This is a genomic window from Phaeobacter sp. CAU 1743 (genome assembly GCF_039839315.1).
GTDB classification, from domain to species: Bacteria; Pseudomonadota; Alphaproteobacteria; order Rhodobacterales; family Rhodobacteraceae; genus Phycobacter; species Phycobacter gallaeciensis_A.
Window position 1 is genome coordinate 55,955 of record NZ_JBDOQR010000005.1, and the last position, 57,034, is coordinate 112,988.

50 protein-coding genes and 2 tRNA genes (2 of these 52 cut by a window edge) are annotated in these 57,034 nt (G+C 60.6%); 23 read left to right on the top strand and 29 right to left on the bottom strand.

Annotated features, from left to right (window positions below; all coding sequences use genetic code 11):
- A protein-coding gene (locus AAFO90_RS03335) for a sigma-54 dependent transcriptional regulator (protein WP_347508498.1) crosses the window boundary here: on the top strand, positions 1-564 show its final stretch. It extends 846 nt beyond the left edge of the window; 564 of the gene's 1,410 nt are visible here — the last part of the coding sequence; its start codon lies beyond the left edge, outside the window; its stop codon occupies positions 562-564.
- A gap of 107 nt (positions 565-671) precedes the next feature.
- Here AAFO90_RS03335 and AAFO90_RS03340 read toward each other — a convergent pair whose 3' ends face one another.
- Positions 672-1,157 carry a hypothetical protein gene (locus AAFO90_RS03340; RefSeq protein ID WP_347508499.1) on the bottom strand — a complete coding sequence of 162 codons (486 nt, stop codon included), beginning with the start codon at positions 1,155-1,157 and terminating at the stop codon, positions 672-674.
- A gap of 102 nt (positions 1,158-1,259) precedes the next feature.
- Between AAFO90_RS03340 and trkA the strand changes: the two genes are divergently transcribed.
- The 4 genes from trkA to hflX all read left to right on the top strand — a co-directional run bounded on the left by trkA (position 1,260) and on the right by hflX (position 5,816).
- Complete coding sequence (gene trkA, locus AAFO90_RS03345; protein ID WP_065270227.1) at positions 1,260-2,636, top strand: Trk system potassium transporter TrkA; 1,377 nt, start codon at positions 1,260-1,262, stop codon at positions 2,634-2,636.
- Between the two features lies 1 nt (position 2,637).
- Positions 2,638-4,173, top strand: coding sequence for a potassium transporter TrkG (locus tag AAFO90_RS03350; protein ID WP_347508501.1), 1,536 nt, complete (start codon positions 2,638-2,640; stop codon positions 4,171-4,173).
- Between the two features lie 132 nt (positions 4,174-4,305).
- Complete coding sequence (gene hfq, locus AAFO90_RS03355; RefSeq protein ID WP_008204623.1) at positions 4,306-4,545, top strand: RNA chaperone Hfq; 240 nt, start codon at positions 4,306-4,308, stop codon at positions 4,543-4,545.
- Positions 4,545-5,816 carry a GTPase HflX gene (hflX, locus tag AAFO90_RS03360; RefSeq protein WP_347508503.1) on the top strand — a complete coding sequence of 424 codons (1,272 nt, stop codon included), beginning with the start codon at positions 4,545-4,547 and terminating at the stop codon, positions 5,814-5,816. The genes hfq and hflX overlap by 1 nt, the downstream gene beginning before the upstream one ends.
- Before the next feature lie 39 nt (positions 5,817-5,855).
- Here the strand turns inward: hflX and AAFO90_RS03365 are convergent, their stop codons facing one another.
- Positions 5,856-7,052, bottom strand: a complete 1,197-nt coding sequence (locus AAFO90_RS03365) for a cation:proton antiporter (protein ID WP_347508504.1) — start codon at positions 7,050-7,052, stop codon at positions 5,856-5,858.
- Positions 7,053-7,067: 15 nt separating this feature from the next.
- Positions 7,068-9,542: a penicillin acylase family protein gene (locus AAFO90_RS03370; protein ID WP_347508505.1), complete on the bottom strand. Its 2,475-nt coding sequence runs from the start codon at positions 9,540-9,542 to the stop codon at positions 7,068-7,070.
- Between the two features lie 83 nt (positions 9,543-9,625).
- On the opposite strand from AAFO90_RS03370, the gene AAFO90_RS03375 reads away from it, so the two are divergent.
- A complete protein-coding gene (locus AAFO90_RS03375) occupies positions 9,626-10,528 on the top strand; it encodes an NAD(P)-dependent oxidoreductase (RefSeq protein ID WP_274832266.1) in 903 nt (300 codons plus the stop codon).
- A gap of 100 nt (positions 10,529-10,628) precedes the next feature.
- Here the strand turns inward: AAFO90_RS03375 and AAFO90_RS03380 are convergent, their stop codons facing one another.
- Complete coding sequence (locus AAFO90_RS03380) at positions 10,629-11,204, bottom strand: YSC84-related protein (RefSeq protein ID WP_347508506.1); 576 nt, start codon at positions 11,202-11,204, stop codon at positions 10,629-10,631.
- A gap of 186 nt (positions 11,205-11,390) precedes the next feature.
- Positions 11,391-12,389: a porphobilinogen synthase gene (gene hemB, locus AAFO90_RS03385; RefSeq protein ID WP_274867474.1), complete on the bottom strand. Its 999-nt coding sequence runs from the start codon at positions 12,387-12,389 to the stop codon at positions 11,391-11,393.
- A 169-nt stretch (positions 12,390-12,558) separates the two neighbouring features.
- Between hemB and AAFO90_RS03390 the strand changes: the two genes are divergently transcribed.
- Positions 12,559-13,083 carry a component of SufBCD complex gene (locus tag AAFO90_RS03390; protein ID WP_274828083.1) on the top strand — a complete coding sequence of 175 codons (525 nt, stop codon included), beginning with the start codon at positions 12,559-12,561 and terminating at the stop codon, positions 13,081-13,083.
- A 54-nt stretch (positions 13,084-13,137) separates the two neighbouring features.
- Positions 13,138-16,599 (top strand): transcription-repair coupling factor, encoded by a 3,462-nt coding sequence (gene mfd, locus AAFO90_RS03395; protein ID WP_347508507.1) that lies wholly within the window; start codon positions 13,138-13,140, stop codon positions 16,597-16,599.
- A gap of 27 nt (positions 16,600-16,626) precedes the next feature.
- On the opposite strand, the gene AAFO90_RS03400 is transcribed toward mfd, so the two are convergent.
- The 5 genes from AAFO90_RS03400 to AAFO90_RS03420 form a co-directional block, all read right to left on the bottom strand.
- Complete coding sequence (locus AAFO90_RS03400) at positions 16,627-18,297, bottom strand: hypothetical protein (RefSeq protein ID WP_347508508.1); 1,671 nt, start codon at positions 18,295-18,297, stop codon at positions 16,627-16,629.
- Between the two features lie 124 nt (positions 18,298-18,421).
- Positions 18,422-19,645: an MFS transporter gene (locus AAFO90_RS03405; protein ID WP_347508509.1), complete on the bottom strand. Its 1,224-nt coding sequence runs from the start codon at positions 19,643-19,645 to the stop codon at positions 18,422-18,424.
- A gap of 155 nt (positions 19,646-19,800) precedes the next feature.
- Complete coding sequence (locus AAFO90_RS03410) at positions 19,801-20,178, bottom strand: potassium channel family protein (protein ID WP_065270239.1); 378 nt, start codon at positions 20,176-20,178, stop codon at positions 19,801-19,803.
- Positions 20,178-20,846 carry a DsbA family oxidoreductase gene (locus AAFO90_RS03415; RefSeq protein WP_347508510.1) on the bottom strand — a complete coding sequence of 223 codons (669 nt, stop codon included), beginning with the start codon at positions 20,844-20,846 and terminating at the stop codon, positions 20,178-20,180. The genes AAFO90_RS03410 and AAFO90_RS03415 overlap by 1 nt, the downstream gene beginning before the upstream one ends.
- A gap of 3 nt (positions 20,847-20,849) precedes the next feature.
- A complete protein-coding gene (locus tag AAFO90_RS03420; protein ID WP_347508511.1) occupies positions 20,850-22,358 on the bottom strand; it encodes a class I adenylate-forming enzyme family protein in 1,509 nt (502 codons plus the stop codon).
- 64 nt (positions 22,359-22,422) lie between these two features.
- On the opposite strand from AAFO90_RS03420, the gene AAFO90_RS03425 reads away from it, so the two are divergent.
- Positions 22,423-23,046 (top strand): XRE family transcriptional regulator, encoded by a 624-nt coding sequence (locus tag AAFO90_RS03425; protein ID WP_347508513.1) that lies wholly within the window; start codon positions 22,423-22,425, stop codon positions 23,044-23,046.
- Between the two features lie 178 nt (positions 23,047-23,224).
- Here AAFO90_RS03425 and AAFO90_RS03430 read toward each other — a convergent pair whose 3' ends face one another.
- Together AAFO90_RS03430 and AAFO90_RS03435 are read right to left on the bottom strand one after the other, a co-directional pair.
- On the bottom strand, positions 23,225-23,455 hold the full coding sequence (locus AAFO90_RS03430; protein ID WP_274828089.1) for a hypothetical protein: 231 nt from the start codon (positions 23,453-23,455) through the stop codon (positions 23,225-23,227).
- Between the two features lie 142 nt (positions 23,456-23,597).
- Positions 23,598-25,376 carry an extracellular solute-binding protein gene (locus AAFO90_RS03435; protein ID WP_347508514.1) on the bottom strand — a complete coding sequence of 593 codons (1,779 nt, stop codon included), beginning with the start codon at positions 25,374-25,376 and terminating at the stop codon, positions 23,598-23,600.
- A 399-nt stretch (positions 25,377-25,775) separates the two neighbouring features.
- Between AAFO90_RS03435 and AAFO90_RS03440 the strand changes: the two genes are divergently transcribed.
- Entirely contained in the window at positions 25,776-26,549 is a 774-nt protein-coding gene (locus AAFO90_RS03440) for a 3-hydroxybutyrate dehydrogenase (RefSeq protein ID WP_347508515.1), read from the top strand.
- Between the two features lie 90 nt (positions 26,550-26,639).
- Here the strand turns inward: AAFO90_RS03440 and AAFO90_RS03445 are convergent, their stop codons facing one another.
- The 4 genes from AAFO90_RS03445 to AAFO90_RS03460 form a co-directional block, all read right to left on the bottom strand.
- Entirely contained in the window at positions 26,640-27,332 is a 693-nt protein-coding gene (locus AAFO90_RS03445) for a DUF502 domain-containing protein (RefSeq protein WP_065270246.1), read from the bottom strand.
- Positions 27,333-27,413: 81 nt separating this feature from the next.
- Entirely contained in the window at positions 27,414-28,328 is a 915-nt protein-coding gene (locus AAFO90_RS03450; RefSeq protein ID WP_347508516.1) for a pseudouridine-5'-phosphate glycosidase, read from the bottom strand.
- Positions 28,325-29,251 carry a PfkB family carbohydrate kinase gene (locus AAFO90_RS03455; RefSeq protein ID WP_347508517.1) on the bottom strand — a complete coding sequence of 309 codons (927 nt, stop codon included), beginning with the start codon at positions 29,249-29,251 and terminating at the stop codon, positions 28,325-28,327. Before AAFO90_RS03455 ends, AAFO90_RS03450 begins: the two co-directional genes overlap by 4 nt.
- A 48-nt stretch (positions 29,252-29,299) precedes the next feature.
- Positions 29,300-30,100, bottom strand: coding sequence for a DUF4198 domain-containing protein (locus AAFO90_RS03460; RefSeq protein ID WP_347508518.1), 801 nt, complete (start codon positions 30,098-30,100; stop codon positions 29,300-29,302).
- Between AAFO90_RS03460 and AAFO90_RS03465 the strand changes: the two genes are divergently transcribed.
- Positions 30,099-31,241 (top strand): HupE/UreJ family protein, encoded by a 1,143-nt coding sequence (locus tag AAFO90_RS03465; RefSeq protein ID WP_347508519.1) that lies wholly within the window; start codon positions 30,099-30,101, stop codon positions 31,239-31,241. The genes AAFO90_RS03460 and AAFO90_RS03465 overlap by 2 nt on opposite strands.
- Positions 31,242-31,307: 66 nt before the next feature.
- Here the strand turns inward: AAFO90_RS03465 and AAFO90_RS03470 are convergent, their stop codons facing one another.
- Positions 31,308-31,940 (bottom strand): thiamine phosphate synthase, encoded by a 633-nt coding sequence (locus AAFO90_RS03470; RefSeq protein WP_347508520.1) that lies wholly within the window; start codon positions 31,938-31,940, stop codon positions 31,308-31,310.
- Between the two features lie 167 nt (positions 31,941-32,107).
- On the opposite strand from AAFO90_RS03470, the gene AAFO90_RS03475 reads away from it, so the two are divergent.
- From AAFO90_RS03475 to AAFO90_RS03485, 3 genes are all read left to right on the top strand, one after another.
- The gene (locus tag AAFO90_RS03475) at positions 32,108-32,860 is read left to right on the top strand and encodes an RNA methyltransferase (RefSeq protein ID WP_065273454.1); all 753 of its coding nucleotides are present in this window, start codon (positions 32,108-32,110) and stop codon (positions 32,858-32,860) included.
- A gap of 65 nt (positions 32,861-32,925) precedes the next feature.
- Positions 32,926-34,074: a heme A synthase gene (ctaA, locus tag AAFO90_RS03480; RefSeq protein WP_274828097.1), complete on the top strand. Its 1,149-nt coding sequence runs from the start codon at positions 32,926-32,928 to the stop codon at positions 34,072-34,074.
- A 4-nt stretch (positions 34,075-34,078) separates the two neighbouring features.
- Positions 34,079-35,548 (top strand): carboxypeptidase M32, encoded by a 1,470-nt coding sequence (locus tag AAFO90_RS03485; protein WP_347508521.1) that lies wholly within the window; start codon positions 34,079-34,081, stop codon positions 35,546-35,548.
- Positions 35,549-35,617: 69 nt separating this feature from the next.
- Here AAFO90_RS03485 and AAFO90_RS03490 read toward each other — a convergent pair whose 3' ends face one another.
- Both AAFO90_RS03490 and gyrA read right to left on the bottom strand, forming a co-directional pair.
- Positions 35,618-35,968 (bottom strand): DUF6614 family protein, encoded by a 351-nt coding sequence (locus AAFO90_RS03490; protein WP_065270254.1) that lies wholly within the window; start codon positions 35,966-35,968, stop codon positions 35,618-35,620.
- 126 nt (positions 35,969-36,094) lie between these two features.
- Positions 36,095-38,818, bottom strand: coding sequence for a DNA gyrase subunit A (gene gyrA / locus AAFO90_RS03495; protein ID WP_347508544.1), 2,724 nt, complete (start codon positions 38,816-38,818; stop codon positions 36,095-36,097).
- Positions 38,819-39,044: 226 nt separating this feature from the next.
- Between gyrA and AAFO90_RS03500 the strand changes: the two genes are divergently transcribed.
- Entirely contained in the window at positions 39,045-39,314 is a 270-nt protein-coding gene (locus AAFO90_RS03500) for an usg protein (RefSeq protein ID WP_065270255.1), read from the top strand.
- Positions 39,315-39,342: 28 nt separating this feature from the next.
- Here AAFO90_RS03500 and AAFO90_RS03505 read toward each other — a convergent pair whose 3' ends face one another.
- Positions 39,343-40,296, bottom strand: coding sequence for a radical SAM protein (locus tag AAFO90_RS03505; protein WP_347508522.1), 954 nt, complete (start codon positions 40,294-40,296; stop codon positions 39,343-39,345).
- Positions 40,297-40,441: 145 nt separating this feature from the next.
- Here AAFO90_RS03505 and zwf point away from each other — a divergent pair, with 145 nt between their 5' ends.
- Both zwf and pgl read left to right on the top strand, forming a co-directional pair.
- On the top strand, positions 40,442-41,917 hold the full coding sequence (gene zwf, locus AAFO90_RS03510) for a glucose-6-phosphate dehydrogenase (RefSeq protein ID WP_347508523.1): 1,476 nt from the start codon (positions 40,442-40,444) through the stop codon (positions 41,915-41,917).
- Positions 41,914-42,585 (top strand): 6-phosphogluconolactonase, encoded by a 672-nt coding sequence (gene pgl / locus AAFO90_RS03515; protein ID WP_347508524.1) that lies wholly within the window; start codon positions 41,914-41,916, stop codon positions 42,583-42,585. The genes zwf and pgl overlap by 4 nt, the downstream gene beginning before the upstream one ends.
- Positions 42,586-42,594: 9 nt before the next feature.
- On the opposite strand, the gene AAFO90_RS03520 is transcribed toward pgl, so the two are convergent.
- Positions 42,595-43,074, bottom strand: a complete 480-nt coding sequence (locus tag AAFO90_RS03520; RefSeq protein WP_274837053.1) for an acyl-CoA thioesterase — start codon at positions 43,072-43,074, stop codon at positions 42,595-42,597.
- A 131-nt stretch (positions 43,075-43,205) separates the two neighbouring features.
- Positions 43,206-43,279 (bottom strand) — tRNA-Gly (locus AAFO90_RS03525).
- Positions 43,280-43,472: 193 nt separating this feature from the next.
- On the opposite strand from AAFO90_RS03525, the gene AAFO90_RS03530 reads away from it, so the two are divergent.
- A tRNA-Arg gene (locus tag AAFO90_RS03530) sits at positions 43,473-43,549 on the top strand.
- Positions 43,550-43,766: 217 nt separating this feature from the next.
- Here AAFO90_RS03530 and AAFO90_RS03535 read toward each other — a convergent pair.
- The gene (locus AAFO90_RS03535) at positions 43,767-44,336 is read right to left on the bottom strand and encodes a DUF882 domain-containing protein (protein WP_347508525.1); all 570 of its coding nucleotides are present in this window, start codon (positions 44,334-44,336) and stop codon (positions 43,767-43,769) included.
- Between the two features lie 362 nt (positions 44,337-44,698).
- Between AAFO90_RS03535 and AAFO90_RS03540 the strand changes: the two genes are divergently transcribed.
- Genes AAFO90_RS03540 through AAFO90_RS03555 form a run of 4 tightly spaced genes read left to right on the top strand, consistent with a single transcriptional unit; the run spans position 44,699 to position 48,984 of the window.
- On the top strand, positions 44,699-46,324 hold the full coding sequence (locus AAFO90_RS03540) for a L,D-transpeptidase family protein (RefSeq protein ID WP_347508526.1): 1,626 nt from the start codon (positions 44,699-44,701) through the stop codon (positions 46,322-46,324).
- A 42-nt stretch (positions 46,325-46,366) separates the two neighbouring features.
- Complete coding sequence (lpxD, locus tag AAFO90_RS03545) at positions 46,367-47,440, top strand: UDP-3-O-(3-hydroxymyristoyl)glucosamine N-acyltransferase (protein ID WP_347508527.1); 1,074 nt, start codon at positions 46,367-46,369, stop codon at positions 47,438-47,440.
- 48 nt (positions 47,441-47,488) lie between these two features.
- Entirely contained in the window at positions 47,489-47,746 is a 258-nt protein-coding gene (locus tag AAFO90_RS03550) for an acyl carrier protein (RefSeq protein ID WP_274837055.1), read from the top strand.
- A gap of 29 nt (positions 47,747-47,775) precedes the next feature.
- The gene (locus AAFO90_RS03555) at positions 47,776-48,984 is read left to right on the top strand and encodes a beta-ketoacyl-[acyl-carrier-protein] synthase family protein (protein ID WP_347508528.1); all 1,209 of its coding nucleotides are present in this window, start codon (positions 47,776-47,778) and stop codon (positions 48,982-48,984) included.
- Positions 48,985-49,100: 116 nt separating this feature from the next.
- On the opposite strand, the gene AAFO90_RS03560 is transcribed toward AAFO90_RS03555, so the two are convergent.
- Positions 49,101-49,715 (bottom strand): invasion associated locus B family protein, encoded by a 615-nt coding sequence (locus AAFO90_RS03560; RefSeq protein ID WP_347508529.1) that lies wholly within the window; start codon positions 49,713-49,715, stop codon positions 49,101-49,103.
- A gap of 544 nt (positions 49,716-50,259) precedes the next feature.
- Here AAFO90_RS03560 and AAFO90_RS03565 point away from each other — a divergent pair.
- On the top strand, positions 50,260-51,807 hold the full coding sequence (locus AAFO90_RS03565) for a helicase HerA-like domain-containing protein (protein ID WP_347508530.1): 1,548 nt from the start codon (positions 50,260-50,262) through the stop codon (positions 51,805-51,807).
- 70 nt (positions 51,808-51,877) lie between these two features.
- Here the strand turns inward: AAFO90_RS03565 and AAFO90_RS03570 are convergent, their stop codons facing one another.
- The 5 genes from AAFO90_RS03570 to AAFO90_RS03590 all read right to left on the bottom strand — a co-directional run.
- Entirely contained in the window at positions 51,878-53,203 is a 1,326-nt protein-coding gene (locus tag AAFO90_RS03570) for a branched-chain amino acid ABC transporter permease (protein ID WP_347508531.1), read from the bottom strand.
- Positions 53,200-54,210: a branched-chain amino acid ABC transporter permease gene (locus AAFO90_RS03575; protein WP_347508532.1), complete on the bottom strand. Its 1,011-nt coding sequence runs from the start codon at positions 54,208-54,210 to the stop codon at positions 53,200-53,202. Before AAFO90_RS03575 ends, AAFO90_RS03570 begins: the two co-directional genes overlap by 4 nt.
- 431 nt (positions 54,211-54,641) lie before the next feature.
- Entirely contained in the window at positions 54,642-55,475 is an 834-nt protein-coding gene (locus AAFO90_RS03580; RefSeq protein WP_082995958.1) for an ABC transporter ATP-binding protein, read from the bottom strand.
- The gene (locus tag AAFO90_RS03585) at positions 55,472-56,260 is read right to left on the bottom strand and encodes an ABC transporter ATP-binding protein (protein WP_065270269.1); all 789 of its coding nucleotides are present in this window, start codon (positions 56,258-56,260) and stop codon (positions 55,472-55,474) included. The genes AAFO90_RS03580 and AAFO90_RS03585 overlap by 4 nt, the downstream gene beginning before the upstream one ends.
- A 100-nt stretch (positions 56,261-56,360) precedes the next feature.
- Positions 56,361-57,034, bottom strand: the 3' portion of a protein-coding gene (locus tag AAFO90_RS03590) for an ABC transporter substrate-binding protein (RefSeq protein WP_347508533.1). It continues 520 nt past the right edge of the window; only the last 674 of its 1,194 coding nucleotides appear in the window; the start codon falls outside the window, past its right edge — the gene reads right to left on this strand; its stop codon occupies positions 56,361-56,363.

Below are 57,034 nucleotides of genomic sequence, written 5' to 3' on the forward strand. Positions count from 1 at the left end.
GCAGAAATTGAAGCGGACCGTTTCCGGCAGGAGCTCTATCATCGGCTGAACGTGGTGCCGATTGCGGTGCCGACGCTCGCAGATCGGCGCGAGGATATTCCTGTTCTGGCCGAACATTTCATCCGTAGCTTTAATGAGGCGCAAGGCCTGCCACTGCGTGAACTGACGGATGAGGCGGTTGCACTGATGCAGACCATGATGTGGCCCGGAAATGTACGCCAGCTGAAAAACCTGGTGGAGCGGATCCTGATCCTTGGCGATGGCAATGGCCCGATCGAGGCGCGCGACCTGCCGCGTGAAGAGGAAAAGGTCGAAGACGAGGGCCGCGTCGTCCTGTCCGGGGCCTTGGCGACGCTGCCGCTCCGTGAGGCTCGCGAGGCCTTTGAACGCGAATACCTGCTGACCCAGATCAACAGGTTCGGTGGCAATATCAGCCGCACGGCTTCGTTTGTGGGCATGGAACGCTCTGCCTTGCACCGCAAGCTGAAATCCCTTGGCGTTGTCACCTCGAACAAGGCTGGCGCGCGCGTCGCCTATGTGGAGCAGGAAGAAGATATGGTTTGACCGCCGCGGGCGGATGACGGGGCGCGTAGGCACGGTCTGCGCGCCTGCAGTCATTGTGTTTGGGAAGCCTAGAGAGAACCCGGTGTCTGGGGCGGCAGCGTGGCCGACTACGGCGTCAGGACATGCAGGGTGTTGTCAGGGCCTTTCCAGACGCAAGCATCGCCAGTCAGCGGCGGCAGGCGGCTCGATTGTTCGGCCAGACGCTGCCCCACTTCGGCGGTGGTGCAGCGCCTCAGGGGGACCTCTTGATACCCTTTCTTGGCCATACAGCTTTGCTCTAACCGCCTGCGCAGACCTTGGTTCATATCAACCGTATAGATGCCACCATCAACCCAGTATCCGGGGCGGCTCCAGCAGTTGCCGTCCCTGCAATATTGCCCGCCGGGATAATAGACGGGCGGGCGCTGACGAATTTCATTGGCCACGGGCGCCTTTTCCAGCGCGCTGACCTGACAGGAAAGCGTATCGGCCTCGAGCCGCTGCACATCGGCGCCTTCGCGGTAATAGACCGGCACCGGGCCACATCCGGCAAGGACGGCGGCCAAAACGGGCACGGCGAACAGGGAGCGGAAGCGGCGGTAAGTACGGGTCATGCTGTCAGAATGCCCCGCGATGACGGTCAGTACAATTGATTTGACCCCTCTGGCGGCTTCTGTCATTCAAAACTGGCAAGATCGCGCCCAAGGGAAAAGATCATGAAGGTTATCATCTGTGGCGCCGGCCAGGTTGGCTGGCAGATCGCGCGGCATCTGTCCGGCGAGCACAACGATGTGACAGTTGTCGACAACAACCCGGATCTGGTGCGCCGCGCGACAGATACGCTGGATGTTCAGGGGATTGCGGGCTTTGCCTCATACCCGGATGTTCTGGAGCGGGCAGGGGCGCGGGATGCGGATATGATCATCGCCGCAACCCACTCGGATGAGGTCAACATGGTGACCTGTCAGGTTGCCCATTCGGTATTCTCGATCCAGCGCAAGATAGCCCGGCTGCGGGCGCGCAGCTACCTGAATGCGATCTATTCCGACCTGTACCGGCGAGACCATCTGCCCATCGATGTGGTGATCAGCCCCGAACGCGAGGTCGCCGCCGCCGCCATTCAGCGGCTTCTGGCACCGGCTGCGTTTGACACGGAAACCTTTATGGGCGGCAAGGCGCAGCTCCTCGGCATTCAGATCGACGAGGATTGCCCGGTGGTCAACACGCCGCTGCGGCAGCTGACGGATCTGTTTTCCACCCTGCGGGCTATCGTTGTGGGTGTGCGGCGTGATGGCAGCCTGTTTGCACCGGAACCGGGCGATCAGCTGTTCGTCGGCGACAGCGCCTATGTGTTTTGCCACACGGACGACGTGAGCAGAACCATCGAAGTCTTTGGCAAGAAAGAAAAACGCCAGGATCGGGTGGTGATCGTGGGCGGCGGTAATGTGGGCCTTGAAGTGGCAAAGGCGCTTGAGAACCGTACCGGACGGATCCGCGCTAAGATCATTGAGAAAAGCCGCAAATGCGCCGAGCGGGCGGCCGAAACACTCGAGAGGACCATCGTTCTGAACGGTGACGGGCTGGACCGGTCTCTGATGATTGAAGGCGGTATTGATCGCGCCGATGCCATGCTTGCTGTCACCGACGATGATAAGACCAATATGCTGGCGGCCGTGCGCGCCAAATCCGAAGGCTGCCCCTTCGTGGTGGCCCTGATCAATGATCCGACCCTGCTGCCGCTGATGGCGCCCCTCGGGATCGACGCCTTTATCAACCCGCGCTCCACCACGGTGAGTTCGATCCTGCAGCACATCCGCTATGGCCGCGTGCGGCAGGTCTATTCCATTGGCGATGCCGAAGCCGAGGTGATCGAGGCTGAGGTTCTGGGAACCTCTCCGATGGCGGGGCAAGCAGTCCGCGATATTCCTTTCCCCGAAGGCGTGCTGATCGGCGCCGTGCGCAAGGGAGGCGAGGTACTGCGTCCCAGCGGCGAAATGCGCATCGAAGAGGGTGATGTCATCGCGATCTTTGCGATGGCCGCCGATGTGCCAGAGGTCGAGCGCCTGATGCAGGTTTCGATCGACTACTTCTAGGATGGCGGCACGCAATCATACCGCGGGCGGGCTGTTGCGTCTGCCCTTGTTCCTGCTGATCTGGGGTGTGGCTTGCATTGCCATGTGGGTGCCGGCCACCCATGCGGTGATCCTGAACGACCACCCGACGTCGCAAAGTTTCTTTTTCGCCGGCCTCTTGGGGCTTTTTGTGATCGCTGTGATTGCCTTGTCGCTGGGCAATAAGGTGCCCCGCTATGGCATGCCGGGGCAGTTGCTGTCGCTGCTGGCAACCTTTGCAGTATTGCCGCTGTTCCTCGCGCTTCCCGTGCAGGATGCGTTGAAAAACACAAGCTTCCTCAACGCATATTTTGACATGGTCAGCGCCGTCACCACAACGGGCGCCGATATCTTTGCCGATCCGGGGCGGCTGCCGCCCAGCGTACATCTGTGGCGGGCGATTGTTGGCTGGCTTGGCGGCCTTTTGATGTGGATCGCCGCATCGGCTGTTCTGGCGCCGATGTTCCTGGGCGGCTTCGAAGTCACCGCCAAGGGGGAGCCGGGCGGCGGTGGCGCGACACCTGTTCTGATGCAAAAGGCGGATCCACGGCGCCAATTGATCACAGTCGCACGCACCCTGACGCCGGTCTATTTCGCGCTGACGCTGGTTCTCTGGACGCTTTTGATGATGACCGGCAGCAAATCGCTGGCCGGGCTGACCCATGCGATGTCGGTGATGGCGACCTCGGGGATTTCATCGGTCGGGGGCACCGAGGCGGCAAACAGCGGCATGGCCGGGGAAATGGTCATGTTCCTGTTCATGTTCTTTGCTCTGTCGCGGCTGACATTTTCTTCCGATACGGTCAGTACCGGCGACGGGCGGCTGGATCGTGACCCGGAGTTCCGTTCCGGCCTGCTGATTGTGCTGGGGGTTCCGACGCTTTTGTTCCTGCGCCACTGGCTGGCAACGTTTGAGGTCAACAGCGCCGAGGATGGCATGCAGGCGCTGCGCGCCTTCTGGGGGGCGCTGTTCACGGTGATGTCCTTCCTGTCCACCACCGGATTTGAAAGCGCCGACTGGGAGGCCGCCGGGCAATGGTCGGGGTTGGAAACCCCGGGTATGATTCTTCTGGGCCTGTCGCTGATTGGCGGCGGGGTGGCCACCACAGCGGGCGGCGTCAAATTGCTGCGGGTCTATGCGCTTTATCTCAACGGGCTTGGCGAAATGGAACGGCTGGTGCATCCGTCATCGGTCAGCGGCGAGGGGGCTGGCAACCGGCGGCTGCAAAAGAACGGCGCCTTTGTGGCCTGGATCTTTTTCATGCTCTTTGCCTTGTCTCTGGCGCTGATCAGCACGGTGCTTGCCGCCCTTGGTACGGATTTCGAAACTTCGCTGATCCTGGCGGTATCGGCCCTGTCGACAACTGGCCCGTTGACCGAAGTCGCGGCGAGCGAGCCGATCATGCTGTGGCAGCTGGTGCCCTCGGCCAAACTGGTGCTGTGCTTTGCGATGGTGCTTGGGCGGCTCGAAACTCTGGCGATCATCGCGCTTTTGTCGCCTAATCTCTGGCGCAGTTAAGAAAACCTCGTTACGCTGCTCTGGCATTTGATGTTTTTCGGGTGGAAACCCAATCGGTCTCCGTCCATAGTTGGTTGTAACGAGGCGCGTTGGTCCGCAGCGCGTAGCAAGAAAAAAGGCGAGATAATAATAATGGCTTCGGACAGACAGAATCTTCAGGATGCCTTCCTGAATCACGTTCGCAAAACCAAGGTTCCCGTTACAATTTTTCTGATCAACGGGGTCAAATTGCAGGGGGTTATTACCTGGTTTGATAATTTCTGTGTCCTGCTGCGCCGCGACGGACAGTCGCAGTTGGTCTACAAACACGCAATTTCCACGATCATGCCCGCACAGCCGATCAGCCTTTATGAAGGTGAAGACGCCTCTTGATGGAGCATGACCGGAAGCGCACCCGGGCCTGGGTGCTGCATCCCGAGATCAAGTCGGATCAACACCGGCGCGATCCTGAACCCGCCCTGGCAGAAGCCGTCGCTTTGGCGCAGGCGCTGCCCGATCTCGACGTTGTCGGATCGGATGTGGTGCGTCTGCCCAAGGCGCATGCAGGGATGTTGTTCGGCTCGGGCAAGATCGAAGAACTGGCGCAGAAACTGAAATCCGAAGAGGTGGAACTGGTCCTCATTGACGGGCCGGTGACCCCGGTGCAGCAGCGCAATCTGGAAAAGGCCTGGAAGGTCAAGATTCTGGACCGGACCGGTCTGATCCTCGAGATTTTCTCGGATCGGGCGCGCACGCGTGAAGGTGTGCTGCAGGTGGAAATGGCCGCGCTCAGCTATCAGCGGACCCGGCTGGTGCGGGCCTGGACCCACCTGGAACGGCAGCGGGGCGGATTGGGTTTCGTTGGCGGTCCCGGTGAAACCCAGATCGAGGCGGACCGTCGTGCAATTGACGATCAGCTGGTGCGCCTACGCCGCCAGCTCGACAAGGTGGTGAAAACCCGCACGCTGCATCGCGCCGCGCGGGCCAAGGTACCTTATCCGATTGTCGCGCTTGTCGGCTATACCAACGCCGGTAAATCGACCCTATTCAATCGCCTGACCGGGGCTGAGGTGATGGCCGAGGATATGCTGTTCGCCACTCTGGATCCGACCATGCGCCGGGTGCTGTTGCCTGATGGTCCGGAGGTGATCCTGTCGGACACGGTGGGCTTTATCTCGGATCTGCCGACCGAGCTGGTCGCGGCCTTCCGTGCGACGCTGGAAGAAGTGCTGGCCGCCGATGTGATCCTGCACGTGCGCGACATCAGCCACGATGAAACCGAGCATCAGGCCAAGGACGTGGCCGCGATTTTGTCGTCGCTCGGGGTGGATGAAAACCGGACCCAGATTGAGGTCTGGAACAAGCTCGATAACCTCAGCGAGGAAGAAGCCGAGGCGCGCCGTCAGCGCGCCGCCCGCGAGGAAGGGATCCACGCGATTTCTGCCTTGACGGGCGAAGGCATCGACGGGCTCTTGGCGGATATCGCGGAAAAACTGCAAGGCACAAAGCATCAAGAGGTGCTTAGTCTTGATTTTTCGCAAGGCAAGCAACGTGCCTGGCTGTTTGCGCAGGATGTTGTCGTCTCCGAAGAGCAGACCGAGGGCGGTTTTGATATCACCGTGCTTTGGACTGCGAAACAACGGGCGCAGTACGACGGGCTTTGATCCGTCATGCTGTACGCCCTTGAAACTCCGAAGTATCTGCTAGTGAGAATCCGGCGGCGTTGCACCGCTGCGCGGTCGTGATTGCAGTGTGAGCGTGGCTGCAGCGACGATCGGTCCGATCAGCTCAAACCCCACCGTGGTTCCAATTGCCAGCGCCATGATCGACGGAGCGAATTCGGGGAACCGCTCGGCCGCGACCAGCGCCATGCCGATTGCCACCCCGGCTTGCGGCAGCATCGCGGCGCCGTAATAGGGCCGTTCGGTCGCCGGGGCGTGGGCCAGCATGCCGCCGATCCAACCCCCAAAGATGCGCCCCAACACCCGGAGAACCGAATAGCCAAGGCCCGCCATGCCCAGCGTTGCCAGCGCCTCGGGGTCCAGTGTTGCACCGGCGAGTACGAAAAAGATGATCATGAAGGGCCATTCGAAATTGTGGATCTCGTGAAAGGCCCGAGTGTGGTGGCGGGCCAGATTTACGATCACCGCGCCGGCTGTCATGCCTGCAATCAGATAGGACAGCTCCAGCATCAGCGACAGTCCGGCGGTCAGGAAGATCAGGCCAAGCGCCTCGATCCGCAGCGGCTCCCCATCCGACAGGCGTCCGGTCAGCAGCGCACCGGGAACGCCGATAGCGATGCCAAGCCCGATTGATCCGACGACCTCTTGCGTGGCGATGATGAGCGTATCAACACCGTCACCCATGCCGCTGATCAGATCAATCATTAGCAGTGCGAGGCTGAAGGCGAACAGCCCCCATGCATCATCAATGGCGACCAAGCCTTTGAGAGTCTGCGTAAATCCCGTGTCTTGTCCGGATTGATCGATCACGTCATAGGTGGCGGCGGGATCGGTGGCCGTGGCCAGTGCGCCCAGCAGGATGGCCAGCGTCAGCGGCAGGCCCATGGCCCAAAGCCCGGTTGTGACGGCGACCTGACTGACAATAACGATGGACAGTGACACGACGACAACCACGCGGCCATGCTGGCGCAGGTTGGACATGGACAAGGCGCTGCCCAAGAGAACGGCAACCGCGCTGAGCGCCACCACTGCGATCACCGGGTACAGTTCGGTAATGCTGTCCGGCAGCAAGCCAAACCCGGAGTGACCGATCAGCAAGCCGCAGCCAAGAAGCAGGGTTACACGGGGCAGGCGCAACCATCGCCCGATCCGGTCGGCCGCCAACCCGGCAAAGAACAGAAGGCCAAATATGATCAGAGTGATGGCTTGATCTTCCATCCGGGGGCTCTCTGTCTAGTTCCGGGGCAGGATACGGGTCACACCGACTGCCGCCGCGCGGGCAAGATCCTCGTCCAGAGACATCGGGATATATTCACCCCGGCGCCACAACTGGGCCATGTCGTCATAGTGGCGCGAGAGGAAGTGTCCCGATTGGCCGGTCGAGGTGATAAAGACCGAACTGTCCGGATCGGCGAAATCATAGACGCCGCGGAACCCGGCGGCGTGGACATTCTGAAACGGCATAGGGCCTTCGCCAGAGGTACGCCCGCGCTGCAGGGTGTTGTCGCCGCCACTGGTGGACTGGCGGATGTTCACAAAGAACCGCAGTACCGGCACCTCGCCAAGAACCTCGTGATCGTGGGTGGCTTGGTGGGCATCGCCCCAACGCAGCGATTCCAGCGCGGTGCCATAGCGTTCCTCGATCCAGATCAGCGCATCGTCCAGCGCCAGCCGTGCCATGTCGGTACAGGTTTCCTGCGGCGCGCTTTGCCGGACATCGCACCAGGCGGCAGCACCATCGATGTCGCGGTAGACCCGTTCGATGAACAGCGGATCCACGTGTTTGTACTCTTCGGTCAGCGGTCCCAGATCATCGGTGATCAGCCGCGCTTGCAACGCCCGGAGCCAGGCCGCATAGATCAACGGCTCCGGCAGGTGCTCATTCATTTCGCCGTTCCATTCAGACAGCAGGGTCAGCGCGGTGTGACGCTGGCGTTCGCGGCTGCCTTCGGGGGCGGCCTCGCCGGTGAACCACAGGTCTGCCCCGATCAGCGGCAGCAGGGCCCGGGCAGAGTAGGATACCGTATCAAGCTGCGCCTCAATGAAGCTGTCGCGCGTATGCACTTCGCGGTTCTGCATCAAGCGGCGCCAGCGGTTGATCCGCTGGGTGTCGCCCCAGTCGAAGGAGACATGGTTGGGAAAGGGGCGGTCCAGCAGCTTATTATTGGTATTGCCCAGGATCCCGCCACGGGGACTGATGAATTCCGGGTTGGCAGCATAGGGCGCGCGGCCTTTCCAAATGTTTTCCCGGCGCCAGCCCTGGCTTGGCAGGCGGCCCTTGCTTTGATGGCGTGCATCGCGCTGGGGAATGGCGCCGATGGTCTCGAGGGCAATCGTTTCCTTATCCGCCAGCGTCAGGTTCTGCGAAGGTGCAATATAATCTTCGGCGACGCGGATCGCTTCCCGGACCGAGGCGCTGCGCATCAAAGCGATGGCGGCACTGACCGAGGTATCTTCGCCCGACAAAGCCGTCCAGCCAAGGCTGACCACGTGACCCGGCGGGGTGATGGTGGCCAGAGAGAACATGGATCCGGGCAGAACCGGCCCGTTCTCGGTCCAGCGCAAGGTTAGGGTGACAGGCGGCGCGTCCTTGATGTTGATGATGGAGCGGCGGGTAACGAAAGGCGTGTAACCCGTTGGACTTAAATATTCTTCGGGATTCTCGGCGTTGATTTTTTCGATGAAGAGATCCTGATCATCCATGTAGGAAGAGGTGATCCCCCAGCCCAAGTCGTTTGAGCGTCCGGTGAGCACGGCAGGCAGCCCTGGGATGGTTCCGCCAATCACGCCGCCGGTCGCCAACTCCATCCGCGCCAGATACCAGATCCCGGGCGCGCTGAGGCCCAGATGTGGATCATTGGCCAGTAGGGTGCCGCCCGTCGCGGATCGACTGGGATCGGCGGCCCAGGCATTGGACGCCCCGCCAAGGCCGCGCGGCGCGAGCGGAAACAGGCGACTTTCCGGTTCGGGCGAAGAGGCGGCGATGCGCGGTGCATCTGGGAACAGGCTCGCATATTCCGGCAGCGCGGCCGTGCCGGATCCCGGCGCATCGGGCAGGATATCAAACAGGCGTTCCGGATCGGCGAGCGCCAGAGAGGTGCGTGCACGCAGGATTTCCTCGCGCATATGGCCTGACAGTTTCAGCGCCATCAGTTTCATGATCGCGATACTGTCGGCAGGCTGCCATGGGGCCAGCGGCATATTAAACAGGAACATCTCCGGCGCGCCGCGTCCCAGCGCCTCTTCGTTGATCTCCTGCAGGCGGGCATTCACACCAGCGGAATAGGCGGTCAACGCGGCCATGGCTTCGGGTGTCTGAACCGCGACCGATTGTTGAGCCAGCCGGTAAAGATCAAGCCGCCGCACGAAAGTATCGACCTCAATGGTACGGGTACCAAAGATCTCGGACAGACGTCCCTGCGCGGTGCGCCGCATTACAGCCATCTGCCACAAGCGGTCCTGAGCATGGGCATAGCCGAGGCCGAAGAACACGTCCTCGTCACTGGCGCCGATGCTGCTGAAGATATGCGGCACATTGGCGTTGTCGCGGACAATCTCGACCGGGGCCGTAGGGCCGGGCAGGGCAATCGTCTTGTCATAATCGGGCAGAGACTGTGAGGCGAAATAGTAGGCCAGGACAACCGCAGCGAGCGACAGCAGAATCAAGGTGGCGGTCAGTCGCATCAGCCAGCGGAACAGGAGTGCCATATAAAGGTTTTTCCCTTTGTTTTCTGTGTTCAGCGGCCTGGCACGATTGCACCCCGCGCCGCCAGTGCTAGGGTAGCGTCAACATATGCCAAGAAAGCACAGGGGAAAAGCACATGGCAAAAGCTGCATTTCTGGGGTTGGGAGTTATGGGCTATCCGATGGCCGGACACCTGCAATCGGCGGGTCACGAGGTGACGGTCTACAACCGCACCGCCGCCAAGGCCGAGGCCTGGGTCAAGGAGCACGGCGGTGCCAGCGCGCCAACTCCGCGCGAGGCGGCTGCGGGCGCGGAATTCGTGATGTCCTGCGTTGGCAACGATGACGACCTGCGCTCGGTCTGCCTGGGGCCGGATGGCGCCTTTGCGGGGATGGCCAAGGGCGGCGTTTTTGTCGATCACACCACGGTGTCGGCCAGCGTCACGCGGGAGCTGTTCGAGGCGGCAGCGGAGCTCGGCATTTCCTTTGTAGATGCGCCGATTTCTGGCGGTCAGGCGGGGGCCGAGAATGGCGTTCTGTCGGTGATGTGCGGTGGTGAGGCCGAGGCCTATGCCCGTGCGGAGCCCATCATCGACGCCTATGCCCGCATATGCCGCCGGATTGGCGACAGCGGCGCCGGTCAGATGACCAAAATGTGCAATCAGATCGCAATCGCCGGGCTGGTGCAGGGGCTCGCGGAATCGCTGCATTTTGCAGAAAAGGCGGGTCTTGATGGCCGCGCCGTGGTCGAGGTGATCAGCCAGGGGGCGGCAGGCAGCTGGCAGATGGCGAACCGCTATGAAACCATGCTGGACGATCATTTCGAACATGGCTTTGCGGTGGACTGGATGCGCAAGGATCTGGGGATTTGTCTGGATGCCGCGGATGAGACCGGCGCCAGCCTGCCGGTGACCGCGCTGGTCGATCAGTTCTACAAGGATGTGCAGAAGATGGGCGGCGGGCGCTGGGATACCTCGTCGCTGTTCAAACGCCTGAAGTCAGCAGGTTAAACAGAGCCCGCAACCATCTGAAATAAAAGGCGCGCCCGGAATGTGGCGCGCCTTTTATTATCTGCTGCTTCAGCGGTGAAATCAGCTGAGCCGTGTCCGATCAGGGAATGATGCGGGTGTATTTGGTGCCTTCCAGTGTGGCGCCAACACGCAGACCGGCCTGCGCGAAAACGGCCGCCAGGATCGGAGAGGTCAGGGTATTGGTGTCCGCCGCGACAGAGTTGCCATCATCTTTGATCACATATTCGAGATCAGCGCCGGCTGCCCAACCCGAAGAGCGTCGGAACCCGGCCAGGGCATCGTCCGTCATGAAGAACAGCACATGGGCGTATTGCTGGGCGCCGATCTGCAACCCGGCGTTGCCCTTGACCGTGGAATAGTAATCGACCGTTACGCCATTGATGCGCAGCGCGCCGCGCCCATAGGCGCCGCCAATCAGGAAACCAGCCTCGGTGACCAGCGGCATCACCAGCATGCCAGTCGATTTCTCGGCCAGCGTGATGGTGTTGGGGTATTGGCTGTACATCTGGTTGAGGGTGGCATCGACGCGGGCGTCGATGGTGGCGGCATTGTTGTTGCCAACGCCATTGCCACAGGCCGCAACCGCTCCGGTCCCGGCAAGAATGCCAAGAGTGAAGCCGCGGCGCGTCAAGCGGGGGGAAATTTGTCTGCTCATGTGAAGTGTTGCCTGTCACGTTATGGATATAGGCCGGTTGTTCGGCTCTGAGCAGGATCATAGGCGGAAAAAAGCCCGCTGTCATCTACGACAACAGCGCCATAGTCCGCCTGAGCGGCTTCCCGCAGGGCGTTGCTGTGGGGTTGGCAGTGTCCGTCGCAGGAAGTGCTTCCGGACAACGGTGGATCAGCCGTTCAGGATCCGTGCGGTTTCAGGCGCGAAATAGGTCAAAATACCGTCACAGCCTGCGCGTTTGAACGCAAGAAGGCTTTCCAGCATGACCTGTTCGCCATTGATCCAGCCATTCTGGGCGGCAGCCTGGATCATCGCGTATTCGCCAGAGACCTGATAGGCGAAGGTGGGCGTGCCAAAGGTGGTTTTGACCCGGTGGCAGATGTCCAGATAGGCAATGCCGGGTTTGACCATGACCATATCGGCGCCTTCCTGCAGGTCACGTTCGACCAGCCGCAGCGCCTCGTCCGAGTTGCCGGGGTCCATCTGATAGGTCTTCTTATCGCCTTTCAGCGCGCCAGATGCACCGACCGCGTCGCGGAACGGGCCATAATAGCCAGAGGCGTATTTGGCCGAATAGGACAGGATCGATACGTTGCGGTGGCCGCCCTGTTCCAGGCCGCTGCGCATGGCGGCGATCCGACCGTCCATCATGTCCGACGGACCGATGATGTCCGCACCGGCCTCGGCTTGCGCGAGGGTCATCTTCACCAGCGCCTCGACAGTTTCATCGTTGAGGATCTCACCATCGACGACAAAACCATCGTGACCGTTGATGTTATAGGGATCGAGCGCCACATCTGTCATTACCGCGATGTCCGGCGCGACGGCCTTGATCGCGCGGATGGCGCGGTTGCACAGGTTATCGGGGTTCCAGGCCTCGGCGCAGTCTTCGGTCTTGAGCGCCGGATCGGTATAGGGAAAGAGGCAAATCGCCGGAATGCCAAGGGCCTGTGCCTCGACCGCCGCCTCGGCGATCTTGTCGACCGACCGGCGCACCACCCCGGGCATGGAGACGACAGGCTCCACGATCCCTTCACCATCGCGCACGAAAACCGGCCAGATCAGATCATCCGTGGTCAGCGTGTTCTCGCGGACCAACCCGCGGATCGCAGGGCTGACACGGGTACGGCGCAGGCGGGCGGCGGGAAAGGGGGCGACGGTCGGCTTCATCGTGGTCTCTCATCTCTCTGTGGCACGCCTGTGGGTCGCATGGAACCGCGCCGTCATGCAAGTGGCACAATCGCCGCGCTTGTGCGCCCCTTATCTGCGGGGCTTGTGCCGGGGGCTTTGGCGGTGGATATAAGGCGGCGAATGCGAACAGACGGAAGAGGGCACGGGATTGGATCTGTTTCAGACACTGACCGAAATGATCGACCTGCGGTCCTTTTCCAACCTTTGGTACTGGATTGCCCTTGCGGTGATGTGGTCCACGGCCAGCCACTGGATCCTTGGGGTGCCCTTTGACATGGTGCACCGGGCCCGCAAGAACGGCGGCCAGAGCGCCGAGGATCTGGAGGATCTGGTGCGGATCAACGTAAACCGCATGCTCTATGTGGTTCAAATGGCGGGACTTTGGATCCTTGCGATCGCTTGCTTCGTGCTGTCGTCCTTGGCGACCTTGGGCTTTGGCCTTGACGTGGAATTCGCACAGGCGGTGTTCCTGCTGCTGTTCCCGATGGCTACGGTGAGTTTGGTCAATCTGGCGACGGCGCGGTCGATCCGGATGAATGAGCCGCAGGGCGATGCTCTCTACCGCAGACTTGCCACCTGCCGCTTTGCGATCCAGATCATCGGCATGATCTCCATTTTCGTCACCGCGATGTGGGGCATGTACCAGAATCTGCGGTTGGGCGTCTTTGGCTGAGCATCACCAGGGACCCAGAGCTGAAGAAACACAATGAAGAGGGAGACGCGCAGCATGGCGCAGCCTGCGATAACCATGGGCGGCGCGCCGGAAGGGTTCGATGCCCGGCTGGTGCTGAAAGAGGTCGAGACGTCCGGCGGTCCGGTTCTTCATGTGGCCCGCGATGACAAGCGGATGGAGGCGATGCGCGCCGCGCTGGCCTTCTTTGCACCGGATATGCCGGTCTTTGTCTTTCCCGGCTGGGATTGTCTGCCCTATGACCGCGTCTCGCCCAACGCCGATATCTCCGCCGCGCGGATGGCGACGCTGGCGGCGCTGGTCCACCAGATGCCTTCGCAGTTCATCCTGCTGACCACGCTCAACGCCGCCAGCCAGCGGGTACCTGCGCGCGAGGTCCTGCGCGAGGCGGCCTTTAGCGCCCGGGTCGACCACCGGATCGACGAAACGGCGCTGCGTCAGTTCCTGGTCCGCATGGGTTTCACGCAAAGCCCAACGGTCATGGAGCCGGGCGACTACGCAATCCGGGGCGGGATCATCGATATCTTCCCGCCGGGCGACACCGGGCCGGTGCGGCTCGATCTGTTCGGTGACGTGCTGGATGGAGCGCGCCGGTTTGATCCGGTGACCCAGCGGACCACCGAAAAACTGGACCTGATTGAGCTGGCGCCGGTGTCCGAGGTGATCTTGGACGAGGCCGCCGTGACCCGGTTCCGGCAGAACTACCGGATTGAATTCGGTGCGGCGGGCACTGACGATCCGCTGTACGAGGCGGTCAGCGCGGGCCGCAAGCATCAGGGTATCGAACATTGGCTACCGTTCTTTCACGAGAAGCTGGAAACCCTGTTTGACTACCTGCCGCAGGCCTCGGTCACGCTGGACGATCAGGTCACCGCATCGCGGCTGGCGCGCTGGGACAGTATCGTGGACCAGTATGAGACCCGCAAACTGGCAATGACGCAAAAGGGACGGCTGGACACGGTATACAAACCAACGCCGCCGGGGCTGCTGTATCTTGACGACAGCGCCTGGGAGGACGCAATAAGTGCACATCGTACCATCCAGCTGCACCCGCTGGCGCAGGCCTCTGGCCCCGGCGTGGTGGATGCAGGCGGGCGGATTGGACGGGATTTCGCGCCCGAGCGGCAGTTGGAAAACGTCAGTCTTTTCGGTGCCTTGGCCGCCCATATTCAGGAGCGGATGCAAAAAGGTCCGGTCGTGGTTGCCTCATACTCCGAAGGTGCGCGGGAACGTCTGACTGGGTTGATCGAAGACGAAGGTCTGGCCGAGGCGATCCCGGTCATGGACGGCACACGGATCGGAAAATCCGGGCTGCATCTGGCGGTCTGGGCGCTGGAACACGGGTTCGAAGCGCCAGACATGACGGTGATCTCGGAGCAGGACGTTCTGGGCGACAGGCTGATCCGCTCGCCCAAGAAACGCCGCAAGGCCGAGAATTTCCTGACTGAGGCGCAATCGCTGTCGCCGGGGGATCTGGTGGTGCATGTCGACCACGGCATTGGTCGCTATCAGGGGATGGAGGTTATCAGCGCCGCCGGGGCGGCCCACGAATGCCTGCTGCTGGAATATGCCGAAGAGGCCAAGCTCTACCTGCCGGTCGAGAATATCGAACTCCTCAGCAAATACGGCCACGATGAAGGGCTGCTGGACCGGCTGGGTGGCGGCGCCTGGCAGGCGAAGAAGGCCAAGCTGAAAGAGCGCATTCGGGAGATGGCTGACCGGCTGATCCGGATCGCCGCAGAACGGGCGCTGCGCAAGGCGCCGATCATGGATCCGCCGCCGCACGCCTGGGAGGAATTCTCGGCACGTTTCCCCTATCAGGAAACCGACGATCAGCTGCGCGCCATCGAAGATGTGATGGCCGATATGACCTCGGGCCAGCCAATGGACCGGCTGATCTGCGGCGATGTTGGCTTTGGCAAGACCGAGGTTGCGATGCGCGCGGCCTTTGTCGCGGCGATGTCCGGCGTGCAGGTGGCGGTGATCGCCCCGACAACCCTGCTGGCCCGTCAACACGCGGCCTCCTTTGCGGAACGGTTCCGGGGTTTCCCGTTGGAAGTCAGGCAGTTGTCGCGCTTTGTTACGACAAAAGACGCTGCCAAAACGCGCGAAGGTATGGCCAAGGGCACCGTTGATATCGTGATCGGCACCCATGCGCTGTTGGCCAAGGGGATCAAGTTCCAGAACCTTGGCTTGCTGATCATCGACGAAGAGCAGCATTTTGGCGTTGGCCACAAGGAGCGCCTGAAGCAGCTGCGCAGCGACATTCACGTCCTGACCCTGACGGCAACGCCGATCCCGCGGACCTTGCAATTGAGCCTGACGGGCGTGCGGGATCTGTCGATCATCGGCACGCCGCCGGTGGACCGGCTTGCGATCCGCACCTATGTCAGCGAATTCGACGCTGTCACCATCCGCGAAGGGTTGCTGCGGGAACATTATCGTGGCGGACAAAGCTTTTACGTGGTGCCGCGGATTTCAGACCTCGCCGAGGTCGAGGAGTTTCTGAAAGAGCAGCTACCCGAGCTGACCTATGTGGTGGCGCATGGTCAGATGGCGGCCGGTGAGCTTGATGACCGGATGAATGCCTTCTACGACGGCAAATTCGACATCCTTCTGGCCACCACCATCGTGGAATCGGGCCTCGACATTCCGACAGCCAACACCATGGTGGTCCACCGGGCCGATATGTTCGGCCTTGCGCAGCTTTATCAGATCCGGGGCCGGGTCGGCCGTTCGAAGACCCGCGCCTATGCTTACCTCACCACCAAGCCGCGCGTGCGCCTGACCGCGACGGCGGAAAAACGGCTCAAGGTGCTCGGTTCGCTCGACACTCTGGGCGCCGGATTTACCCTTGCCAGTCAGGACCTTGATATCCGCGGCGCAGGGAACCTGCTGGGCGAGGAGCAATCGGGCCAGATGCGCGATGTGGGCTATGAGCTGTACCAATCGATGCTGGAAGAGGCGATTGCAAAGATCAAGGCGGGCGAACTGGAAGGCCTGTCGGAGGGCGACGATCAATGGGCGCCGCAGATCAATCTGGGCGTGCCGGTGCTGATCCCCGAGGATTACGTGCCCGATCTGGATGTGCGCCTTGGCCTCTATCGCCGCCTCTCGGGCCTCACGACCAAGGTCGAGCTGGAAGGGTTTGCCGCAGAACTGATCGACCGGTTCGGCAAACTGCCGAAAGAGGTCAACACCTTGATGCTGGTGGTACGGATCAAGGCGATGTGCAAACGCGCGGGCATCGCCAAGCTGGACGCCGGCCCCAAGGGCGCGACCCTGCAGTTCCACAACGACAAATTTGCCTCCCCGCAGGGGCTGGTCGAATTCATCGAGGATCAGAAGGGCCTCGCCAAGGTCAAGGACAACAAGATCGTCGTGCGTCGCGACTGGAAAAAGGACAGCGACAAGATCAAGGGCGCCTTTGCCATCGCCCGCGACCTGGCCGAAAAGGTGGTCGCGGAGAAGAAGAAAGCCAAGGCCAAGCAAACCTAGGCCTTCAGCACGCAGGGATGGTGCGGGTCAGCCGCAGCAGCCCTGCGGCGCCATCGCCACCTGCGCGCAGCCGCAGGAGGCCATGATCCCGTCCGAGCGCGCCTGCGCCAGATCCAGCTTTTGCCGAATGTGGTGGATTTCCACGGTTTCCCCACGCGCCGCGAGGCAGTCGTGCAACCCTTTGAGACTCCAGACGTTGTCGGGATGGATCGACGCCCGCGACAGGGTGCCATCCAGCCCCAGATCGGCGCGATAGACGGCCTCTGCCTCCGCCACATGGCCTTGCTCCAGCAGCAGCGCCCCCAGCGCGTGGCGGGTGGGCTGCATCCAGCCCCAGGGTTCGTCGTAAGGCAGGTTGTCATCCAGATCGACCGAGCGGCGCAAATGCCCATAGGCGATATCAAAGTTGCCCTTGCGATACTCAATCTCGCCGCGCAGCATTTCTCGCGCGATTTCAAGAAGATCGACAACCCGGTTATTGTGCATCAACCGGGTCTCCGGCACCCGATCCTTGGCCGCAAGGAACAGCGCTTCCTCGGCCTCTGCCTCAGCCACGAGTCCCGTCGCAGCATAGCCAAGGGCGCGGGCATAATGGGTGGTGGCTGTCAGGGTGCGGAACAACTCCTGATCCTCTGGCAGTTCCAGTGCAATCGCCGCGTCCCAACGCCCAAACCGGATCAGGATATGAGGATGCATGGCCATGTAGCTTTCGAAGTAGTCCGCCATCGGCGGGCTTTCGATCCGCAGCATTTCAATCGGCGTGGTGTCCCACAGTCCCTGATTGGCGCGCAGGGCTGGTTCCATTTGTCCAAGGAAAAGAGCACCATAGATCACGAAGTGATAATCGTGCTGCCGATAGCCGGTATAGATATTATAGGCGCCTTCGCGTTCGTAGTATTTCAGGTCTGCTTCGATCGCCTTCTGGTTCCAGTAGACCACGTCCTGATAGTTGCCGCAGAGCACGTCGATATGGGTGGGCATATGCACCAGATGCCCGGCATCGGGCACCAGATCGCGCAGCACATCACCCGCCTTCAGCGCCTTTTCCGGGGTCGGCGACATTTCCATCAGGTGCACATAAAGATGCAGCAGGCCGGGATGGGTCATGGCTCCGGGCAGGCTATCAAAGGCGTCTTCCAGAACCTGTTGCGCTTCTTTCGTCGCGGCGCCTTCTGCCGGAAGGCCGGTTTTCAGATCCCACATGTTCCAGGGTGTGAGGTTCAAGAGGCTTTCGACATAGACGCAGCGCAGGTCCAGATTGTCGGGCACCTTGGCAAAGGCCGCACGCATGCTGTCGGCAAAATCATGGTCCCAGGCGTGCATGTCATCGACGGGCGTGCGCTGCGGATAGCGGGCGGTCAGCGCTGCGATCAAGGCTTGCTCGACCGGGGTGCAGCCCTCTGCGTGGGCCAGGGCATATTGCGTAGCATCATAGGCGGTCGCCAGCGCCTCGGCCCGGGTGGCGGGGTCGTGCAGCTCCCATGGCATGTTGTAGTTGGGGCCGGATGCATAGGCGAGACCCCAATGCGCCATGGCGCAACCCGGATCCTCGGCCAGCGCGCGGCGAAAACAGGTGGCCGCCTCCTGATGGTTATAGCCATAGGTCCAGATCAGACCGCGATCAAACCACAGCTGCGCCTTGGCGCTGCCGGTGGTCACGGGACAGGAATAGGTCCCGAGATCATAATAGAAATCCATGAAAACACCCCTTCAAGCTTATGAAGAGGTTAGGGTTTTCAGGCTTGCCGGGCAAGCGGCGTGTCCCCGGCGCGACGCGGCAGCAGTGCAGTTGCGCAATCTGCTGGCAGGCGGCGGTGCGGGGTTAAGCCGCAGGCAGGCGTGCTTCTACTCGCGCCATATGCAGCATGACGAGAAACCCGAGGAAAGCCATGATCAGAATGCCTGCGGTCAACGGCAGCAGCGATCCGTCGAACAACAGCCCGACCGGTGCGGCGATGGCTGCGGCAACTACTGTGGAGATTGCCCCCATGACCGAGGCAGCCGTACCCGCGATATGGCCCATCGGCTCCATCCCCATGGCGTTGAGATTGCCAAGGGTAACGCCGGCCATGAAGAACACGCTGGTCTGCCAGGTCACAAACAGGCCAAAGGCTACGGAGTTGTCCAGCGGCATGCTTTCCAAGACCAGCATGGCCGATGCCAGACCGATCTGGGAGGCCAGCGCCCAGGTCACCATGCGGCGCATCCCCAGACGCACCACCAGTACAGCATTCAGGAGGCTGCCCGTCCCAGCCACCAGCGCAACGCCGAAGAACCAGAAAGGGAAGCTTTCGGCGCGGTCAAAGACCACATCATAGGCCGGTTGAACCAGGGTGATCATGGTGAACAGCATGCCAAGGCACAGGCATTGGGCGATGATCGACAGGCGGACGGTGGGGTGGGTCACCATCTCCTTCAGTGCTGCAGCCATCAGCGCCGGGCGCACCGGGCGGCGGTCTTGCCGCTCCAGCGTTTCGGGCAGGCGCACGCCCATCCAAAGTGCGATGATGAGAGCAAAGGCCGCAAAGGCAGCAAAGATGCCACGCCAGCTGGAAAAGGCAATGATGACAGAGCCCAGCATCGGCGCAACCGCCGGAACGAGGGTGAAGATCATCATGGCGATGGAGACAACCCGCGCCATCTCACGGCCCGAATAGAGATCCCGCACCACGGCCATGGCGACAACGCGCGGTCCGGCTGCGCCAAGCCCCATGGTGACCCGCGCCAAAAGGGCCAGTTCCAGGGATTGCGCGGCCCAGGCCGCGGCCGCCGAGATGATATAGAGAATGACGCCGCCAAAAATGACGGGCTTGCGGCCAAAGGCGTCAGAGATCGGGCCGGTAAAAAAGGTGCCGATACCCATGCCCAGAACAAAAGAGGTGATGATCAGCTGTGCCCGATTTATGTTATCGGGGCTGAGCGTTGCGCCAATTTCCGGCAGGGCCGGCAGCATGGCGTCGATGGAAAAGGCGATGGTAGCAAACATCATCGCGATCAAGGCGATAAATTCACCTTTCGACATCGGGTTTGAAACGGATTTTGACATAGATAACCTCATGCGGCGCTTCAGAAGGAACCGGAAATCGGATCCAATCCGGGCGCCGCTGAAAGGCCGCTACCATGATTTTAAAAAAGGCACCAGTAGATCGCCTGCACAGGACGCTGTGCATCAATGCGATGGTCAGAATTGTGGCAGCGTCGTCACTGGCGCGCAGGTGACGTGGGCGGATCGGGACACTCATCCTCGTTGGCCGCAGTGGTCGGATCTTCGCGGTGGTGGCGACCGAAATGGGCGATCAGCCACTCGCTGTGTTCTTCGCGTTTTTGGATCTGGTAGAGCGCGAACTCCCGGATCGCCAGGGCAAAGACCCCAAGGCCGCTGAAGATCAGGATGATCGTGCCAATCTTCCCGGCCGCCGTCACGGGAACAAAGTTCCCGTAACCCACGGTGGAAATGGTCACGACCGTAAAGAACAGGCTGTCCAGCCAGTTCCACCCCTCGGCGTAATGAAAAAACACTGTACTGAAAACGACGATACCGATGAGGGTGGCAAAGATACTGGACCGCTTAATCTGCATTATTCATCCTTTGGTCCGGCTTCCAACTGGGACATGATGTCGGCGATCACCTGCTTCCACAGTTCGGGCGGCTGGGCACCGGGCACGGCGTGCTGGTTGGCCACCACGAAGGTCGGGACCGAGTTCACGCCCATCTTGCGCGAATGCGCATCGCGGGACTGGATCGCCTCGATGTCGTTCTCGGTCTCCAGCAGTTTCAGCATGATATCGCGTTCCATGCCAATCTCTTCGGCAATGTCCGCAAGGATTTCAGGATCACCGATATCCAACGCTTTAACGAAATAGGCGTCAAACAGGGCGTCGACGGCCTCGGTCTGCTTGCCTTCGGTGCCGGCCCAATGGATCAGCCGATGCGCGTTGAGCGTATTGGGCGTACGTTTCATGCCTTCGAAATCGATCTTCAGCCCGGCCTGTTCGGCATGTTCCACGATGGGCGCATAGGCGCGCACTGCGGCGTCCTTGCCTCCGAATTTCCCTTCCAGATAGGCGCGCCGGTCCATGCCTTCGCGGGGCATGTCGGGGTTCAGCTGGAAGGGATGCCATTCGATCACAAAGGGATGGTTCGGGATCTCGGCCAGTGCCTTGTCCAGATGGGTCTTGCCGATATAGCACCAAGGGCAGATCGGGTCCGAAAGAATGTCGAGCTTGACCGAAGGAAGGCTGGTCATTGGTTATCCTTTGAAATAGGCCGGCAGGGCGCGCCTCAGCAGTTTTCCGTTTGCGCCAGTCGGCAGGGCATCAAGATACACATAGGCACGCGGTTGTTTGTAACGCGCCATACGGTCCGTGGCAAAATCCCGAAGCTCGGCTTCGGGGATCTCTTGCGGGCCGGTGTAGAAGGCCACGATAATATGTGTGTCTTCCTTGACTTCAACCGATGTCACCCCGACTTGCACAATCCCGTGATGAGCCGCGAGCGTGGTTTCCACCTCGATCGGGGAAACGCGGAAACCGCCTGCGTTCATCATGTCATCGGCGCGGCCCAGATAGGTGATCTGACCATCGGTCGTCATGGCGCCCTGATCGCCGGTTAGAAACCACTCACCCTGCATGCGTGCCTCGGTTTCTTCGGGGGCGTTCAGATACCCCAGCATCAGACCGGGGTCAGAGCGGTGCACCGCGATGGTGCCTTCGGCGCCGCGCGGTACTGGCCCATCCGGGCCAAGAATGGCGACCCGACGCCCATCCTGCGGCTGGCCAAGCGCATCATCCTGCGCCGGATGTGCCGGAGAGGAGGAAATGAAGGTCGAGCATTCCGACATGCCGTAAGCCTCATACAGGGCCCGGCCGGTACGCTCGGTCCAGAGGTCAGACAGGTGGCGCGACAGTTTTTCCCCGGCGCAGAGGCCGTGCCGCAGTTCTGGCAGATGAAGATCGCAATCCGAATTGAGGATTTTGCGGTAAACTCCCGGTGCCGCAGCAAAAATCGTGGCGTGATAATCGCGCAGCAAGGCAGGAATCGCCTCGGGCGGTGTGTCCGGGTCGGGGATCAGCGCGGTGGCGCCGATGCTCCAGGGGTCCATCAACCCGGTACCGAGGGTAAAGGTCCAGTTGAAGGCACCGGCGTGCAGCAGGCGGTCGTGTTCTGAAAGGTCGTACCAGTCCCGCACCATCATCTGCCGCGCCCAGATGGCACGGTGTGCATGGGCGACGGCGCGGGGTGATCCGCTGGTGCCGGAGGTATAGACCACATAGGCCAGACGGTCCGGATCCCCCATGTCATACTCGCAGGGCGGAAGGTCGCGCATCGCGGTCAGTTCAGGCAGGATGATTTCGCGCGGGTGATCGGCGCAGGCGACCGACGGATCGCGCAGAACTGCGGCCACGTCGAGTTCCGCAATCATCTTGGCGGTTTCCGGTGCGGTCAGCTGCGAGGAGGTCGGGACGGGTACCAGACCAGCCGCAATCGCGCCAAGATAGGCAAGCGGGAAATCGACCGTATTGCCAAGCCGCATCATCACAATGTCGCCAGGGCGCAGACCCGCCGCCAACAGCCCCGTGCCGGTCCCGCGCACCGCGGCCTCCAGCTGGGAATAGGTCCATTTCTGGCTTTGATCGCCGCCAAGGACCTCCAACGCAGGTTTTTGAGGGCGGTCGGGTGCGAAACGCAGTACATGGGCGGCCATGTTGAACGGCGCCGGGCAGGGGGCAAAGGGCCCATTGTCGAAAACTGATATCATGGATCTTCGCTAGCGTGACACGTGCCGCGTTGCAAGCTGCCGTGCTGCGGCCTATAGAAACAGCATGACTGGCCGCGACCCCAAAACCCTTATCACCATTGCCCGCTCTGGCGGCGAAGACACGCAGGCAGAACCGCTGGACCTTGGCGTCCGCGTGCGGGAATTGCGCAAGGCGCGGGACTGGACGCTGGAACACGCGGCCAAACAAGCGGGGCTGGCCCGTTCGACCCTTTCGAAGATCGAAAACGGCCAGATGTCCCCGACATATGACGCCCTGAAAAAGCTGGCCGTCGGGCTGGAAATTTCAGTACCGCAGCTGTTCACCCCGCCGCAGCGCGATCAGGTGAACGGGCGGATGACGGTGACAAAATCCGGTGAAGGATCGCATCAGGCGACGGCCACCTATGAGCACGCACTGCTCGCCGATGGTTTGACCCGCAAGCAGATGCTGCCGTACCGGGCCCGGGTCCGGGCGCGCTCGATGGATGAGTTTGACGGCTGGGTACGGCACGACGGCGAGGAATTCCTCTATGTGCTGACCGGGGTGATCATGCTTTATACCGAGTTTTACGAGCCGGTTGAAATGCGCCGGGGCGACAGCGCCTATTACGATGGTGCCATGGGGCACAACGTGATCTCGCTCAGCCCGGATGATGCGACCATTCTGTGGGTCACGTCCCTGGTCTGAAGGCCGCAGTGAAGTACTGCTGACAACTCCCTGAATTTTTGTGATTTTGTTTTTTGAGGGATGGCGCCCAGGAATTTTCGCGCATCACCGTATGACCCGCGCTACGGGCATTTCAGCCCACAGCGGTCACAGCGGCTGTAGTCCGCACCCCAATGCGATGACCAAAGGAACACGGCGCTCAGATCGCATCGCGTTCCAGCTCTTCATGCAGCCTTTCCCAAAACAGGAAGTCGTCGGCCTCTTCCTGCGCCTCGGTGAGCGTCAGGTGGTGCGACTGGGCCAGGTAAGCAACGAACCCGTCCTTGTCGCCGATCGGACAGGGAGCATACCGGCGTTGAAGATACGGAAACCGCTGTTTGGCGCGGGGAAAGCGGACCGCCCAGCTGGCCGAAGCAGAGAAACATGACATTTCGAGTACCCCGTGAAAACAACAACAATACGGTATTATGGTAGCAAATATGTCAAAAAAGAAAACAATAGGATCATGAAGATCTTCACGATCACGCGAAACCGCTGTGATCAACGCCTAGTGGTTGCGGTGCCGTGCCCAATTACTCTGGTTGATACCACCAAACGTCGGGGAAGAAGCCGGTGCGATCACCATATATTGGAAGGCTCTCGGGATGGGCCAGTTGCCGCTTATGGGCAATGCGCCCTTTGTCGTATTGCCAGATCGGGATCACATAGCGCCCCGCCGTCAGCACACGGTCCAGTGCCCGTACCGCAGCGGTGAAGTCATCCGTGCTCTTTGAGGTCAGCAGCTGGTCAATCATCGCTTCGGCGGCGGGGCTGTCGATGCCCATCAGGTTGCGGCTGCCCGGTTGGTTGACCCCGGCGCGCCCCCAATAAAGTTTCTGTTCGTTGCCGGGGCTGAGCGACAGATCGCGGCGGAACCGGGTCAGGTCGAAATCGAACTCGGACTGGCGGGCAACATATTGCGCATTATCAACAAGTTCCGGCGTGATCGTGATGCCGAGGCGATCCAGCGCGCGGGCGTAGATTTCGACAATGGTCTTCATCTCTGCATCGCCTTGGCGCAGCAGCACCGACAAGGTCAGCACCTGACCGTCGGCATTCTTCAACACGCCGTCCTGTACAGTCCATCCAGCCTCGGCCAGAAGCCCTACCGCGCGGCGCAGGTTCCTGCGGTTGCGTTTGGTGCCATCGCTGCTGGGCAGGGTGTATCCCTCCAGCGTCCCCGGCAGCAGGGTTTCGGCATAGGGCTGCAGCAGAGCGCGGACATCGTCGGGCGCAGGCCCTTCACGCATGCCTAGGGTGGAGTTGGAGAAATAGGAGGTGATCCGGGGCTGGATACCGCCGGTGACGGTGCCGTTGATATATTCGAAATTGAAGGCAAGGATCAGCGCCTCGCGCACGCGCCAGTCATCCAGCGGCGCGCGGCGTGTGTTCATCGCCAGCCCGGTCATGCCGGAGGGCCGCTGATGCGGGATCTCGCTTTTGACCACGTCGCCGTCGGTCACAGCCGGGAAGTCATAGGCGCTTTTCCATTTGTCGGCGTTGAATTCGCGATAGGCGCTCAGCTCTCCGGCCTTGAAGGCCTCGAACAGCACCGTCTGATCGCCAAAGAAATCTATGCGGAGCTCGTCAAAGTTATGCATGCCCCGGCGCAGCGGTAGATCCGCGCCCCAGTAGTCGGGATTGCGGGAAAGGGTGACAAACCGGCCCGGCTCGAAATCGGAGACCAAATAGGCACCGGTGCCGATGGGCGCCTCGCTCAGGCCGGAGGCCGCGAAATCCTTGCCTTCCCACTGCGCCTTTTTCAGGATCGGACGCATACCGGCGATCAGCGCCAGCTCCCGGTCTTCGGTATTGAAGGTAATCTTCAGGCTGCGTGGGCCGGTCTGTTCAATCCCCGCCACCTTGGACCAGAACCCGCGATAGCGCAGGTGACCTTCGGTGCCGAGCGTTTCATAGGACCACAGGACATCCTCGACCGTGACAGGGCTGCCATCGGAAAACCGCGCCTCGGGGCGCAGGGTGAACTCCACCCAGGAGCGGTCCTCGGGCACGTTGATCGATTCGGCCAGCAAGCCATAAAGGGTAAAGGGTTCATCCCAGGAGCGGCCCATCAGGCTTTCGTATCCCCAGAAGCGGAGCTGCCAGGGCGGGGTGCCTTTCTGGGCAAATGGGTTCAGCGTATCAAAGCCGCCGGTGTTGCCGACAACCAGCCTGCCGCCCTTTGGCGCCTCGGGGTTGGCATAGGGAAGCGCGGTGAAGCCCGGGTCCAACGCCGGTTCGCCATACATTGCAATACCATGGGCTGATTCTGCGGCTGCAAAACTGGCGTTGAGACAAAGCCCGATTCCCATCACAAGCGATCCGGCGGCGGAGAAATATTCTGACCTCACTTTGGCAACAATCCCATTCTGCCCTTATTTACTTGAGCCTTCACGGTAGAGGCGCGTCTTTGTCTTTTCAAACTTTTAGCTTGGATGAAAGCACGAAATTGCGTATAAAGGGGTCACTGCTCGATAGGTTTCTTGCCTGTATGAAACCTGCCTCAATAACTTAACGCCCGCTTCGTGCGGGCGTTTTTTTTGGTGAAATCGTGTGGTTTTCGATGGCAAATAGCTTGGGAGAGTACGGCGGAAGCGCTGTGTATTTCGGCCGTCCTGGCTGAACAAGTCAGTAGTCCTACGCGTTTTCTTTGCCCCGGTCACGTGGCAGAATGCCGCGCAACTCAACTCAGCTTAAAGGACACCTGAGATATGACACTGAAGGGCAAAACGGCGGTGATTACCGGATCGAATTCGGGCATCGGCCTTGGCGTTGCGCGCGAGATGGCGCGCGCCGGTGCGGATGTGGTTCTGAACTCGTTCACCGACAGGGACGAAGACCACGCGCTGGCCGAAGAGATCGCCAAGGAGTTCTCGGTAAATGCCCGCTACATTCAAGCGGATATGTCCAAAGGCGAAGACTGCCGGGGCCTGATCGAAAAGGCGGGTAGCTGCGATATCCTGATCAACAATGCCGGGATCCAGCACGTCGCCCCGATTGATGAGTTCCCGCTGGACAAATGGGATGCGATCATCGCGATCAATCTCAACTCGGCCTTTCACACCACCGCAGCGGCGCTGCCCAAGATGCGCGCAGCGGGCTGGGGCCGGGTGGTCAATATCGCCTCTGCACATGGTCTGACCGCATCGCCCTATAAATCGGCCTATGTGGCGGCCAAGCACGGCGTGGTCGGTATGACCAAGACCGTGGCGCTGGAAACCGCTGAAGAGCCGATCACCGCCAATGCGATCTGCCCGGGGTACGTGCTGACACCGCTGGTCGAGGCGCAGATCCCGGACACCATGGAGAAATACAACATGGGCCGCGAAGAGGTGATCAAGAAGGTCATGCTTGAGCGTCAGCCCTCGCGCGAATTCGCCACGGTTGAGCAACTTGGCGGTACGGCTGTCTTCCTTTGCTCGGATGCGGCTGCGCAGATCACTGGGACCACGATCAGCGTCGATGGTGGCTGGACCGCTCTGTAAGCGGTATGGGAAAAGGAATGGAGTGGCAGCGAGATAGCTGCCGCTCTTAATGTCGGCATTGCAGGTTGAAGCACGAAAAAGCCTAAGTCGTCAGCCTTTGGCCCCGTCGGCGGGCGGCTGCGTCGGATCCTTGGGGTTCGGGTAGACCAGTCCGGCGGAAATCACCAGTTTCGCTGCATCCTCGACCGACATGTCGAGAACGGTCACATCCTCTTCTGGCACAAACAACAGGAACCCGGAGGTCGGGTTGGGTGTTGTCGGGATGAAGACGCTCATCAACCCGCCGGATGTTTCGGCCCGCTGGGCAATTTCGCCCTTCGCCTTGGTCGAGACAAAAGCGATCGCCCAAACTCCCTTGCGCGGATACTGGATCAGACAGGCGGTATCAAAGCTGCTTTCCGACTGGGCGAATACGGTTTCCGAGATCTGTTTGATTCCGGAATAAACCGAGCGGATCACCGGCATCCGGTCCACTAGATTCTCCGCGAACCCGATCAGCGAACGGCCGATGATGCCTTTTGCAATCCAGCCGACGATGATGGTGAACAACAGGAAGATGATCAGCCCGACGCCGCGCAGGTTGATGCCGATATATTGCTCGGGCCGCATGGTATGCGGCACCAGGGGCAGAACCACACCGTCAATCCAACCCATCACGGTCCAGAGCAGCCAGAGTGTCAGCCCCACCGGCGCGATCACGACGATCCCGGTTAGAAAGGAAGAGCGCAGCCGCGCGAACAGGCCGGGACGGCGGTGGGGTTCTTGATCAAATGGAGTGGTCATGGGCGCATTCACGATGACAGATGCGGGGAACCTAGGCACTGTTCAGCAGAACGGCAATGGCCGCACTGCCGAATTACCATATCAGCCCGCGATTGCGTTCAATTCCTGAGCAATAGCCGCGGCAAGACGGGCGTTGTTGCGCACAAGCGCGATATTGGCCACCAGCGAGCGTCCTTCGGTCAGATCAAAGATGCGCTGCAGCAGGAAGGGTGTCACCCCCTTGCCGGAGATACCCTGTGCATCGGCCTCGGATTGGGCCTGTGCGATGATCGGAGACAATTCCTCGGCCGGGATCTGTGCCTCGGCCGGGATCGGGTTCGCGACCAGCTGCCCACCATTCAGTCCCATGGCCTGACGCATTGCATGGGCGCTGGCGATCTCTTTGGCCGTGTCCATCCGCAGTGGCGCCATCAGTTCGGATTGCGCCGACCAGAAGGCGGGGAAGCTGTCCTGACCATAAGAAATCACCGGAACCCCTTGGGTTTCCAGAACTTCCAGCGTTTTCGGGATGTCCAGAATCGCCTTGGCGCCAGCCGCAACGACAGTCACCGGGGTTTGCGCCAGCTCCATCAGGTCGGTGGAGATGTCAAAACTGGTTTCGGCGCCCTTGTGCACGCCGCCAATGCCGCCGGTGGCAAAGACGGAAATCCCCGCCAGCCGGGCAGCGATCATGGTGGCGGCCACGGTGGTCGCTCCGGTGCCGCCACTGGCGATGCAGGCAGCGATATCCGCGCGCGACACCTTGGCGACGTCTTTCGCCTGGCCCAGCGCCTGCAGCTCATCCGCTTCTAGGCCTACGTACAGCTTGCCGTTCATCACCGCCATGGTGGCCGGAACCGCGCCCGCATCGCGAATGTCCTGTTCGACCTGTGCGGCGGTTTCCACGTTTTGCGGATAAGGCATGCCGTGGGTGATGATGGTGCTTTCAAGCGCGACAATGGCGCGACCGGCAGCGCGGGCCTCGGCCACTTCTTGGGAATATTTGATGGGGATCACAGCGGAGGCTCTCCTGAAACATATGTGGCTGCGGCGGTCAAAGCAGATGCCAGCGCCGTGGCGGGCGGCTCGCCGCGGGTCTCGGCGGCGATATGCGCCGCCATGAAAGTATCGCCAGCGCCGGTGACGCGGGCCACGGTGACCTGCGGCGGCTCAAGCGTAAAGGTATTGTGTGCGTCCGCCTTGGTAGCCGACCGGCTGCCGTCGGTGACAAGAACCCGCGCGGCGCCGCGCTCCAGCAGGGCGGTTGCGGCGGTTTCGCTGTCGCCGAACGTGGCCTGGCAGAGCAAACCGGCCTCTTCGAGGTTAACGTAAAGCGTGCCCCGGCTGCGCATCAGGAATGGCCGTAGCCGCTCTGCCTTGCCCGGAGAGGCAGGCGCCACCCGCAGGTCGGCATTGGCAAAGGCGGGGCTGGCGGCGATGTCGTCAAGCAGGGACAGGGTCAGGTTGCCATCCAGCGCAACCGGCCCGGCATAGGGCGCGGTTTCCGAGCCAAGGGTGCCATCCAGTAGCGGGCGCAGGATCTTCGCCCCTGCGGCCTCAAGCGAATGAGCATCGGCAATCGCTGCGATCAGCCCGTTGGCGCCTTCGACCGCCATATACTGGTCAGTCGGCAAATCTTCGGAGCGGTAGACATGCGCTGTATCAAGCCCGAGGTGACCACAGGCGGCGATCAGCTCATCCCCTTCGGCATCCTGACCAATCGCGCTCAGCAGCGCGGGTTTCAGGCCAAAGCGGGCCAGTGTCATGGCGATGTTCATGGCAACGCCGCCGGGCAGGCGGGTGATCCGCCCCGGCATGTCAGAACCGCGTTGCATGTCAGAGGAGCAGCGGCCAATCACGTCCCAAAGCACCGATCCGATGCAGAGAATCTGGGCGGGAGCAGGTTGGGCCATGGGGGTATCGGAACGGGGCGATGTCATGGCTCTCTCTTGCCGCCTTTCACGCGCCCCCGCAAGCGGCTTTGCAACCTATGGCACCGCAAAGGTCAGCGCAGCCCAAAGCGTTTCCCATACCGCGCCGGTTTCCGGATCGGACGGGCGCAGTACAACGGCGTCCAGAAGATAGGTATGGCCGGGCTTCACTGGGATCTCGGCGCGTCCCTCTGCATCGGTCTGGGTCAAGGTGATGGTCACGCTGTCATCGGGCGCGCGTTCGAAGATTTCGACCTGTGCGGCTGCGCGCGCTTTTTGCTGATAGAACAGCTGAACCGGTAGTGTGTCGCCCTTGAATGTGTAGGGATTTGCAAGGGCAACAAACTCCGTCTCCATGCCGCTTTCCCGGTCCGACCCGGCGCCGCTGCCGACGGCAATCAGGGATTTCGCGTGCCTGCTGTAGCGTTCGGTGAATCCATCCACGGGCAGGCCGCGCCCCTCGTGTCGGGCACGGATATCGGCAAATCCCTTATGCTCGGCGAAGGCGTCAAATTTTTCCCAAGTCTCATAGATCAGCGTTTCCGGCATAGTTTCATGGACCAGAGTCAGCAACCCGTCCCGTTCGGCGGTCACTGTCAGGGCCGGTAGATCGCCCATGCGTCCTTCGTAAGGGGTGGCGGTGTCACCGGTGATCACCTCGGACCGTTTGGTGCGAGTTTTGAAATAGGGCAGCCGAAAGCCCTTGAACTCTTGCCCGTTCAGCAATTGCGCTGGGAGTTCCTCTCCGGATTCAACTTGATAATTCTGCGGTTCGATCCAAAACTCATGGGACAGGGCCGGGTCCGCCAGCCTGAACGAGAATGCAAAAACGAGTAAACAGGCCAGGTGATTTTTCATGACGAATTCTTTGTTGCTGCGTGGGATGAAGGTGGCATGCCTCTGCCTGCTGTCAAGTCTCGGCTTTTGGGGCGCCGAACGCGCCCTAGCCCATGAGGTGACACCGGCCATTGGTGATTTCACAATTGAGGACAACACGTTACATCTGTCTCTTCGTTTGAATGCAGAGGCATTTGTCGCCGGTATTGATCTGGATACGCACCAAGACACCGAAGCGGCCGATCAGGCGGGCGATTACGATCTGTTGCGCGCCATGCCGCCCGAGGAACTGGCGCCGATGCTGCGCCTGTTTGCCGAGGACTGGCTGAAAACCCTTGATGTCGAGGCAGGGAGCCCTCTGCCGCTGGTGGTGGAAGATGTACGCGTCGCACCGGTTGGTGACGTCGAACTGCCGCGCGAGAGTGTGCTGACCCTTTCGGGGGAGCTACCGCCGCTTGCCTCGGCGCTGACGATCCGCTGGCCAGAAGGGGCTGGGGCCGTGGTTCTGCGTCAAAACGGGGTGGAAGAACCTTTTACCGGCTATATTCAGGGCGGTGAGAGCACCGGACCCATCGCGATCGGGGGCGGATCGGCCTTGTCCCCGGCAAAGGCTTTTACCAGCTATATCCCGGTAGGTTTTGACCACATCCTCCCGAAAGGTTTGGATCACATCCTGTTTGTCCTGGGGCTTTTCTTCCTCAGCACTCGTATAAAGCCGCTTTTGTGGCAGGTCAGCGCCTTTACTGTCGCCCACACCATCACGCTGGCCTGTGGTGCGCTGGGGCTGGTGACTGTGAACCCGGCGGTGGTGGAGCCGCTGATTGCGGCCTCGATCGTCTTTGTTGCGGTGGAGAACATCTTTGCCCGGCGGTTGCACAGCTGGCGCACGGTGGTGATCTTTGGCTTTGGCTTGTTGCACGGGCTGGGCTTTGCCAGCGTACTGGGGGAATTTGGCCTGCCGCAGGCGCAATTCATTCCGGCGCTGATCGGGTTCAATGTCGGGGTTGAACTGGGGCAACTGACGGTGATCGCGCTTGCCTATCTGCTGGTCGGTTACTGGTTCGGCGGCCATCCGAAGTACCGCGGCCGCGTCGCCATTCCAGCCTCCGTCACGATTGCGCTGATCGGCAGCTATTGGTTCGTGGAACGCGTCTGGCTCTGATCGTGTTTACATCGCCCCGCAGCTGTAACACCGGGGCGATGACGTACCTTCTGGGAGAGCTGAGGCTCAGCCCATTGCCTTGATAAATGTTTGAAGCGCTGCGACGGGATCTTCGCTGCGCCAGATTTCCTCGCCAATGCCAAAGAAATCCGTGTAAGGATAAAGGCTTCCGACCAGCTCTTCAGTCAAACCACCTTCGGCCACGACCGGCACTTCTACCACTTCGGACCACCACTGGAACAGCTCCTGCTCAGCCACCGCGCCATCACCCAAGCCGGATGTGCCGACGGGGCCAAAGCTGATGTAATCGGCGCCGGCTTCGCCTGCGGTCAGCCCGTCGTGACGCGAGGCGCCGCAAAAGCTGCCGACAATGGCATCGGCGCCAAGCGCCTTGCGGGCGCTGCGCACGGATTTGGAGGCATCGGTCAGGTGCACGCCATCAAGGCCGAGCCGCTCGGCCAGGATCTGATGATCGGAAATCACGATGGCCACATCGCGGGCCAGGCAAACCTCGCGCAGGGCGTCACCGGCGCGGCTAAGCGTGTCTTCATCGCGGCTTGCCAGATCTAGGCGCACGCAGGCGATCTCGGTGCTGTCGAGCACCTTGGCCAGCTGGTCGGGAAACCGGCCCAGTTCAAAACTAGGCGGCGAAATCAGATAGATCTGGGGCTTTTCCACTGTGTTCGCGGCGGTATCCATCAAGGGCGCTCCTGTTGCTTGCTGGCTGGTGTTTAACGCATCTGCCACAGGACGCAAGGATCCTGCGCCGCCCTGCGACGCCGGGACCAGCAGTGGATGCCCTTGCCGTTCGCAGCCCCTGCGATTACAGCAGGGGAAAATGCCCTTTGGGCGCTATGGAGACAGACATGCCCAGCGATATGCCACAGCCCGCCTTTGTTCTGGTGCGCCCCCAGATGGGCGAAAACATTGGCGCCGCCGCCCGTGCGATGTGGAACTTCGGGCTGGACCGGATGCGCATAGTGGCGCCGCGCGACGGCTGGCCGAACCCAAAATCGGTGGCCATGGCCTCGGGCGCGGGGCGGCTGCTGGACGAGGCATTGCTGGCGCCCGATGTGCCCGGCGCGCTGGAGGACTGTTCCTTTGTCTTTGCCACCACTGCGCGTCCGCGTGAGCTGACCAAACCGGTCTACAGTCCCGAAGCCGCAATGAAGCTGGCAATTGAGAAAATCCGCGGCGGCGAGAAGGTCGCGGTGATGTTTGGCCCGGAACGTGCGGGCCTTGAGAATGACGATATCGCCCGTGCCAATGCCATCATCACGGTGCCGGTCAATCCGGAATTTGCCTCGCTCAACCTTGGTCAATGCGTGCTGCTGGCTGCCTATGAATGGCGCCGTCAGGCGGCCGAGGTCGAGCACGAGGTCTTCGAGATCGGTAAATCCGACTGGGCCACGGGTGTCGAGGTCGAGGCGCTGGTCACCCATTACGAGGACCGGCTTGAGGAAGCCGGCTATTTCTTCCCACCGGAAAAGGCGCCGGGGATGAAAGTGGTGTTCCGCAACCTGTTCAGCCGCATGCGTCTGACGCGGGCGGATGTGCAGATGCTGCATGGGGTGATGCGGCAGATGGTCCGCTGGAAGAAAATGTCGGACGATAGCTGAGCGTTAGCACTGGACGATCCGGACCGCCAACCCTAGCTTCACCGCGAAACCGAAGAGGGACGAGCATGAGCAGCAAGCGCAGTATCTTCCAAGAGGTCAGTGAACCCGAGGCCAAGCCGCAGACCGCCGCAACCGGCATGATCGACCGGGGCCGGGGCGGCGCCCGCAAGGCGATCCGGGCCTGGCTCTTTGTGCTGTTTGCGCTGGTGGTGGCGATGATCGTGGTCGGCGGGCTGACCCGGCTGACCGATTCCGGCCTGTCGATCACCGAATGGCGCCCCGTCACCGGGGCCATTCCGCCGATGAACGAGGCGGAATGGCAGCAGGAGTTCGACAAATACAAGCAGATCGACCAGTGGCAGATCCATAACCAGTGGATGGAGCTTGCTGACTTCAAATCGATCTACTGGTGGGAATGGGGCCATCGCCAACTGGGCCGGGTCATCGGGCTGGTCTGGGCGGTTGGCTTTTTTGGCTTTCTGCTGGCCCGCAAGATCCCGACCGGCTGGACCGGGCGGCTGATCCTGCCGGGGGCTTTGGGCGGGGCTCAGGGCGCAATCGGCTGGTGGATGGTCTCTTCGGGCGTGACCCAGGGCGAGGGCATGACCTCGGTTGCCTCCTATCGGCTGGCGACGCACCTTGGCCTGGCCTTTGTCATCCTCGGGCTGATCGCCTGGTATGGCTTCCTTCTGGGGCGGCAGGAACGGGACCTGATGCAGGCGCGCCGGGCCAAGGAAGCGAAGATCTTCGGCCTCTCGACCGGGCTCCTGCACTTTGCGTTCCTGCAAATCCTGCTGGGCGCGCTGGTGGCAGGCATTGACGCTGGGCGGTCCTATACCGATTGGCCGCTGATGGGCGGACAGGTGATCCCGCCCAATCCGTTGATGATCGAGCCGATGTGGAAGAACTTCTTTGAAAACCCAGGCTTGGTGCAGTTTGTTCACCGGATCTGTGGCTATCTTCTGTTTGCCTTTGGGGTGGTTGTCTGGCTACGCGGCCGCGCCAGCGCCCATGGCGCGACCCGGTTCGCCTTCAACGCCGTCTTTGCAGGTTTGATCGTACAGATTGCCCTTGGTGTGATCACCGTTCTTTACGCTGCGCCCTGGCAGGCAGCGATCCTGCACCAGCTGATGGCTGTGGTTCTGTGGGTCCTGATCCTGCGCGCCCGCTTCCTGGCAGGCTATCCGATTGCAACTTCCATCAAGGACCATTGAGAATATGACCGCATTTGAACAGCTGATGGCCTATGAGCGTGACACGCAGGCGTTGGGGCAGATCGCCGGCCGTCTGGGCTGGGATCAGGAAACCATGATGCCGCGCGGGGCCACCGGGCAGCGCGGCGCGGAGATGGCCGCGATCGAATCCGTGCTGCACGCCCGCCGCAGCGCGCCGCAGGTGGCGGAATGGCTGGAGCAGGCCGAAGCCCCGGATGAGGTCGGTGCTGCGCATCTGCGCGAAATCCGCCGCAGCTACGACCGTACCATCAAGGTGCCCGCGGATCTGGCCAAGAAACTTGCACAGGTCACCTCAGAAGCGCAGGGAAAATGGGCCGAGGCCCGCGCCAATGAAGACGTGGCGGCCTTCCTGCCTGTGCTGGAGGAAGTGGTCGCACTGAAGCGTGAGGAAGGTCAGGCACTGGCGGCGGGTGGTGACCTGTATGATGCGCTGGTCGCGGATTACGAACACGGCACAACCTCTTCTGAAATCGCAAAAATCTTTGATGCGATGCGTCCCGGTCTGGTGGATCTGCGGGCGCGGGTTCTGGATAAGCCAGCACCGCAGGGCTTGTCGGGGCGGTTTGATGAGAAAACCCAGATGCAACTGGCCCGCACGTTGGCGCGCACCTTTGGTTATGACATGGCGCATGGGCGGGTCGACAAGGCGGTGCACCCGTTCAGCTCTGGCTCAGGGCTGGATGTGCGGATCACTACGCGGACCAGCGAAACAGATCCGTTCAACTGCTTCTATTCGACCATTCACGAGGTTGGCCACGGGGCCTATGAGCAGAACATCTGCCGCGATTACCTGCTGACGCCGCTGGGGCGCGGGGTTTCGATGGGCGTGCACGAAAGCCAGAGCCGGATTTATGAAAACCAGATCGGCCGCAGCCGTGCCTTTACTGGATGGTTGTTCGAACAGATGCGGGACAGCTTTGGCGACATTGGCGTGTCCGAAGCCGATGCCTTCTACGCGGCGGTCAACAAGGTTCATAACGGTTATATCCGGACCGAAGCAGATGAGCTGCAATATAACCTGCACATCATGCTCCGTTTCGATCTGGAACGGGCATTGATGCAAGGCGACCTGGAGGTAGCGGACCTAGAGGCGGCCTGGAATGACCGATTTGAGGCCGATTTTGGCTATGCCGTCGACAAGCCCTCAAACGGCTGTCTGCAGGACGTGCATTGGTCGGTTGGTCTCTTCGGGTATTTCCCGACCTATTCGCTGGGCAATGTTTACGCCGGCTGCCTGCACGAGGCGCTGCGCCGGGATGTGCCAAAGCTGGATACGGATCTGGCGCAAGGCGATACTTCGGCCGCAACCGGCTGGTTGGGCGAGAAGTTGCAACAGCACGGTGGCTTGCGCAGCCCGCGGAATACCATCGCCCATGCCGCGGGAATGGAGCCGGACCACGCGCCGCTCATGAACTATCTCGAACAGAAATTCGGCGCGCTCTACGATCTGTAAGCTGCCTGGCGGGAACAACAGAAAAGGCCGGGCGCTATGCCCGGCCTTTTTGCATAAACTACAGCGGAATCAGACCAGAGCCATGCGCTCCGCCCGTTCCGGATCCGGAAATGGCCGGTAGAGCCCAAAGTCGGAATTTGCGATCAACGCAGAGACATTCGCGTAGAGTTTTTCAATCTCTTCGTCTTTTTCACCCAACACCCGAAAGGCCTGGTCCAGCTGGGTCATGTTCTCGAATTCGATCTCAAGCAGGAAATCACGGCAGGAATCGCTGGCAAGGTTCAGCTTGCGACGCAGCAGGCGCCAGCCGTTGATCACCTTGCGTTCTTGCAGGTAGGACATCCATTGATCGACGGCGCTGGAAAACGCTAGCGCTTTGGCTTCGTGATGAAGGTCGATGTAGCAGTGGTACATGTTCATCGGGTGGCTCCTCCCACGCAAATGTTTCCCATCAGTATGGCAGAAATTGTTTACCCATCGGTAAAAACGAAACGCCGCCCCGGACCGGGACGGCGTCTTTTGTTGCTTTGGTTTGGGGAGTGGGCGTCAGGCTTCGCCGCCCTCACCCTCAGCCTCATCATCGTCACCGCTGTCGGCAATCCAGGCGACCGAAACCACCTCTTCACCCTTGCCAGTGTTGAAGACACGGACGCCGCCGGCCGAGCGAGACCGGAAGGAAATTCCATCCACCGGCACCCGGATCGATTGCCCCTTAGAGGTCGCCAGCATGATCTGGTCTTCAACCTCGACCGGGAAGGACGCCACGAGTTCGCCGCCGCGCATCGCCTTGTCCATGGCGGTGACGCCCATACCGCCCCGGCCCCGAACCGGGTAATCGTGGCTGGAGCTCAACTTACCCTGACCGCCCTTGGTAATGGTGAGGATCAGGTTTTCGGCCGCTGACATTTCTGCATAAAGCTCGGTCGAGAAGTTGGGATCTGCCACGCTATCCTCATCCGAGGGTTCTGCATCGTCTGCGATCCCGGCCATGGCCCGGCGCATCTTAAGATACGCCGTCCGCTGTTCGGGCGTGTATTTCGAATGGCGGATCACCGACATCGAAACGACCTCGTCGCCTTCATTCAGCTTGATCCCGCGTACACCAACGGAATTGCGGCTGTTGAACACCCGGACCTCGGTCGAGGGGAAGCGGATCGCGCGGCCGGTGTTGGTGACCAGCATGATGTCGTCATCCTCGGAGCAGATCCGGGCATTGATCAGCTTGGTGTCCGCGTGATCGTCCTCGAACTTCATCGCGATCTTACCGTTGCGCATGACATTTGTGAAATCTGACAAACGGTTACGGCGCACAGTTCCAGCAGATGTCGCGAACATGATCTGCAGATCGTCCCATTCGTCCTCGGCCCGGTCGACCGGCATGATGGCCGCGATGGAGACGCCTGTCGGGATCGGGAGGATGTTGACGATCGCCTTACCTTTCGAGGTGCGTCCGCCCTGCGGCAAGCGCCAGGTCTTCAGCTTGTAGACCATGCCATCCGTGGTGAAGAACAACAGCTGTGTATGGGTATTCGCAACAAAGAGGGTGGTGACAACATCCTCTTCCTTGGTCTGCATCCCCGACAACCCCTTGCCGCCGCGTTTCTGAGCGCGGAAATCGACCAGCGGGGTGCGTTTGATGTAGCCGCCAGAGGTCACGGTGACCACCATGTCCTTGCGCTCGATCAGGTCCTCATCGTCCATATCACCGGACCAATCAACGATTTCGGTGCGGCGCGGCACGGCGAAATTCTCACGGACCTCGCGCAGCTCGTCAGCGATGATGCCCATGATCCGGTCACGGGAACCCAGAATCTCAAGGTATTCCTTGATCTTGGAGGCCAGTTCTTCCAACTCGTCGGTGACTTCCTTGACGCCGATCTGGGTCAGGCGCTGCAGGCGCAGTTCCAGAATGGCGCGGGCCTGGGTTTCCGACAGGTTGTAGGTGCCATCCTCGTTCGCGGTATGGGTCGGATCATCGATCAGCGCGATATATTCCAGGATCGGCTGCGCCGGCCAGCGGCGGGTCATCAGCTTTTCACGCGCTTCGGCCGCATCCGCGGATTGGCGGATCGTCGTGACGATCTCGTCGATATTGGTAACGGCAACCGCCAGACCACAAAGGATATGGCTGCGCTCGCGCGCCTTACGCAGCAGATAAGCGGTCCGGCGTGCGACCACATCTTCGCGGAAATCGATAAAGGAGGTCAGGAACCGGCGCAGGGTCAGCTGCTCGGGGCGGCCACCGTTGAGCGCCAGCATGTTGCAGCCGAAATGCGTCTGCATCGGCGTGAACCGATAAAGTTGGTTGAGCACCACCTCGGCAGTGGCGTCACGCTTTAGCTCGACCACCACGCGCACACCGTTGCGGTCGGATTCATCCTGAACGTGGGAAACGCCTTCGATCTTTTTGTCGCGCACCTGTTCGGCGATCTTTTCGATCATCGAGGCCTTGTTCACCTGATAGGGAATTTCGTCCACGATGATGGCGTAGCGATCCTTGCGGATCTCCTCGACCCGGGTCTTGGCGCGGATGATGACGCTTCCGCGTCCCTCAAGATAGGCCTTGCGCGCGCCGGAGCGGCCCAGCAACACGCCGCCAGTCGGGAAGTCGGGGCCGGGCACATATTCGATCAGCTGCTCGCTGGTCAGATCCGGCTCGTCGATCAGGGCCAGGGTCGCATCAACAACTTCGCCCAGATTGTGCGGCGGGATATTGGTGGCCATGCCGACCGCGATACCGCCAGCGCCGTTGACCAGCATGTTGGGGAAACGCGCGGGCAGAACCGTCGGTTCCTGGTCCTTGCCATCGTAGTTGTCCTGGAAATCGACGGTATCCTTGTCGATATCCGCCAGCATAAAGGCCGAAGGCTTGTCCATGCGCACTTCGGTGTAACGCATCGCGGCGGGGTTATCGCCGTCCATCGAGCCAAAGTTGCCCTGACCATCCAAAAGCGGCAGCGACATCGAGAAGTCCTGCGCCATGCGCACCAAGGCGTCATAGATCGCGCTGTCGCCGTGCGGGTGGTATTTACCCATCACGTCGCCGACCGGACGGGCCGATTTGCGATAGGATTTATCATGGGTATTGCCGGTCTCATGCATCGCATAAAGAATCCGGCGGTGAACGGGTTTCAGCCCGTCGCGCAGGTCGGGAATGGCCCGGCTGACGATGACCGACATGGCATAGTCCAGATAGGACGTGCGCATCTCGGATTCGATTGAGACCGTCGGCCCCTCGTATACCGGCCCTTGGGGCGGTGTTTCGTCCATGTTTTCAGGAGTATCCGGCGTATCGCTCACGTTTGCTGCCCGTTCTGTATTATGGGTCTCTATTGTGTCAGGACACCCTATCAGACACCCCATATGGGGCGCAAGCTGGCTGATGGGCAGACCGGCACGCCGCCCGACCGCGCGCGGAGCAGGCAGCGTGGTTTCGAAACTGTTAACCAATCCGTGGCTAGGATTTCACGGGGGGCTTCGTTGCAGGAGACCACATATGGAGATCAGCGAAACGGAACTGATGCTCAAGGGCTATGGGCTGACCACGGCCGAATTCATATATCACATGCCGGACCATCCTCATGTTCTGAATACATTTCTGTGGCAGGAGTACGATCTGGCGCCAGACCACGACCGGATGTTTCAGTTCATCGAATTCTGGCAGCGCGAGATCGAGGGACCGCTGCATTCGGTCCGCTTTACACACCGCAAGATGATTGGCGCCGGGGAATGGCGGCACGTGAAGGGCGAATTCAAGATCCACTAAACAGCAGGTGCCGGGCCATGAATGGAGGTCAGGCCGAACAGCTGGCCCCGCCCAATACGCAGAATTTGGCGCAGTGGGGATGGTTTAGCGCTACGGGCTTCTCTGCCTCGGCCAAGGTGGTGCCGAGCTCGAATTCCGGCGCATAGGGGAGCAGGGTGCAGGCCAGAACCGCCGGTTTTTCGGCACCCTTGCGTTTGACCACCATACGAGAAGAGGCGCACATCACATCCTCTGGCGCCTTGTTTAGGATGCCCCAGCAAGCGGTTGTAATTTCAGGTACTTCCACCGCCTCGTCCATCTCAGGGAACAGCACCGTCTGACCGGGGTTGGCGGAATCGATATCAAACCCCTGCGCGGCAAACAGATCGGCAAAACCTTGGCGCGCTTCCGCCTCGCTTTCGGCAAAGGCGATGCGGCCGGCAACCGCCATCTGGAACCCGTTGTCCCGCAGCCAGGCCATACCTTCCAGCGTTTTGGCATAGCTGCCTGCGCCGCGCTCGGTGTCGTGAATATCTGCGGAGTGGTGGTCCAGCGAGATGCGCAGCGTCATCTTGCCCGGGTGTTTTTCATTCAGCACCAGCAGATCCTGCCGCACGGTCTTGCGCATCATTGGCCGCATGGCGTTGGTGAGGATCAGCACTTCATACCCCCGCTCCAGCGCGGCGTCGGCCATGGCGCACATCTCGGGGTTCATGAAGGGCTCGCCACCGGTAAAGGCGATTTCACGTACCCGCCAGTTCCGCTCTTCAAGTTGATCCAGATAGTCCTCGACCTCGGCTGCGGTGAGGTAGACAAGGGCATCATTGCGGGGCGAGCTGAGGATATAGCAGTTCGCGCATTCAATATTGCAAAGGGTTCCGGTGTTGAACCACAGGGTTTCCGGGTTCGACAAGGCCACGGACGCCCGGGTGCTGCCGTCGGCTGTCACCAGGCTGTCTTGAAATTTACCTAGGTTTGCGTTGGGGTTAGGCAGATCTTTCACGGGGATGTCCTCATGGGCCGTTCCTTTCCGACAAGGCTACCCTATACTGCCCCCAAAGTGAAAGCCGCCGGAGGCCGCCTGACAGGGATGTGAAGTTGTTTCGCCTCTGCCTTGGGCATCCGGTCACAGCGAAATGGAATGAACAATGGCTCCACGCGTGATACCGGTCGATCCCTTCGATCTGGTGATCTTTGGCGGTACAGGTGATCTGGCGCAGCGCAAAATCCTGCCGGCGCTTTACCGGCGGTTTTGTGGTGGCCATTTTCCTGAGGAAGTCCGCATCATCGGCGCCGCCCGGGCCGATATCAGCACCGAAGACTACCGGCAGATGGTGGCGGAGGGGATTAAGGCAACGCTGAACGAACACGGGCCGGGTGTTGCGGGAATCCCGGAGTTTCTGCGCCGTGTCACTTATGTGTCGCTGGATGCCCGCGAGGATCGCGGTTGGGAGCCGCTGGCCGCGCAACTGGCCGAAGTTGAGCCACGGCCGATCCGAGTCTTCTACTTCTCGGTGGGGCCGGGCCTGTTCGGACCGCTGGCCGAACGTCTGCACCGGCACGGATTGTCGGATGAAGACAGCCGGATCGTGGTAGAAAAACCCTTTGGTCACGATCTGCAGTCTGCCAAGGCGCTGAACGCGACACTGGCCGCGCATTTCACCGAGAACCAGATCTACCGGATCGATCATTATCTGGGCAAGGAAACGGTGCAGAACCTGATGGCGATCCGGTTCGGCAATATGCTGTTCGAACCCCTGTGGAACAGTCAATACGTCGATCATATCCAGATCACCGTGGCGGAAACCGTCGGGGTCGCCGGGCGCGAGGAGTATTACGACCGCGCCGGCGCAATGCGCGACATGATGCAGAACCACCTGATGCAGCTTTTGTGCCTGATCGCGATGGAGCCGCCGGCAAAATTTGACCCCGACGCGGTGCGCGATGAAAAGGTAAAGGTGATCCGGGCGCTGGATCCGGTGGAGCCTTACCACATCGTCCGGGGGCAGTATAACGCGGCTGCCGGGGGTGAAGGACCTGACCTAACCTACCGGGAAACCGTCGGAAATCCGCGTTCCAGCACCGAAAGCTATATCGCGCTCAAGACCCATATCAGCAATTGGCGATGGGCGGGTACGCCGTTTTACCTGCGGACGGGAAAACGGCTTGTGGCGCGGTCTTCGGTGATCAACGTGCTGTTCAAGGATGCGCCGCATTCGATCTTTGGCGAAGAAGCCGGCCGTCACGCCAACCATCTGAAGATCCGCCTGCAACCCAACGAAGGCATCACACTGAGCGTGACCATCAAGGAGCCGGGTCCGGGCGGCATGCGGCTGGTTGACGTTCCGCTGGATATGAGCTTTGCAACGGCCCTCGGGGCGGATGGTAAAAATCCCCCGGACGCTTACGAGCGTCTGATCACCGATATGATCCGGGGTAACCAGACGTTGTTCATGCGCGGGGACGAGGTGACCGCCGCCTGGGCCTGGACCGACCCGATAATCGCGGGCTGGCAGGCGCGCGGGGATGTACCAAAACCCTATGATATGGGCAGCACCGGGCCCGGCGATGCGGACTTGCTGATGCGCCGTGATGGACGTGAATGGAGAGGAATAAATCCATGAAATTCAATGAATATCCAGATCAGGAAATGCTGGCGATAGAGGTTGCGCAGCGCATTGCCGGGGATCTGGAAACACATCTGCTACATCACGACACCGCCTCGCTTGCGGTGGCAGGCGGCAGCACGCCCGGGCCTATCTTTGATGATCTCTGCGCAGCGTCAATCGATTGGGAGCGGGTCCGGGTGATGGCGACGGATGAACGCTGGGTGCCCTCCGACAGTCACCGCTCCAATGCGCGAATGATCCGCGAGCGGCTGATGACAGGCCCCGCTGCCGCCGCGCGTTTTCTGCCGTTCTACGTTCCCGACCGCGCCCCCGAAGATGTTCTGGCCGAGGTCGAATCCCTAGTTTCCCCGGAATTGCCGATTTCAGTGGCGCTTCTGGGGATGGGCGAAGACATGCACACGGCATCCTTGTTTCCGGGGGTGAAGGGGCTTGAGGCGGCGCTTGCCGGCTCGGCGCCGACTTTGGCAGTGATGCGCCCGGACAGCCAGCCGGAAGGCCGCATCAGTCTGACAGCGCCGGTGTTAAACGGAGCGATGGCGAAGCATCTGGTGATCTTTGGTGAGGCCAAACGCAAGGCGCTGGATCGGGCGATATCGCTGCCGCCCGAAGAAGCCCCGGTTCAGGCCATTTTGTCAGGCACTCAAGTGCATTGGGCACCTTAAGCCTCAGCCTTATTGGCTGAGGTCGGTGGCGCCATCGAGATCCAGGAATTGCTGTTTCAAACTGTCCGGAATCGGCTGTCCTGCGCTGCCATCGGCGGTACGCAGAACCATCACGGCTTCCAGCCGGGTGCGCAGGTCGCCAGACCAGATCTGCTGCTCCATCACATATGACGTGTTGCGGAAGGACAGCACCCGGGCGGTGGAGATGTAGCTTTCGCCAAGCAGCATTTCCTTGAGGTAGTGCACATTGGAGTTACGCATCACCGTGCGCGGGATCGGCCCGCCGGAGAAATGCCTGGCGCAATGTGTATCGAAATAGGTGACGCGGGTGGATTCGAACCAGCCCAGGTAGGCCTTGTTGTTCACGTGGTTCAAAAGGTCGAGTTCGGAAAAGCGAACCTTATCGGCAATGGCAACGGGGCAGGGGTGGTCGATCCCCTGAGCCAACTGAGTCTCTGCATCGAGCGGGGTAAGGTAAAGGAGTGTCATCCCGTTGGACTAAGGCGCGGTATTTGAAGTTTCAACAAAAACCCTCCGGCACATCGTCTTGACCGCGACATCCGCGAAAACATCAGTCCAAGCGTCGCGAGGCTGTTGCATTCAAAATAGGAAGGGAGATTTGGAGCGGGTGAAGGGAATCGAACCCTCGTCACTTGCTTGGGAAGCAAATGCTCTACCATTGAGCTACACCCGCAGTGGGATTTGGGTAGCACCGCGCCGTGAGCGCTTCAAGTTGATTTCGCTGTGGATGGCGGATTTTGCAAATCCAGCGCCGAGCGGGACCGCAGTACTCCCGGCACAGGGCTGGCGGTCCGCAAACAAAAGAAACCAGACGACATTTTGCCATTGCAGCGTCATGGAACGGCAGGTATACGGCTCCACATCAGGCACCTGTAGCTCAGCTGGATAGAGCGCTGCCCTCCGAAGGCAGAGGCCATAGGTTCGAATCCTATCAGGTGCGCCACTTCTCCCCGAACTAATCTCCCGAACCAGTGTCCGGACCAATTCGGATTTGGGCTGTATTGTGAATTCGACGCCAATTCCAGCTGCAGCAGAAGCAAAAATCCGGCGCACCCATCGGGGCACACCGGACATTAGTGGTTCGTTTTGGTGTAATGCAGAACGCCTGGATGACGACCTGCGGACCGGGGTTCTATAGAACGCCTGGTCGGGTTTCCGTATCAGCCGCGCCAGTCACGGACGACGCCGCAGTCCATGTGAACAAAGTTGGAGCGATAATAGGTGCCAACACCGCCGGCAAGGCAAGCCTTGGCCGCTTTCGCCATCTGCGTAACAGAGCGAGACGCAAGGCGCAGGTCTGCGGCCTGTCCGCGCATGTGAAGAGAGTTCTTGGCGACGCCACGCGAACGGCTGCGCAGCATGGCGTTGGTCTTAGGGCTGCGATATCCCGAAAGCATCATATACGGTTCGTTTACTTCCAGCAGGTTATGAGAGGCGGCCATGATATCGATTGTGCGCAGGTCGATCTCTTTTACGTCGTCGGTGCGCCAGTCGCGCATGAAGTGATTGATCTCGCGCACTGCGTCTTTGATGTACTTGCCTTCGATCCAGTAGACCATGTCCAGCCGTTCACCGGTACGGCCCGAGTACATACGGATGCGGCGGATATCGCCGCCACCACGCAAAAAGCCTGCTGCATTGGAAAATGTTGGGGCTGCGGTTACTGCTGTTGCCGCAAATGCACCCAAAAGGGCCCGACGGGTGAGCCCCGAGTTCGATGTTTCTGCCATGTTTACCGCACCATCCCGAACGATTTGTGTGTCCTGCCGATGCCCGATGTTACGGGCCTGCCGTATTTCCCGGCACGTGACTTCTATGACACAGGGGGAATCACGATCCAAGTTTCGATTGGTCTTATCCCTGTTTTCTTCGGATTTTCGGCAATTTTTTGCGCAAAAGGGGACGTTCCGTTAAGATTTCCCCATCAAAAAGCACCAAAATCACTGGTCACAAGTTCGAGAACCGCCGAAAATAGGCTCTCAACTATTGGTTTACGATGTGTAAATGGGGGCTGCGTCTTGCTTCTTTTTACTAAAGATTCATGTAGTAGAGGGAAGATTTAATGGCATCGTCATCAGGGGGTCGCGCGTCAATGAAAACAGCACTTTATAGCAGAGTTCTGCCGCAGGTTCGGTCCGGCGTTTTCGCTCTGGCTCTATTCGGTGCCACAGTCGCCTTTGCGCCTAGTGGTGCCTCGGCGCAGGTCACGGCCTTCAAGCAATCGGTTGCTGAGTTCGCAGCGAACGAAGACGCCGTTGCCAAATTCTACCGCGAATCCGCTTACACCCCGATTTGGACCGCGCCGGGCGAAGAATCGATGCAGCGCCGGGCCGCGCTGCTGCGTGCGCTGGAAGAGGCCTCGGCCCACGGGTTGCCGGACCAGTCTGCCCTGGCGGCGTCGCTGATGGAGCAGATGCGCAATGCACGGTCGGCCCGCGATTTGGGGCAGATCGAAGCGGCGCTGAGCACGGCTTACGTGAATTATGCCACTGACCTGCAGACCGGCCTTCTTGATCCCGGCTCGATCGACGACGGGATCGTTCGCAAGAAACATACCACCGATCCGGTGACCTATCTGGAAGGCATCCGGGACAACCAGCCGATGGCCTATATGCGCTCGCTGGTGCCCGCCTCGCCGCAATACCGCGCCTTGCTGCGGGAGAAATTCCGTCTTGAGCAGCTGGTCGCCAAAGGCGGCTGGGGCACCACGGTTCCGAAGGGCAAGCTTGAGCCGGGTGACACCGGACCTGCTGTGATCGCGCTGCGCGACCGGCTGGTAGCAATGGGATATCTGCCCCGCAGCGCCACCGCCGCGTTTGACATGGATGTGGAACAGGCGGTGCAGAAGTTCCAGTCGGACCACGGGCTGGAGGTCGACGGCGTTGCCGGGGACGGCACCATTGCCGAGCTCAACAAACCGGTTACCGAACGGCTGAAATCCGTGGTGGTGGCGATGGAGCGGGAGCGCTGGCTGTCACCCGAACGCGGTGAGCGTCATATCCTGGTGAACCAGACCGATTTCACGGCCAAGATTGTCGACCGTGGCGACGTGACCTTTGAAACCCGGTCCGTGATCGGCAAGAACCAGCACGACCGCAGGTCGCCGGAATTCTCGGATGTCATGGAACACATGATCATCAACCCGAGCTGGCACGTGCCGCGCTCGATCATTACCAAGGAATACCTGCCGAAACTGCGCAACAACCCGAATGCAGTCCGTCACATTCTGATTACCGACCGTCAGGGCCGTGTCGTCGACCGCAACTCAGCGGACTTCTCTCAGTACACCAGAAGCAACTTTCCATACTCGATGCGCCAGCCGCCGAGCCGGAGCAATGCGCTGGGGCTGGTGAAGTTCATGTTCCCGAACAAATACAACATCTACCTGCACGACACGCCGCAAAAGAGCCTGTTCAGCCGCGAAGTCCGGGCCTTCTCCCACGGTTGTATCCGCCTGGCGCAGCCCTTTGAGTTTGCTTATGCGCTGCTGGCGCGGCAGACCGAAGATCCCAAGGCATTCTTTCAGCGGATCCTAAGCTCCGGAAAAGAAACCAAAGTGGAGCTGGAACAGAAGGTGCCTGTTCACATTATCTACCGGACGGCTTATGTCTCGGGCAAAGGACGGGCCGAGTTCCGGCGGGATGTCTATGGACGCGACGCCAAGGTATGGGACGCCTTGCAGCGGGCAGGGGTCGCCTTGCCGGGCGTGCAGGGCTGATCTCTGGGGCCCGTCTTCAACAGACGTGAGGAAGGGCCCCATATGTATACTGTCCGTCAGATTGCTGATGCATTAGGTGCTGCCTGCGAAGGCGATGTTTCTATCGAGGTGGCGCGTACGGCCGAACCGCAAGACGCAGGTCCCGGCGATCTGGCGCTTGCAACCTCTCCGAAATATGCCGAGGCGCTGGCCGAGGGCGCAGCCCAGGTTGCCATGCTCTGGGAAGGCGCCGACTGGCAGTCAATGGGGCTGAAGGCGGCTATTTTCGCAGCCCGGCCGCGTATGGCCATGGCCGGTCTCACCAGTATGATGGATCCGGGCCAGGGCTTTGGCTCCGGCATTCACCCCTCAGCCGTCATTGATCCCAGCGCGGAGATTGGGGACGGGGTCAGCATTGGTCCGCTCTGTGTGATCGGGGCCGGGGCAAAGATCGGCGACAATTCCATCATCGGTCCGCAATGCCACATCGGCGCCGAAGTCACGATGGGCGCCGAGGCGCAGCTGCGTGAAATGGTTTCAATCGGCGCCCGCGTCACCGTTGGTGCGCGGTTCCGCGCCCAGCCCGGCGCGCGCATCGGTGGCGATGGGTTTTCCTATGTAACGCCCGAAATTTCCGGCGCGGAGACCGTGCGCAAGACGCTGGGCGATCAGGGCGATGCAAAACCGCAAAGCTGGCTGCGCATTCATTCCCTTGGTTCGGTCACCATCGGCGACGATGTAGAAGTGGGCGCCAATTGCACCGTCGACAACGGCACCATCCGCGACACGGTGATTGGCGATGGCACCAAGCTCGATAACCTTGTGCATGTTGGCCACAACACCCGCGTTGGGCGCGATTGCCTTCTGTGCGGGCAGACCGGAACCTCTGGCTCGGTCGATATCGGCAACAACGTGGTTCTTGGCGGGCAATGCGGCGTGGTCGATAATATCTTTATCGGCGACGGAGTGATTGCCGGCGGCGGGACAAAGATCCTTTCGAACGTGCCCGCAGGCCGTGTGATGATGGGCTATCCCGCTGTCAAAATGGAGACACATACCGAAGTCTATAAGGCACAACGCAGGCTGCCCCGACTGATGCGCGATATCGAAGCGCTGAAAAAGGCAGTTTTAAAATAACGGCACAGAGATTACATCTGCGCCAGCCTTAAGGATCAAGGACCCGGTATGAGCATCAAGGACAAGGTAATCGAAATTATCGCGGAACAAGCGGTGCTGGAGCCATCGGATGTGACACTCGACAGCACGCTTGAGGATCTGGGCATCGATAGTCTCGGCCTCGTTGAAAGCATCTTTGCTATCGAGGAAGAGTTCGACATCACCATTCCGTTCAATGCCAATGAACCGGAAAAAAGCGATTTCGACATCACCAATGTCGCGGCGATCATCACGGGCATCGAAAAGCTGACCGCTGCTAAGCAGTGATGCCCCCTCTGGGATCAAGGATGATCTGAATGAGACGCGTAGTAATCACCGGCGCCGGCACCATCAACGCTCTTGGCCATTCGGTGCCAGCCACCATGGAGGCGATGCGCGAGGGGCGTTGTGGCATCGGCGCGCTGGAATTTCGCGATGTGGAGCGTCTGTCGATTCAGATCGGTGGCCAGGTCCGGGGCTTTGAGGCCGAGGGTCGTTTTAACCGGCAACAGATGAGCCTCTATGACCGGTTCACCCAGTTCACTCTGACCGCCGCCAAAGAGGCGATTGCGCAGTCCGGAATCGAATTCCACGGCGATCTGTCAGCGAAATCCGGAGTGGTTCTGGGCACCGCCGGCGGCGGCGTATCAACCTGGGATGACAATTACCGCTCGGTCTATGAGGACGGCAAAAACCGCGTCCACCCCTTCGTTGTGCCGAAGCTGATGAACAACGCAGCCGCCAGCCATGTGTCAATGGAATTCAACCTCAAAGGGCCGAGTTTCACCGTTTCCACCGCCTGCGCCTCCTCCAATCATGCGATGGCCCAGGCGTTTCAGATGGTGCGCAGCGGCATGGCGCCTGCGATGGTCACAGGCGGATCGGAATCGATGCTGTGCTTTGGTGGGGTCAAGGCCTGGGAAGGGTTGCGGGTCATGTCCCGCGATGCCTGCCGCCCGTTCAGCGCCAACCGCAACGGCATGGTGCAGGGCGAAGGCGCCGGCGTGTTTGTCTTTGAAGACTACGAACACGCCCGCGCCCGCGGTGCGGAGATCCTCTGCGAGGTGGTGGGCTACGCCATGTCCTCGGACGCGGCGGATATCGTCATGCCGAGCAAACAGGGCGCGGCCCGCGCAATCGCTGGCGCCCTGCAGGATGCCGGAGTGGCGCCTGAAAGCGTTGGCTATATCAATGCCCATGGGACCGGCACTGCAGCGAATGACAAAACCGAATGTGCCGCGGTGGCGGATGTCTTTGGTCCGCATGCGGACCGGCTGATGATCTCTTCGACGAAATCCATGCATGGTCACCTGATCGGCGGCACCGGGGCGGTGGAACTTCTGGCCTGTATCATGGCCGTGCGCGATGGGGTGATTGCCCCCACCATCGGCTATGAGGAACCAGACCCGGAATGCGCTCTGGATGTGGTGCCCAATGAGGCGCGAGAGGCAAAGGTGGATGTGGCGCTGAGCAACGCCTTTGCCTTTGGTGGATTGAACGCGGTTCTGGCGCTGAAAAAGATCTGAACGGAGCGCTGCCCGGGCTTGCCGAAAAAAAGAAAAGCCACCGTCAGCAGTCGCTGCGGTGGCTTTTATCGTTGTCTGATCACGCCCGCCGGGTGGCGGGAGCGTGAGTTCTCATCTTATTGGGAGACCACGTCGACGACATTGTAGCCAGCGGTGAACCCTTTCAGCGACATTTTCAGTTCGATCAGCTGATCCGGCGCCGGGGCAGGGCGCAGGGACAGGGTGGCTTCGGTGCCCTTCTTGAATGCATCGATGTCGCCTTGGGTAAAGCCGACCTGCGCCACGCAGCCCAGTGGGTTGCAGAAGGAATAGTTGTAGCGCTTGCTCGGGGCGCCATCGACCGAAATGGTCAGGGCCGCAGGCAGCAGCGTTTCCAGCGGTACGATTACGGTTGCCCCAGCAACAGCCTGTCCGCCTGTCTGATCGATGCGGAACAGCGAAACCTCGGCCATCGGGTTGCCATCGGGCGCAGTCAGGATCTGTAGCAGTGAACAGGGGTCGGTTTCTGTTTCGGTCTTGATGCAAGCCAGATCCCAGTCGCCGTGGGTTTCTTTTGCATAGCGATCCCCAATCGCCGGAGTGCCGTCATCGACGGGCTGCCCCAGGTCCAGCATTTGATCCGCAGAGGGTGCAGCCGCCTCGGCGCCGGAGTTCTGCGTTTCCTGCGCATGCAAAGGCGCAGTTGTTGCGATCATCGCAGCCAGGGCGATCGGTGTCAGGGACTTGATCATGAGTGCCTCTTTTATGTCAGGACGTCCGATACGGGATCTAGCACGATGCACATGTGGTGTCAGGTCATTATCGGCCTATCGGCGGGGAAATGCACGGCAGGATGATCAGAGCGAAGATTTTGGAAACAAAGAAAAAAGGGAACCTAACGGGTTCCCTTTTGTTTTTTTCTCCCCGTCGGACTGGCCGACTTAGTTATTGGTAGGGACGTTACGAAAGCCCCGGCCTGTGGTCAACATGGAATGACAAAAAAATTACAGCAAGGTACCCCAGAAAGGGGTTTGACCGATTTACGAACTTTTAACCATGATTTTGAGGGTATCCATCACCTGTCGGTGCACAAAAAAAGGCCGTGCTCGGTGGCACGGCCAGTCTGACAGGGAGGAAATGACCGCCCTCACATCCTTATTTGCGTGGGCGGGCAGTTCTAAGTATTCAGTATAAAGGTTAATTAACTGTGTGGGCGTTCGGATGACGATCAGCGGGGCCGGAACATCGGGGTTCGCAGCCACCGGATCCTCGAACGCAGGCGAGTAGGAAACAGGCATGAGCGACAAGATCTTCCTGGGCGGCGGCAGCGAGGGTTATGGCATCCCGCAGGAGATGGCCCTGAAATACGCCAACCGGCACGGGCTGATCGCGGGCGCCACTGGCACTGGCAAGACCGTGACGCTGCAGATCCTGGCCGAGAGTTTTTCCAACGCAGGCGTTCCCGTCATCCTGGCCGATGTCAAAGGCGACCTTTCGGGCCTCGCCAAAAGCGGAACGGTGAGCCACAAGCTGCACGAGGCCTTTACCAGCCGGGCGCAGACCATCGGATTTGACACCTATCACTATCACGCCTGCCCGGTGACCTTCTGGGACCTTTATGGCCAGCAGGGCCACCCGGTGCGAACCACCGTGGCCGAAATGGGGCCCTTGCTGCTATCGCGTCTGCTGGAGCTCAGCGAAGCACAGGAAGGCATTCTGAACATCGCCTTCCGCCTTGCGGATGAAGAAGGTTTGCCGCTGCTGGATCTGAAGGACCTTCAGGCGCTGCTGGTCTGGACGGGGGAGAACCGGGCCGATCTGTCCTTGCGCTATGGCAATGTCTCGACCGCCTCGATCGGGGCCATTCAGCGGCGGCTGCTGGTGCTGGAAAATCAGGGCGGCGGGCAATTCTTTGGCGAACCGGCGCTGGAGCTCTCGGACCTGATGCGCTGCGATGCAGAGGGGCGCGGCATGATCAACATTCTGGCCGCGGACAAGCTGATGGCAGCACCGGGGCTGTACGCGACCTTCCTGTTGTGGCTGCTGAGCGAACTCTTCGAGGAGCTGCCAGAGGTGGGCGATCCCGACAAACCCCGGCTGGTGTTCTTCTTTGATGAGGCGCACCTGCTGTTCGACGATGCCCCCAAGGCGCTGATCGACAAGGTGGAGCAGGTGGCGCGCCTCATCCGGTCCAAGGGCGTCGGGATCTATTTCATCACCCAGAACCCGGCGGATGTGCCCGAGGATATCCTTGGTCAGCTCGGCAACCGGATCCAGCACGCCCTGCGCGCCTTCACCGCGCGGGATCGCAAGAACCTGAAACTGGCGGCTGAAACCTACCGCGAGAACCCGCGCTTTTCGACCGAGGATGCAATTCGCGAGGTTGGCGTCGGGGAGGCGGTGACATCCATGCTGCAAAAGAAGGGCGTGCCCGGCGTGGTGGAACGTACCCTGATCCGGCCGCCCTCGTCCCAATTGGGGCCGATCACCGATGTGGAGCGCAAGGCGGCTCTGCAAGCGTCGGGAATGGCGGGGAAATATGACCAGACGCTGGATCGGCATTCGGCCTATGAAATCCTGGCGCAGCGGGCAGCTCAGGCGGCCACCGAAGCCGAGGTGGCCGAGGAGCAGGCTGAAGCCGCGCCAGAGCCGATGGCGCGAGAGTTCAACGCCGCGCGGCGCTATTCGGGCAGCCGTGTCAGCCGGTCAACTTCGCGCAGCTATGGCAGGCCCAAGGATACCTTTGGTTCGGCCCTCTCCGAAGCAGTGATCAAAGAGTTGAAAGGCACCACCGGTCGCCGCATCGTGCGCGGGATCCTGGGCGGGTTGTTCAAAGGGCGCTGACCCGGCTGGCTCCTTTACCAATAGAAAACGCCGCCCCGGATCTTCGGGGCGGCGCTTTTTGTTTTCAGGCTTATTTCTCAGGTATCAATCCGCGTGGACTGAACCTCAGCACCAGCAGCAGGATCAGCCCCATGGTGAAGAGCCGCATGTGCGATGCGCTTTCCATCAGGTGGTCCTTCAGCCAGCTACCATCCGCCATACCGGCGGTGACCAGCTTGATCAGCTCGATACCCATCGGCTCAACCTTGATCCAGAAGAACCAGATCAGCATACCACCCAGCACGGCGCCAAAGTTGTTGCCGGAGCCGCCAACGATCACCATCACCCAGATCAGGAAGGTAAAGCGCAGCGGGTTATAGGTGCCTGGCGTAAGCTGACTGTCGAGCGTCGTCATCATCGCGCCGGCGATGCCGCAGATGGCCGAGCCAAGTACAAAGATCTGCAAGTGACGGCGGGTGACGTCCTTACCCATGGCTTCGGCTGCGACCTCGTTGTCGCGGATCGCGCGCATCATCCGGCCCCACGGGCTTTTGAGCGCCATCTGAGCCATCCACAAAAGCGCCAGCAGCACCACGGTGAAGAGCACGGAATAGCCCAGCTTCACAAAGATGGTGGAGCCTTCGACCGCATCCAGACCCCAGCTCGCCGCGCGCTCAACAAAGGCGGGATCGTTCTGCAGATCCACCTCGTAAGGCACCGGGCGGGGCAGGCCGACGACGTTTTTTACGCCGCGCGACAGCCAGTCTTCGTTCTTCAGGACCGCGATGATGATTTCCGCAATGCCCAGCGTGGCAATCGCCAGATAGTCAGAGCGCAGACCCAGCGCCGTCTTGCCGATCAACCAGGCTGCCCCGGCGGCCAGCAGACCACCTGCGGGCCAGGCCAGCAGCACCGGCAGGCCAAGACCACCGATGTTACCTTCCAGCGCGGGATTGATCGCCTCGACCGCCTCGACCGAGGGGTCAAACAGCGCGCGGTAGACGAAGAAACCGACGACCAGCACCGCCAGCAGGGTCAGGGTGCGGGCAATGCCCGGCGCCATGAACCGGTAGACGGCAACCGCGCCAACCACTGTCAGCGCGCCCATCACCAGCGCCATCAGGATGCCCATGCCACCAGCAGTGAAGGCGCCCGGTGTGGGCGCGGTAGAGACCAGAACCACGGCCAGACCGCCAAGCGCGGTAAAGCCCATGATGCCGACGTTGAACAGGCCGGCAAAGCCCCATTGCAGGTTCACCCCCAGCGCCATGATGGCCGAGATCAGCCCCATGTTCAGGATCACCAGCGCCGAGTTCCACGAGCCGGAGAAGACGTTGAGGAAGGTGGTAGAGCCTTCCAGCAGGATCAGAACGCCGACAAAGACGAACAGCAGCGTGTGTTTCACTGTATCGCTCATACCGATTTTCCTTTGAAGATGCCCGTGGGTTTGAACAACAGGACGATGATCAGGATCGCGAAGGAAACCGCGAATTTGTAATCCGTGCTGAGAAGCTGCATCAGCCCGTCAGGCGCTATGCTTTCCGGCAGCACGTAGGTTGCGACCTTTTTCCAGGCATAGGTGATCGTCACCTCGGAAAAGGCGATGATGAAGCCACCTGCGATAGCCCCGATCGGGCTGCCCAGACCACCGACGATGGCAGAGGCAAAGATCGGCAGCAGCAGCTGGAAATAGGTGAAGGGTTTGAACGACTTATCAAGGCCATAAAGAACCCCGGCAATGGTCGCCAGCGTTGCCACGATCAGCCAAGTGTACATCACCACCCGCTCGGGGTTGATGCCCGACAGCAGCGCCAGATCCTCGTTATCGGAATAGGCGCGCATGCTTTTGCCGGTTCGTGTCTTGTTGAGGAACCAGAACAGCAGCGCCACGACGATCACGGCGGTGATCACGGTGATGCCCTGGCTGGTCTTGATGGCGAGCCCCTCATCCAGACCGGTCATCTTCTTGAAGGCGCGCGCCTTGATGATGAAACGCTCCCCATCGGCGAACCGCTGATCGCCGGGGCCAATGATGAAGCGGACGATGCCATTCATCATGAACATGACACCAAGCGAGACCATGACGAAGACCACCGGTTTCGCCTTCTGCTCCCGATAGAAGCGGTAGACGGTGCGGTCGGTGACCAGCATCAGCCCCATGGTCAGCACGATACCAAAGGGCAGCGCGAGCAGTGCGGTGGGCAGCGGGCCAAAGCTGATGCCCATCGACTGGAACCACCAGGTGAACAGGATCGTCACCATGGTCCCGAATGCCATGGTGTCACCATGTGCAAAGTTCGAGAACCGCAAGACGGAGTAGACCAGCGTCACCCCGAGCGCGCCGATGGCAAGCTGGCTGCCATAGGCGATGGCGGGCACGCCAACGAAGTTTGTAAAGGCCACAAGGGCGTTCAGGAGTTCCATTACGACACCACCGTTTCACAGGTTCCCAACACTGAGACCGAAAGTCCCATGAGTTGTCCCGTTACCGTGTTCATTTCGATTGATACGTGGCTGGAGTAGACGAACGTAAGATCATCAAACAACGTCAGAGAGCTAGTGCCCTGACCAACCGTCGGTTGCCCGTAGGCCCGGAGTACGGCCCCGTCCGCCGGAGCAAGTGGAAGCAATTGGAATTCACTTTCGGCAGCTTTCAGGACCACCAAGCCACCGCTTTGGCGAATTGAATAAGCAACCGGCTTTTCCGTGCAGGGCGTGGTCGAAACGCAGGCGTGGCTAGAGATGCAGCTCCATTGACGATCATCTGCGGCGGCTGACAATGGCCCCACGAACAGTAGCGCAACAAGTGGCACTCCAAACGTCATTTTGGGCAAGGGATGATTTAGTCTCATGCCTCAGCCCCCCAAAAACGACTTACGCACTTCGGGATCGGCCAGCAGTTCCTGACCGGTGCCCGTATAGGCGTTGCGACCCTGGACCAGGACATAACCTTTGTCCGCGATCTCAAGGGCTTGTTTGGCGTTCTGTTCCACCATCAGGATCGGCAGCCCGGTGCGGGCGACCTCGATGATGCGGTCGAACAGCTCGTCCATGACGATGGGCGACACGCCCGCAGTGGGCTCGTCCAGCATCAGAACCTTGGGCTGGGTCATCAGCGCGCGGCCCACGGCCACTTGCTGACGCTGACCACCTGACAGCTCGCCTGCCGGTTGGTTGCGCTTTTCCTTCAGGATCGGGAACAGGTGATAGACCTGCTCCATCGTGTCGCTGAAATCATCGGTACGGATGAAGGCGCCCATTTCCAGGTTTTCCTCCACCGTCATCGAGGTGAAGATATTGCTGGTCTGGGGCACGAACCCCATCCCCTTGACCACGCGGTCCTGCGGCGAAAGCTGGGTGATATCCTCACCATCCAGACGCACCGCGCCGGAACGTACGTTCAGCATGCCGAACACGGCCTTCATCGCGGTGGATTTGCCGGCACCGTTGGGACCGACGATCACGGCGATCTCTCCGGGGTTCACGGCGATGGTGCAGTCATGCAGGATGTCCGGCCCCTTGCCGTAGCCGCCGGTCATGCAATCGCCGATCAGGAAGGGGCTGTCGCCCTCGACCTTGGTTGTGGGGCCGCTCTTGCGGTGGGCAGGCTGCATCGTGCCCGCGCCATGGGTGTTGGTGATCGTGGAATCCTTGTTGCCACGATCGTCCTGATACGGGTTGCCGCTCATGCGTCTGCCCCTATTTTGTCTTTGTTTTTCAGACCGGTGCCCAGGTAAGCTTCGATCACCTGTTCGTTGGCCTTGATCTCGTCCAACGTACCTTCGGCAAGTTTCTTGCCCTCGGCCATGCAGATCACCGGATCGCAGAGGCGGCCGATGAACTCCATGTCGTGTTCGATCACGACGAAGGTATAGCCGCGTTCCTCATTCAGGCGCTTGATCGCATCGGCGATGGTGTAAAGCAGGGTCCGGTTCACGCCGGCGCCGACCTCGTCGAGGAAGACGATCTTGGCATCCACCATCATGGTGCGCCCCAGTTCCAGCAGTTTCTTCTGACCGCCGGACACTTCGCCCGCCTTCAGATCGGCGATATGGCTGATCGTCAGGAACTCCAGCACCTCGTCCGCCTTAGCACGCAGGGCGCGTTCCTCGTTGGCGATGCGCTTGCGTCCGAACCAGGTGTTCCACAGGCTCTCACCCGACTGGCTGCCCGGAACCATCATCAGGTTCTCGCGGCAGGTCATCGAGGAAAACTCATGCGCGATCTGGAAAGTGCGCAGCAATCCCTTATGGAACAGCTCATGTGGGGGCAGGCCGGTGATGTCCTCACCATCCATGGTGACCCGCCCGGAGGTGGGTTCAAGAACACCCGCAATCACGTTGAAAAGAGTGGTTTTTCCCGCGCCATTTGGCCCGATCAAACCGGTTATGGAGCCCTTTGCGATTTCAAGCGAAGCGCCATCAACCGCGTGGAACCCGCCGAAGTGCTTGTGCAAGTCCTCGACGACGATCATGTCATTTCATCCCCTAACTGCTTGTTTTTTGCAGTCTTTAAATTTGGAACAGCCCGGACGATGCCGGGCTGATCTCTCGTTTGCGTTATCCTGTTCAGGATTAACGGAATTTCACGGTGGTGTTTGCACCGTCCTTGACTTCGATCTCACGGTAGGAGCCTGCGCTCTCACCGGGGCCGATCAGCTCAACGCCGGTCGCACCCTGGAAGTCGACGTCGCCGCCAGCGGCCAGGATTTCCAGTGCCTTGCCCAGTTCACCGGGGTTGATCGGCTCACCGGGAGCGTTAGCAACTTCCATGATCTTGGGACCGTATTCAGCCGGATCGGTGGAGCCTGCAGCCTGCATGGCCAGCAGGAACAGCGCCGCTGCGTCATAGGATTCCGGTGCATAGGCCGATGTGCCGTCAAAGCCTTCCGCCTTGGCCATTTCGGCAAAGACTTCCGCGCCTTTGGAGTCGGAACCGGCGATCTGGCCAAAGGAGCCATCAAGGTCGGAACCCAGGTTCTTGGGCAGGCTGTCACCGATCATGCCACCGGGCAGACCGAAGGTGTCATAGGCGCCGCTGTCCAGCGCCGACTGGATGATGCCCAGGCCGCCTTGGTCCAGATACCCGGCAACCACCAGGATGTCGCCGCCGGCAGAAGCCAGCGAGGCAACCTCGGCGGAATAGTCGCCTTTCCCGTCTTCGTGGGCTGCCACGATGGTGACTTCACCGCCAACCTTTTCAAACGAGGTCTTGATCGCGTCCGCCAGACCCTTGCCGTAGTCGTTGT

Bases quoted from the DNA above. Each gene is read 5' to 3' on its own strand.
- AAFO90_RS03340 (WP_347508499.1), bottom strand. From the start codon at position 1,157: ATGACCCGTACTTACCGCCGCTTCCGCTCCCTGTTCGCCGTGCCCGTT.
- trkA (WP_065270227.1), top strand. From the start codon at position 1,260: ATGAAGGTTATCATCTGTGGCGCCGGCCAGGTTGGCTGGCAGATCGCG.
- AAFO90_RS03350 (WP_347508501.1), top strand. From the start codon at position 2,638: ATGGCGGCACGCAATCATACCGCGGGCGGGCTGTTGCGTCTGCCCTTG.
- hfq (WP_008204623.1), top strand. From the start codon at position 4,306: ATGGCTTCGGACAGACAGAATCTTCAGGATGCCTTCCTGAATCACGTT.
- hflX (WP_347508503.1), top strand. From the start codon at position 4,545: ATGGAGCATGACCGGAAGCGCACCCGGGCCTGGGTGCTGCATCCCGAG.
- AAFO90_RS03365 (WP_347508504.1), bottom strand. From the start codon at position 7,052: ATGGAAGATCAAGCCATCACTCTGATCATATTTGGCCTTCTGTTCTTT.
- AAFO90_RS03370 (WP_347508505.1), bottom strand. From the start codon at position 9,542: ATGGCACTCCTGTTCCGCTGGCTGATGCGACTGACCGCCACCTTGATT.
- AAFO90_RS03380 (WP_347508506.1), bottom strand. From the start codon at position 11,204: ATGAGCAGACAAATTTCCCCCCGCTTGACGCGCCGCGGCTTCACTCTT.
- hemB (WP_274867474.1), bottom strand. From the start codon at position 12,389: ATGAAGCCGACCGTCGCCCCCTTTCCCGCCGCCCGCCTGCGCCGTACC.
- mfd (WP_347508507.1), top strand. From the start codon at position 13,138: ATGGCGCAGCCTGCGATAACCATGGGCGGCGCGCCGGAAGGGTTCGAT.
- AAFO90_RS03400 (WP_347508508.1), bottom strand. From the start codon at position 18,297: ATGGATTTCTATTATGATCTCGGGACCTATTCCTGTCCCGTGACCACC.
- AAFO90_RS03405 (WP_347508509.1), bottom strand. From the start codon at position 19,645: ATGTCAAAATCCGTTTCAAACCCGATGTCGAAAGGTGAATTTATCGCC.
- AAFO90_RS03410 (WP_065270239.1), bottom strand. From the start codon at position 20,178: ATGCAGATTAAGCGGTCCAGTATCTTTGCCACCCTCATCGGTATCGTC.
- AAFO90_RS03415 (WP_347508510.1), bottom strand. From the start codon at position 20,846: ATGACCAGCCTTCCTTCGGTCAAGCTCGACATTCTTTCGGACCCGATC.
- AAFO90_RS03420 (WP_347508511.1), bottom strand. From the start codon at position 22,358: ATGATATCAGTTTTCGACAATGGGCCCTTTGCCCCCTGCCCGGCGCCG.
- AAFO90_RS03425 (WP_347508513.1), top strand. From the start codon at position 22,423: ATGACTGGCCGCGACCCCAAAACCCTTATCACCATTGCCCGCTCTGGC.
- AAFO90_RS03430 (WP_274828089.1), bottom strand. From the start codon at position 23,455: ATGTCATGTTTCTCTGCTTCGGCCAGCTGGGCGGTCCGCTTTCCCCGC.
- AAFO90_RS03435 (WP_347508514.1), bottom strand. From the start codon at position 25,376: ATGGGAATCGGGCTTTGTCTCAACGCCAGTTTTGCAGCCGCAGAATCA.
- AAFO90_RS03440 (WP_347508515.1), top strand. From the start codon at position 25,776: ATGACACTGAAGGGCAAAACGGCGGTGATTACCGGATCGAATTCGGGC.
- AAFO90_RS03445 (WP_065270246.1), bottom strand. From the start codon at position 27,332: ATGACCACTCCATTTGATCAAGAACCCCACCGCCGTCCCGGCCTGTTC.
- AAFO90_RS03455 (WP_347508517.1), bottom strand. From the start codon at position 29,251: ATGACATCGCCCCGTTCCGATACCCCCATGGCCCAACCTGCTCCCGCC.
- AAFO90_RS03465 (WP_347508519.1), top strand. From the start codon at position 30,099: ATGACGAATTCTTTGTTGCTGCGTGGGATGAAGGTGGCATGCCTCTGC.
- AAFO90_RS03460 (WP_347508518.1), bottom strand. From the start codon at position 30,100: ATGAAAAATCACCTGGCCTGTTTACTCGTTTTTGCATTCTCGTTCAGG.
- AAFO90_RS03470 (WP_347508520.1), bottom strand. From the start codon at position 31,940: ATGGATACCGCCGCGAACACAGTGGAAAAGCCCCAGATCTATCTGATT.
- AAFO90_RS03475 (WP_065273454.1), top strand. From the start codon at position 32,108: ATGCCCAGCGATATGCCACAGCCCGCCTTTGTTCTGGTGCGCCCCCAG.
- ctaA (WP_274828097.1), top strand. From the start codon at position 32,926: ATGAGCAGCAAGCGCAGTATCTTCCAAGAGGTCAGTGAACCCGAGGCC.
- AAFO90_RS03485 (WP_347508521.1), top strand. From the start codon at position 34,079: ATGACCGCATTTGAACAGCTGATGGCCTATGAGCGTGACACGCAGGCG.
- AAFO90_RS03490 (WP_065270254.1), bottom strand. From the start codon at position 35,968: ATGAACATGTACCACTGCTACATCGACCTTCATCACGAAGCCAAAGCG.
- gyrA (WP_347508544.1), bottom strand. From the start codon at position 38,818: ATGGACGAAACACCGCCCCAAGGGCCGGTATACGAGGGGCCGACGGTC.
- AAFO90_RS03500 (WP_065270255.1), top strand. From the start codon at position 39,045: ATGGAGATCAGCGAAACGGAACTGATGCTCAAGGGCTATGGGCTGACC.
- zwf (WP_347508523.1), top strand. From the start codon at position 40,442: ATGGCTCCACGCGTGATACCGGTCGATCCCTTCGATCTGGTGATCTTT.
- pgl (WP_347508524.1), top strand. From the start codon at position 41,914: ATGAAATTCAATGAATATCCAGATCAGGAAATGCTGGCGATAGAGGTT.
- AAFO90_RS03520 (WP_274837053.1), bottom strand. From the start codon at position 43,074: ATGACACTCCTTTACCTTACCCCGCTCGATGCAGAGACTCAGTTGGCT.
- AAFO90_RS03535 (WP_347508525.1), bottom strand. From the start codon at position 44,336: ATGGCAGAAACATCGAACTCGGGGCTCACCCGTCGGGCCCTTTTGGGT.
- AAFO90_RS03540 (WP_347508526.1), top strand. From the start codon at position 44,699: ATGAAAACAGCACTTTATAGCAGAGTTCTGCCGCAGGTTCGGTCCGGC.
- lpxD (WP_347508527.1), top strand. From the start codon at position 46,367: ATGTATACTGTCCGTCAGATTGCTGATGCATTAGGTGCTGCCTGCGAA.
- AAFO90_RS03550 (WP_274837055.1), top strand. From the start codon at position 47,489: ATGAGCATCAAGGACAAGGTAATCGAAATTATCGCGGAACAAGCGGTG.
- AAFO90_RS03555 (WP_347508528.1), top strand. From the start codon at position 47,776: ATGAGACGCGTAGTAATCACCGGCGCCGGCACCATCAACGCTCTTGGC.
- AAFO90_RS03560 (WP_347508529.1), bottom strand. From the start codon at position 49,715: ATGATCAAGTCCCTGACACCGATCGCCCTGGCTGCGATGATCGCAACA.
- AAFO90_RS03565 (WP_347508530.1), top strand. From the start codon at position 50,260: ATGAGCGACAAGATCTTCCTGGGCGGCGGCAGCGAGGGTTATGGCATC.
- AAFO90_RS03570 (WP_347508531.1), bottom strand. From the start codon at position 53,203: ATGAGCGATACAGTGAAACACACGCTGCTGTTCGTCTTTGTCGGCGTT.
- AAFO90_RS03575 (WP_347508532.1), bottom strand. From the start codon at position 54,210: ATGGAACTCCTGAACGCCCTTGTGGCCTTTACAAACTTCGTTGGCGTG.
- AAFO90_RS03580 (WP_082995958.1), bottom strand. From the start codon at position 55,475: ATGAGCGGCAACCCGTATCAGGACGATCGTGGCAACAAGGATTCCACG.
- AAFO90_RS03585 (WP_065270269.1), bottom strand. From the start codon at position 56,260: ATGATCGTCGTCGAGGACTTGCACAAGCACTTCGGCGGGTTCCACGCG.